This is a genomic window from Acinetobacter sp. 742879 (assembly GCF_000588535.1).
GTDB classification, from domain to species: domain Bacteria; phylum Pseudomonadota; class Gammaproteobacteria; order Pseudomonadales; family Moraxellaceae; genus Acinetobacter; species Acinetobacter pittii.
This window is the reverse complement of sequence record NZ_JFYC01000020.1, coordinates 1-57,671: the sequence shown is the minus strand read 5'-3', so window position 1 is coordinate 57,671 and position 57,671 is coordinate 1. Positions and strand designations below refer to the sequence as shown.

The following is a 57,671-nucleotide window of genomic DNA, read 5'->3' as shown; positions in this document are numbered from 1 at the left end:
AGTGTTTAACTAAATCAAGTTGCTTTGCATGTTTATGAATCGATTGATGCTTCATATACAACTGCTTGGGTGTTGTATAGTCAAGCCTCACGAGCAATTAGTATTGGTCAGCTTCACATATCACTATGCTTCCACATCCAACCTATCAACGTCCTAGTCTCGAACGGCTCTTTAGAGGAATAAATTCCTAGGGAAATCTTATCTTGAGGTAGGCTTCCCGCTTAGATGCTTTCAGCGGTTATCCCTTCCGAACATAGCTACCCGGCGATGCGACTGGCGTCACAACCGGTACACCAGAGGTTCGTCCACTCTGGTCCTCTCGTACTAGGAGCAGATCCTCTCAAATTTCCAGCGCCCACGGTAGATAGGGACCGAACTGTCTCACGACGTTCTAAACCCAGCTCGCGTACCTCTTTAAATGGCGAACAGCCATACCCTTGGGACCTGCTTCAGCCCCAGGATGAGATGAGCCGACATCGAGGTGCCAAACACCGCCGTCGATATGAACTCTTGGGCGGTATCAGCCTGTTATCCCCAGAGTACCTTTTATCCGTTGAGCGATGGCCCTTCCATACAGAACCACCGGATCACTAAGACCTACTTTCGTACCTGCTCGACTTGTGGGTCTCGCAGTTAAGCGCGCTTTTGCCTTTATACTCTACGCGTGATTTCCGACCACGCTGAGCGCACCTTCGTACTCCTCCGTTACTCTTTAGGAGGAGACCGCCCCAGTCAAACTACCCACCAGACACGGTCCTCGTCCCGGATAACGGGACAGAGTTAGAACCTCAACATTACCAGGGTGGTATTTCAAGGACGGCTCCATTGGAACTAGCGTTCCAACTTCAAAGCCTCCCACCTATCCTACACAAGTAAGGTCAAAGTTCAGTGTCAAGCTGCAGTAAAGGTTCACGGGGTCTTTCCGTCTAGCCGCGGGTACACTGCATCTTCACAGCGATTTCGATTTCACTGAGCCTCTGCTGGAGACAGCGCCGCCATCATTATGCCATTCGTGCAGGTCGGAACTTACCCGACAAGGAATTTCGCTACCTTAGGACCGTTATAGTTACGGCCGCCGTTTACTGGGGCTTCGATCAAGAGCTTCGCTTACGCTAACCCCATCAATTAACCTTCCAGCACCGGGCAGGCATCACACCCTATACGTCCACTTTCGTGTTTGCAGAGTGCTATGTTTTTAATAAACAGTTGCAGCGGCCTGGTTTCTGCGGCTGTCGTCAGCTCAGGAAGCAAGTTCCATCACCAACAACAGCGTACCTTCTCCCGAAGTTACGGTACCATTTTGCCTAGTTCCTTCAGCAGAGTTCTCTCAAGCGCCTTGGTCTACTCGACCTGACCACCTGTGTCGGTTTCGGGTACGATTCCTGTGTAACTGAAGCTTAGAGACTTTTCCTGGAAGCATGGTATCAGCCACTTCACTGTACAAGTACAGCTTGCTATCGGATCTCAGTATAGAGTACCCCGGATTTGCCTAAGATACATACCTACATCCTTCCACCTGGACAACCAACGCCAGGCTGACTTAACCTTCTCCGTCCTCTCATCGCATTACACAGAAGTATTGGAATATTAACCAATTTCCCATCGACTACGCCTTTCGGCCTCGCCTTAGGGGTCGACTCACCCAGCCCCGATTAACGTTGGACTGGAACCCTTGGTCTTTCGGCGAACGGGTTTTTCACCCGTTTTGTCGTTACTCACGTCAGCATTCGCACTTCTGATACCTCCAGCATACTTCTCAATACACCTTCATCGGCTTACAGAACGCTCCCCTACCACTTGACTAATGTCAAATCCGCAGCTTCGGCACATAGTTTTAGCCCCGTTACATCTTCCGCGCAGGCCGACTCGACTAGTGAGCTATTACGCTTTCTTTAAAGGGTGGCTGCTTCTAAGCCAACCTCCTAGCTGTCTATGCCTTCCCACATCGTTTCCCACTTAACTATGATTTTGGGGCCTTAGCTGGCGGTCTGGATTGTTTTCCTCTTGACTACGGACGTTAGCACCCGCAGTCTGTCTCCCGGATAGTACTCATAGGTATTCGGAGTTTGCATCGGTTTGGTAAGTCGGGATGACCCCCTAGCCGAAACAGTGCTCTACCCCCTATGGTATTCGTCCGAGGCGCTACCTAAATAGCTTTCGGGGAGAACCAGCTATCACCAGGCTTGATTAGCCTTTCACCCCTATCCACAAGTCATCCCCTGGCTTTTCAACGACAGTGGGTTCGGTCCTCCAGTTAGTGTTACCCAACCTTCAACCTGCTCATGGATAGATCGCCTGGTTTCGGGTCTATACCCAGCAACTAAACGCCCTATTAAGACTCGATTTCTCTACGGCTCCCCTATACGGTTAACCTCGCTACTGAATATAAGTCGCTGACCCATTATACAAAAGGTACGCAGTCACACCACGAAGGTGCTCCCACTGCTTGTATGCATGCGGTTTCAGGATCTATTTCACTCCCCTCACAGGGGTTCTTTTCGCCTTTCCCTCACGGTACTGGTTCACTATCGGTCAGTCAGGAGTATTTAGCCTTGGAGGATGGTCCCCCCATATTCAGACAAGGTTTCACGTGCCTCGCCCTACTCGTCATCATTATGTGTGCCCTTTCGTGTACGGGAATATCACCCTCTACGTTCGCACTTCCCAGAGCGTTCCACTAAAACACACATAACTTAATGGGCTGATCCCCGTTCGCTCGCCGCTACTGAGGGAATCTCAATTGATTTCTTTTCCTAAGGGTACTGAGATGTTTCACTTCCCCTCGTTCGCCTTGCAACACTATGTATTCATGTTGCAATACCTACCTTAAAGTAGGTGGGTTCCCCCATTCAGAAATCTCCGGATCAAAGGATATTTGCCGCCTCCCCGGAGCTTTTCGCAGGCTATCACGTCTTTCATCGCCTCTGACTGCCAAGGCATCCACCACATGCACTTAATTACTTGACTATACAACCCCAAACAGTCGTCAACACCTACAAGTGAGTGTTGTCCGTGCGATTCTTCATCGCTACTATCTGTTGTCTGTGTACTTAAACACTGTACAGCTTCAATCTAAATTCATATACCAAAACGCTTGATTCAGTTAATTTGCTAGTTCTCAATTCATCTAGATTAATTGCTTAACCTAAACTCTTGAGTGAACAATTTATTTCAGACTCAATTTTGCCAATCTGTTAATGAATAAACATGCCTTCGTCAGGTCATGCTTAATACCGTGATACTTAAATCACAGAAGTTAATAAACCAAGACCGAAATCTCTATTTACTAATTTCTGTAATCCGAACTTCTCTTAAGTTCTGGTGGAGACTAGGAGAGTCGAACTCCTGACCTCCTGCGTGCAAAGCAGGCGCTCTACCAACTAAGCTAAGTCCCCAGCTTACATCATCAGTCATGTATCTTTTATCTATAACTTCAACCAGTCAAAGTCATGGTGGGTCTGACAAGACTTGAACTTGTGACCCCACGCTTATCAAGCGTGTGCTCTAACCAACTGAGCTACAGACCCTCAGATACATCTATGAAGAACAACTTGTTGTGGATTCTTACCAATCGTCAATCTTTCGTTAAGGAGGTGATCCAGCCGCAGGTTCCCCTACGGCTACCTTGTTACGACTTCACCCCAGTCATCGGCCACACCGTGGTAACCGCCCTCTTTGCAGTTAGGCTAGCTACTTCTGGTGCAACAAACTCCCATGGTGTGACGGGCGGTGTGTACAAGGCCCGGGAACGTATTCACCGCGGCATTCTGATCCGCGATTACTAGCGATTCCGACTTCATGGAGTCGAGTTGCAGACTCCAATCCGGACTACGATCGGCTTTTTGAGATTAGCATCCTATCGCTAGGTAGCAACCCTTTGTACCGACCATTGTAGCACGTGTGTAGCCCTGGCCGTAAGGGCCATGATGACTTGACGTCGTCCCCGCCTTCCTCCAGTTTGTCACTGGCAGTATCCTTAAAGTTCCCGACATTACTCGCTGGCAAATAAGGAAAAGGGTTGCGCTCGTTGCGGGACTTAACCCAACATCTCACGACACGAGCTGACGACAGCCATGCAGCACCTGTATGTAAGTTCCCGAAGGCACCAATCCATCTCTGGAAAGTTCTTACTATGTCAAGGCCAGGTAAGGTTCTTCGCGTTGCATCGAATTAAACCACATGCTCCACCGCTTGTGCGGGCCCCCGTCAATTCATTTGAGTTTTAGTCTTGCGACCGTACTCCCCAGGCGGTCTACTTATCGCGTTAGCTGCGCCACTAAAGCCTCAAAGGCCCCAACGGCTAGTAGACATCGTTTACGGCATGGACTACCAGGGTATCTAATCCTGTTTGCTCCCCATGCTTTCGCACCTCAGCGTCAGTGTTAGGCCAGATGGCTGCCTTCGCCATCGGTATTCCTCCAGATCTCTACGCATTTCACCGCTACACCTGGAATTCTACCATCCTCTCCCACACTCTAGCTAACCAGTATCGAATGCAATTCCCAAGTTAAGCTCGGGGATTTCACATTTGACTTAATTAGCCGCCTACGCGCGCTTTACGCCCAGTAAATCCGATTAACGCTTGCACCCTCTGTATTACCGCGGCTGCTGGCACAGAGTTAGCCGGTGCTTATTCTGCGAGTAACGTCCACTATCTCTAGGTATTAACTAAAGTAGCCTCCTCCTCGCTTAAAGTGCTTTACAACCATAAGGCCTTCTTCACACACGCGGCATGGCTGGATCAGGCTTGCGCCCATTGTCCAATATTCCCCACTGCTGCCTCCCGTAGGAGTCTGGGCCGTGTCTCAGTCCCAGTGTGGCGGATCATCCTCTCAGACCCGCTACAGATCGTCGCCTTGGTAGGCCTTTACCCCACCAACTAGCTAATCCGACTTAGGCTCATCTATTAGCGCAAGGTCCGAAGATCCCCTGCTTTCTCCCGTAGGACGTATGCGGTATTAGCATTCCTTTCGAAATGTTGTCCCCCACTAATAGGCAGATTCCTAAGCATTACTCACCCGTCCGCCGCTAAGATCAGTAGCAAGCTACCTCTCTCCGCTCGACTTGCATGTGTTAAGCCTGCCGCCAGCGTTCAATCTGAGCCATGATCAAACTCTTCAGTTAAAATCATTTTGCACCTTATTAAAGACAAGGTGCCAATTCTGGCTCATCAATTACTGACTTAAATTTCGCTCAAATAAACTTCGAGTAATTTAAACCAATCAATCAATGAAAATTATTTCGATTAATCAATCAGTAAAAATCCACACAAGTTGTTCTTCAATTCTCTTAATGATTTTTCTGCTCTTCGTCAGAGACAGAATTCAACGCAATACTAAGCTTTCACCTTAACCCTGTAAGCTAAGATATTCTCGTGTATCGCGTCGGGATGAGTGCATTATAGGGAAAAAAAACTGGTACGCAAGCACTTTTATAAATATGCACGTTCGACCGGTTCTTTTTCAGCCAAAAAAAATCTCAAAAATAAACAAATATATGATTTATATGGTTAATTTATTTTTGAAGAGTTTTAAACTTTATATCTACTATCTTTATAGCCTGTTTTGGTACGTTTTGATGCATGCCATAGTTTGATGTAGGGACCTGAACAATACGGTCAACCACATCCATTCCTTTAATTACTTTTCCAAAAACTGCGTAACCCGCATTACCCGCAGAACGATTTAAAAAATTATTATCTGCAACGTTTATGAAAAACTGACTAGTAGCTGAGTTAGGATTTGCAGTACGAGCCATAGCCAACGTTCCGCGTGTGTTAGCAATTCCATTTCCAGCTTCATTTTTGATAGGTGCTCGCGTAGTCTTTTCCTGCATATTTGCAGTAAGTCCACCGCCCTGCACCATAAAACCAGGAATTACGCGGTGAAATATCGTATCTTTATAAAAGCCTGACTTTATATAGTCTTTAAAATTCTTCACACTGTTTGGTGCTTTATCATCATAAAGTTGTATTTCAATATTGCCTAAATTTGTTTGCATTTCAACTAAAGTGTCAGCCCAGACTGAATGGCTGCTTATACCCAAACAACATAACATTAATAATTTTTTCATATCTTCCTACAATAAAATGCAAAACTTAATGAAGGATAAATTTAATCATCTATATAAAAGAATTCTAGTGAGTATTTATTATCTTTTATTTAGTACTTTATATTTTAGATTTGAGTATTAGTCCACGTTCCACGTGAAACATGGACTAAACTTTTATTTAACTATTTTTATCCCAGAACTTTCTGAAGTTCTTACTGATCTCGATAGTATATCTTTTTGCCTTTTTAGAAATAGGTGTCAAATTTATAAAACCATGGGTTTGATCTGGATATTCTTCATAATGCATTTTGACGCCATTTTGTCTTAGCTTATAGCTATAAATTTTTGCTTCGTCATGCAGTACGTCATGACCAGCCGTAATCACGAAAGCTGGCGGGTTCTTTTTCAAATTACCATAGGTTGGAGAAATAATCGGATCGTCTAATTCTACATTATGCTGAGTTGCATAATATTGAGTGACATAATTAATATCGCTATCCGTCAAAACTAATCCTTCGTTATAAGCATAAAAAGAAGGATGTCGGCTTTTAAAATCAACTGTAGGGTAAATGAGAAGCTGTGCTTGTGGAGCATAAGGTTTGTTTACTGATCGTTGAGCCACAACCGTACTGATATTGCCGCCTGCACTATCTCCTGCTACAGCAATACGATTTTTTAATATTTTTAGTTGTCTGCGATTTTGATATACCCAAGCTAATGCATCTTCACATGATTGGATTAAATGTTGAGGTGAGACCTCAGGTGCAAGTGGATAATCAATACTGAGTACTTGTACTTTTGCATATTTTGCCAATATACGACAAACCTCATCATGAGTATCTAAACCACCCACAACGAACCCTCCCCCGTGATAAAAAACAATCAGAGGTAATTTTTTATTCGGTGACGGATGATAGTGTCTTGCGAAAACAGTTCCACTTTGAAGCGGCAAACGAATGTCTTCCACTGACTCAATTTCAGTTGATTTCTGGCGTATAGCCAACATTTGTGTATCAAACTGCCGTCTAGACTCAATAGGATCTGAACCAATGAAACCAATACGTCCCTGTTTAATTTGTACGGCCATCATACATTTAGTAAACGAATCGAGCTCCGGGTATTGGTAGGCATATCCAAGGATTTTGGCAAGTGATTCTTGAGCTAATCGAGGTAACTTATCAAGAGCTCGAGCAGCAGGCCCTTGGCCCTTATCTAGCAATGTTTGAATTTTTTGATTAAATGCTGTCATGCCTATCTCCATGAATTCCTCTTATCCTTCATATTTTCTACAGAATTCTTTGTTGTTTGACTATATTCGCATACAACTCATGTAATCAAGATACAAAGGTAAAAACCAATCTACGCTAATCTGATTTATAGCAAATGTCATTAACAAATCTGTCGTTTAAAACAGGACTTTTTTGCCAATTATTGTTAACAGACAAAAGGAGATTGTGCTATGTCAGCAAAACTAGTTGTTACTTTATTAGCAACCAGTCTTTTAACTGTAGGTTGTGTTGCTTATACAGATGATCCTTATTACCGCGGTGGTTATGGTTACCATGATCATGATGATGACCGCTATGATGGACGTCGCTATAGTGACTGGGAACGAAAACGTTGGGAAGAGCGTAAGAGAATATACGAACAACAACGTAAGGATGCTCGCGAACAGGATAGAAATCGTCGTGAGTGGGAAAAAAGACACCGTGAATGGGAGAAGAAAAGATTAGAAGATCGTGATCACAATCATAGAGATTATCATGATGATGACTAAAATCTATTGGAATATGGAAGCCCCAAAGAAAAAATCTCTTGGGGCTTTTTTGTTGAGAAATCCACATTCTCTTGACTATAGAATAATGAGTAGCAGCTCATTTCATATATAAATCGGCATCTTGAATATATGTACTCTATAATCTTTTAACTGTTCTTATCGCTAAGAATTACTGAGCAGTTGCAGAACCTGAAACAGAACCAGAAGCACCAGCATCAACTTGACCTGGTTGTGCTTGACCAGAAACACCAGCATCTACACCAACACCAGCTTGTACGCCAGATGGGCTAGCGCTAGTTTGAGCTGAACCTGATGCATTTAAGCCAGCTTCAGATGCACAACCAACAGCTGTAAAAGCAACACCAGCAAGTACTACAGAGATAAGACCTAATTTTTTCATAATCACTTTCCTTTCATTACGACAAACATTTAAATGCAAAGTTCATCTTCGCGCTGCCTATAATTCACAATTTTTTTTCTGGCGTGCGTATCATTGGTTGTCTTTTGTAGTAATAGAAGTACAAATTGTGCAATTTTTTATTAAAACCTCTTCCTTAGCCCCGCCTCTACCTTTTATATAGAAGCTATAACTTAAGCTTTTGTTTATTTTTATCAATTTCTAATTTTTATCTTAGCCTTTTACTCTCGTTAAAAATTTTCTCTTTATAGAAACGCTATATAAGATGCGTAGAATGTTACAGAGACTTTTTACTTGAAAATGTCTTATTTCATAAAAAAAGCCGGGGATGAACCACGGCTTTTTTAAAAAATTGATGGTGTTTCGATTTAAATTACGGCCATTGCATCTCACCTTTTACAACTTTTGCGCCTAGCTCTAGGCTATCCACACTCTTTAATGTTGGATATTGTTTCTGCATGAGCTGACTTAGCTCACTCGCATTTTTACTTACTTTAACCGCTTTTTCATAGCTCTTGAGATAGTCGATAGAAAAGTTAACCGCATCTAAACCTTCTGGAGCTCCCTCAACCATATGAGCTGGAACAACTGTTTGAGGTTGGAGTGATTTAATACTTTCTAAAGCTTGAATCACTTCATTGCGATCTTTAACTTTTGGTGTATCCGCCATCCATAAATGAATACCTGAAGATACTGGGATACCGCCTACAACAGCTTTCAAAGAAGGAATCCATAAATAAGTAAGTTCTTTCTTACCTTTGATCTCGATCGACTCATTCTCTAGTTTTAAAGTTTTAGCAGTATAAGCTTGAGGCACAATAATTTGGCTAGGCGCATTTGCACCCATTTGTGGACCCCAATACTTTACTTTAAGCACTTGAGTATCTTGGATATGTTTAACAGTTTCCGGTGTAGCGATGATTTGTACATTTGGGAAGTATTGTTTAAATACATCTAAGCCAAAGTAATAGTCCGGATCGCCATAACTTACGAAAATTGTCTTTAGTGTTTTACCGCTATCAAGAATATCAGCAGCAATACGTAATGCCTCAGATTTTGAGAATTGTGCATTCACCAACAGAACGTCTTTATCACCTTCAATTAAAGTAGAAGTCACGCCAAAATGTTCGGGTTTAGCCAGAAAACTTTGGATTTTCAAATCTTGCGCAAAAGCTGAGGAAGCTACCGTTAAAGCAGTCGCAGTTGCTAGGACTGAAGCAGTTAATTTAAAAAATTTCATTATGTATCTCCAATTTCATGAGAAATACTTTAAATTGCAATTCTTGTGAGGTAAATGCACTAAATTAAGATAAACTGTTGCATATATTGTAACAATGATAAAGCATATGGACACATTAAAAGCCATACAAGTCTTTGTTTCTATTGCTCAACATGGCAATTTAACCAAAGCTGCCGAACATCTAAATTATTCCCGTGCAATGGTTTCTCGCTATCTTGAGCACCTTGAGCACACCTTCTCAACTCGACTATTTCAAAGAAATACCCGAAAAATATCTCTCACCCCAGCAGGTGAAAAAGCCCTACTCTACTGTGAGAATATTTTACAACAACAGCAACTTTTACAAGAGTTAGCCGCACCAGAACAACATAACGGTACGATTCGCTTCACTTGTGGTTTATTTTTATTTCAATTAGGGGTTGGGGAATGTATCCGCCAATTTAAACAGCAACATCCGCATATTCAATTTGATGTATATCTTACTGAAAATACAATGGACTTAATTGATGCTCAGGTCGATTTAGCCTTACGTATAACGCAAAAAGTTGCAGATGGATTAATTGCACGACCTGTTTGTCAAATCGAGTCCGTTTTCTGCGCTCATCCTGATTATTTAAAGCAACACAGTCCCCTCTCCCATCCAAGGCAACTTATTCAACATGAATGTTTAGCTCACCATAGCCAACATCAATTTTGGACACTTTTTGATACTGAACAGCAACCTCAAAACTATCCTTTGAACGTCACCTTTAAAAGTAATGATGTAAATGCTGTTTATGACATGTGTTTACATGCTCAAGGTGTGGCAATGTTACCGACTTTATTAGTTAAAAAAGATTTAAAAGAAAAACGATTGGTTCCTTTATTTAAAAACTATTCGGCTCCTGAATTAAGTTTGTCGGTGGTATATGCTTCAAGACAACATTTACCCAAAATAACTCAGGAATTTATTGCTTTTATGATCGAAAATTTAGATTTTTACTTAAAACCGCAAAATTAAAAGTTTTAAATTGCCGTGTACGCTTGAATTTTTAGGCAATGCCCATACTTCATCCCTATTAATGAATTACAGCATATGCATGGCAGTTCAGGTTTTACCCAGTAAATGCTGATGCCAAAAGGACTGTACATGTTTAAAAACCCATTTAAACGGAGATCATCAATGGCTAATGAGCAAAATGAGCAAGCTCAAGACATTCAACACGAGCAAGCAGAGCAATCTAATGAGCAAACTCAGGCTGAAGGTGTAGAGCAAGCAAACGACGTTACCGTTGAATCTTTACAAGCGCAAATCATCAAATTAGAAGAAAGCCTAAAACTTGAAAAAGCACGTACTGCAAATGCAGTTTACGAAGCACAAAAAAGTGTAGAGCGTATTCAACGTGAGTCTGACAAGCATAAAGAGACTGTGCTTGAAAAATTTGCAAAAGAATTACTAGATTCTGTTGATAATTTAGAGCGTGCAATTCAAGCGGCTGGTGATGAAGAAACGCCAGTACTTGAAGGTATTAAACTGACCTTGAAGTCGCTGTTAACCACACTTGAAAAATTTGGTGTTGTAGAAGCTGATACAAAAAATGGCTTCAATGCAGATTTACATCAAGCTGTCGGTATTGACCCAAATGCTAAAGCGAATGAAATCGGTAGCGTTTTACAAAAGGGCTATACATTAAATGGTCGCTTATTGCGCCCTGCTATGGTTATGGTTGGTCAATAAATAATTTTTTGAGAGTTTTTAGATTTTTTTTCGCTAAAACGCTTGAAAAAAATAGATTCACTCTCATATCGGATAACAAGCAAAAACATTGCAAAAGAATTTTTGAGGAAAACGTCACATGGCAAAAATTATTGGTATTGACTTAGGTACTACCAACTCATGCGTTGCTGTACTTGAAGGCGATAAAGTAAAAGTAATCGAAAACGCTGAAGGCGCACGTACAACTCCATCGATCATTGCTTATAAAGATGGCGAGATCTTAGTAGGTCAAAGTGCTAAGCGTCAGGCAGTAACTAACCCGAAAAATACATTATTCGCTATCAAGCGTTTAATTGGTCGTCGTTATGAAGATCAAGCGGTACAAAAAGATATCGGTCTTGTACCTTATAAAATCATCAAAGCAGACAATGGCGATGCTTGGGTTGAAGTAAACGATAAAAAATTAGCGCCTCAACAGGTTTCTGCTGAAATCTTGAAAAAGATGAAGAAAACTGCAGAAGACTATTTAGGTGAAACAGTTACTGAAGCAGTTATTACTGTTCCTGCTTACTTTAACGATGCTCAACGTCAAGCAACTAAAGATGCGGGTAAAATCGCTGGGTTAGACGTTAAACGTATCATTAACGAACCAACTGCTGCTGCACTTGCGTTCGGTATGGACAAAAAAGAAGGCGACCGTAAAGTTGCAGTTTACGACTTAGGTGGTGGTACTTTTGACGTATCAATCATTGAAATCGCAGACCTTGATGGCGACCAACAAATCGAAGTGTTATCAACAAACGGTGATACTTTCCTTGGTGGTGAAGACTTTGATAACGCCTTAATTGAATTCTTAGTTGAAGAATTTAAGAAAGAACAAAGTGTGAACTTGAAAAATGATCCACTTGCGTTACAACGTTTGAAAGAAGCTGCTGAAAAAGCAAAAATCGAGCTTTCTTCATCAAATGCAACTGAAATCAACCTTCCATACATCACTGCAGATGCAACTGGTCCTAAACACTTAGTGATCAATGTAACACGTGCGAAACTTGAAGGTTTAGTTGCTGATTTAGTTGCTCGCACTATTGAGCCTTGTAAAATCGCACTTAAAGATGCTGGTCTTTCGACTTCAGACATCTCTGACGTGATCTTGGTTGGTGGTCAGTCTCGTATGCCACTTGTACAACAAAAAGTACAAGAATTCTTTGGTAAAGAGCCACGTAAAGACGTGAACCCTGACGAAGCAGTTGCAATCGGTGCTGCGATTCAAGGTGCGGTATTGTCTGGTGACAAAACTGACGTTCTTTTATTAGACGTAACACCATTAACTTTAGGTATTGAAACAATGGGTGGTGTATTAACACCAATCATTGAGAAAAACACGACGATTCCTGCGAAGAAATCACAAGTGTTCTCTACTGCTGCTGACAACCAGCCTGCTGTAGACATTTCTGTTTACCAAGGTGAACGTAAGATGGCTCAACAAAACAAATTGTTGGGTAACTTCCAATTAGGTGACATTCCACCTGCTCCACGTGGTGTGCCACAAATTGAAGTATCTTTCGACATCAATGCTGATGGTATCTTGAAAGTATCTGCTAAAGATAAGAGCACTGGTAAAGAGCAATCGATCCAGATTAAAGCGAACTCAGGTTTGTCTGATGCTGAAATCGAAGCAATGATTAAAGATGCTGAAGCGAATGCTGAAGAAGATCGTAAGTTTGAAGAACTTGCAAAAGCTCGTAACGAAGCTGATGCATTAATTTCAAGCTCGAACAAAGCTGTTAAAGATCTTGGTGATAAAATTACTGAAGATGAAAAAACAGCTGTAAGCACTGCTGTTTCTGAACTTGAAGCAGCAACAAAAGAAAATGATGTAGAAGATATCAAAGCGAAAACTGAAGCTTTACAAAACATCTTGATGCCTATCACTCAACGTGCTTATGAACAAGCGCAACAAGCTGGTGGTGCTGAAGGCTTTGATCCAAATGCATTCCAAGGTGGTGATGCGGGTCAACAAAAAGCAGATGATGGTGTTGTAGACGCTGAGTTCACTGAAGTTAAAGATGACAAAAAATAATTTGTTTCTTTAATAAAAAACCGCGCTTAGGCGCGGTTTTTTTAAGATAAATCCTGTTATTCTCAAGTATTGGATTTTTAAATTTTGCCTCAGATGATGAAATCGTACTCCATGCTGAATGAGATGCTTCAAGTAAGTATTTTCGGCGTGTAACTTCCTTCACATTTTATTTATCGGTAATCATTTTATTTCAGTATCTTAACTACTGCAGCTGTATACATTGTTGACAAGTAATTGCTAGGATTATGTACATTCAACTTTAGTCAATCAGACTATATCAATTTGATACAGATAGAATATTATATATAATCTAAAACATTAAAATATCACGCTATAAAAAATGAAAATCGAACCAATTATCACAAAAACCAAATTTAGATTAATGCTTATTTTTTCTCTACTCTTCGCCATTTTTAGTGCAACATTTGATGCCTATGATGAAACGTTTATCTCAATCAATGAGACGTTATCAATAGATCCCCAAAACTGGGAATTAGCCATTACTTGTCTTCTTTCAATTATTTTTTTGATCATATTCATTGGTTTGCTTCTATTCAAAGAATGGGCGAGGAAACTATATATTTATACTTTTTTCCCAATTTTACTCATTTATTTATTACCGAGTTACTATTGGACATTAATGTCTGGTCTAAGTGCTATTTTTTATGAGCTAGGCAATATTCTCTCTACACTAATTTGGGGCATTTTAGTTGTACCTAGCCTCTACCAACCTTTATTTAAAAAAGACGCTGAGTTCACTGAAGTTAAAGATGACAAAAAATAATTTGTTTCTTTAATAAAAAACCGCGCTTAGGCGCGGTTTTTTATTGTTTACAAAAAGTAACAATAAGTTTTTTAATAATATTATTCAAAAATTTCTGTCAGAAAGATCAATGATAAAAACTAAATATTTAATTTTAAATAATATTTTTTTGTTAAAAAACCACTGTTATTTACTACATTAATTATTTGATTATTGCCAAGTCTGAGAACATCTTTTTTAATTTTTCGACCAATATCACAAACCTCACCTAATCTATTGAGATTTTTATCGTTTTGACGAATTAAATTAAGTAGCTAACAATAAGATTTATTTATATTTTTTATTTTGCCATGAAAAAATTTCTATGGTGGGGATTGAGCTTATGCTTATGCATGGGCTTACAAACAACACTTTTTGCTCAAAGCAATCTGCCAATTAATTCATCTCATCAGCCTTTAAAATACCGAATTGCTTTTATTGATCAACGATTTCAACTTACTAAAGAACAATTAGTCGAGGTAAGTCAGCAAGCTGCTGAAATCTGGCAAAAAGAAACTGGGAAGACCTATTTCATTTATGATTCACAGGCTCAATTGTCAATTAACTTAATCTATGATGATCATCAAATGCTTAAAGATGAACAACAAAACAATTTGGATGCACTTTTGCAAAAGCAGGAAGCTTGGCGCATTAAAAATGAAGAAATTGTTCTAAACAAACAGCAAGTTGCTCAACTATCAAGTGATTTAAACAAGAAAAAGGCCAATCTAAAATCGGAGTTTGAACAATATCAACAAGATGTAACGCGCTTTAATCAAGGAGAACAGCAGTACTCTAGTGCCAATAATTTAAAAGAATGGCAAAAACAACTAAAGCAAAAATCGGAAGATTTACAAAATGAATCCAACACTCTAAATCTTAAGATTCAATCACTTAACTTAAAAATTAAAGAGATAAATCGAGAGCAAAGTGATTTAAGCGCTTTAAAAACACAATTCAAACTAGAGCAGCAAACTAGTATTCAACCCTTCCATAAAGGTTTATTCAGTCAAAACCAAATCCAGATTTACGGCTATGCTTCTTTAAATGACTTACGTTTGACCCTTGCTCATGAGTTCGGCCATGCATTAGGCCTAAAACATACTACTGACCCTAAATCCTTAATGTATCCACGGTTAAAAGAGCAAGATATTCATAACTTTAAATTAACAGATTCAGATTTAGATTTATTAGGTTCAATTTATAGACCAAATTAAGGAAAAATCGTTAAAGTTAAATGATTAAAAAAACTAAATAAAAAGGAATATATTAAATTTTTTCTAAAAAATAATTTGGCATTTGTTAAAAAATAATGAGACTAAAGTCTCATTTATTTTCCTGATTTGTACATTTTTTGATTGATTTTTCATTTTATATTCTTATAATACGTTTTTTTTAAAATCTCCCCCTTCGATTATGCGTTTAACATCTTTGTTATTAGGCGTAGCCTTTGCTTTTTCTAATTTTCAGGCTAATGCTAATCTTGCAACTCCAGCTCATACTCAAATCCAGCAAAAAGCAGGTCAACATTTGACTTACAAAATTGCTGATATTGATCCACGTTTTGGTTTAAGCCAAGACCAATTAATTCAAATTAGTCAACAAGCTGCGGACATTTGGAAACAAGGTACTGGACAGGATTATTTTACTTATGATCCAAATGCAAAGTTAGAAATTCGTTTAGTTTACGATAATAGTCAAAGCCGTTCTGAACAGCGTCAAAAAATCGCAGCTCAGTTCCAACAAGAACAGCAACGTGTAATTGATGAACAGCAACAAATTAAGCAATTGAAGCAAACCCTTGGTCAAACTCAGTCTGAGCTTGAAAATAAGAAGCAGATTTTGAATGGCAAATTGAAAAATCTTGACCAACTAATGATGGAGCTTAACCAAGGCAAATTAGCACCTGAATACAGCGCTAAATCTTTGGCTAAAACTCAGAAAGATTTGCAAAAACAAACTGTTGCTTTAAAGAAAGAAATTGCTGCATATAATCAGCAAGCTAAAGACTTAAATGTCAAAGTGACTCATTTTAATCAGATTAATAATGAGTTTAATAATTCATTGAACCAATTTAAGCAAAATGCTCAAGCGGATGTCTTTAAGAAAGGTATCTACAACGGCAAACAAATTGTGATTTATGAGTTTAAGTCTATTGATGATTTACGTTTAACGATTGCTCATGAGTTAGGTCATGCGCTGGGTTTAAAACATAGCGATCAACCAAATGCATTGATGTACTCAGTACGTAAAGATGGTGACAAAAAAATCACTGGACTTACGGATGCTGACCGTGATCTATTAAGTGCTTTACCTCAATAATTAAGAGCTTGATATAAAATGATGTATCTATTTCTATGTAGATACATCGAAATTGATATCAAAGTCATGTTATTGTGGTCATAAGAGCTAACGAAAATAGAATGGAGATCAAGATGAGTTATTATCATATCCTGATTGAAGTAAATGATCATATCAGCACGATTGAACAAACTCGCGATATTGAACTGTTTGATATTATTGAAATTAAACCGTATCTTCATTCTATTCTAATTCCCTTTTTCAATGAGCATGAAATCGAGCTTGAGGATGAAAATATCGAATATAAAGATATTCTCCATCTTGAAGTAAAACAGACTCTGTTACCGATTGAACATTTAATTGAAGAAGAGCAAAAGCAATTACCAAGTGATACTGATGTCACGATCACTGCGTATGAAATCTTTAATGATCGTGATTTAAGCCAAGATGTTACGTCAGTTATTTTTGATATTTTGGAAGCAGTTAAATTAGAGTAATCATCTTATATAAGTATCTATAAAAAAGGTCTGCATGAGCAGACCTTTTTTATTATTTCTAGTTTATTGCATCATTTTCTGAGCTTGTTCTTGACGGAATGCGCGTAAAATTTTCTGCCCTGCCCGTCCTGTTGGATTTAAACCTAAACGAGTCTGCTCCTGACGAATAGCTACGCGGGTTTTATCTCCAATAAGACCGTCAACTGCACCAATATCATAGCCACGATTAATCAAAAACTGTTGGATTTCACGACGTTCTGCACGTGAAGTTCCCGGATCATCAGTTGGCCAAGACGAAACAAATGGACCAGCACCTTTTAAACGATCAGATAAATGTGCAATCGCAAGTCCATAGCTTTCCGCAGCGTTATAGCTGTAGATAGCATCAAAATTCTTAAATACTAAAAATACTGGACCATTTACACCTGCAGGTGCCATTAAACCTGCTGAAGTACTGCTAGATAAAGCCCCTTGAACAAGTGGAGAACCATCAATTCGGGTCACCCCTCGTGCACTCCAGCTACTTAAAGCTTTCTTTGAACGTCGCCCTTCTCCATCAATTGACATACCTTGGGGAACTTTGACTTCAAAACCCCACGGCATTCCTGTTTGCCAACCTGCTTTATTTAAGAAATTGGCAGTTGAAGCCAGTGCATCAGCTGTACTCGACACTAAATCGCGGCGACCATCTCCATCAAAATCAACAGCTAAACGTTCATAAGTAGATGGCATAAATTGAGTATGACCAAATGCCCCAGCCCATGAACCTTTCAGTTGATCTTCGGTTAAATCACCACGTTGTAAAATACGCATAGTGGCAAAAAACTCAGTGCGGAAATAATTTTGTCGACGCCCTTCACAACTTAAAGTCCCGAGTGCTTGTAATAAAGGATATTTTCCAGAAATATCACCAAAATTACTTTCAACCCCCCACACTGCTACAATTGTTTCCGGTGGCACGCCGTAAGTTTGAGAAGCACGGTTTAAAACATCTCGATGTTGCGCCAGTTTTTGTTTACCAAGCTCAACGCGCTCTTCATCAACTAGACCAGAAAGATAATCCCAAATTGGCGTCGAAAATTCTGGTTGATAGTTTAATTTATCAATAACTGAATAATCTGGGGTCAAGTTTTGGGTATAACGATCATAAGTTGTACCAGATACTCCAGCAGCAATTGCTTGAGAACGTAAATTTGCCAAACAGCTTTGGAAATTATTATTAGGCGTATAATCTTCACTCGTCACTACTGGAACAGTAGCACTGCTAGATATTGTAGAACCATTAATTACGAGCTCTGCTTGAGCCTGAGTCATCGCTAAAAATACAGAGCCAACAATACAAGAAAAACGTCGCATATTATCCTAGTTCGATTTTTAAATTTAAATTTGTAAGTACCATACCATTATGAGTCCAAAATTTCAGAGAGAAAACGTAAATTTGAATTCATAATCTCTACTTTAAATTCATTTCCCATGTTTTAAATTCAAATTTTCTACTTTATTTTTGAATTTAAAATTCTCTAGATCAAAATTATTGTTTTTGAATTCAAAAACGATACTCAAGTTTAAATTCAAAAGTACTTCTTTAAATTTAAACTATCACGCAGGCGTTTCTGTGGATAAACTTATCCACAATCGAGCAAAAACAGCACTATTTATTGATTCCATTCTATATTTCATTATTCTTGATGACACGAAAAATCCAATCAACCAAACAATCTATATTTTTAAATTCAAACTTACCGCGTTATTTTAAATTTAAAACACTTCAGCAAACACCACTAGTTTTGAATTCAAAAAACATGAGCTCTATCATCAGCTACAAATCAAACTCTCTTGTGGATAACTAACTTTAAATTCAAAATAATCAAGCTTCACTTTTTAAATTTAAAAAATACCATCAATATTTAAATTCAAAAATTCCTATAAAAAGTTATCCACAAACAAGAAATTACTCAGGATTTATTATTTTTTAAATTTAAAAGATAAAAAAAGCGATCCGAAGATCGCTTTTTTTAGAATTAGAAATGCTTTAGAGGGTCATATCTGCTGTTAAAGCGAGTGGTTCTGGCAAAATTTCTGCTAATTGACGGCATAAATTCGTCAATTCATTACTATCCACAGGCATTAAAGTGATATGGCCTAACTTACGGCCAGCACGTTCAGACTTATTATAAAGATGAAGATGAGCACCATTTAAGGCAAGTACATCCTCAGTTTTAGGATGCTGACCAATAATATTGATCATGACCGTTGGGCGAACAACATCTGTTGAACCCAATGGTAGTCCTGCAACAGCTCGAATGTGGTTTTCAAACTGAGAACAAACAGCGCCTTCAATGGACCAATGACCTGAGTTATGCACTCGCGGTGCCATCTCATTTGCACATAAGCCTTGTTCTGTCACAAATAGCTCTAGAGTTAACACACCTACATAGTTAAGGTGATTCAACAAACGAGTAATGTAGTCTTGAGCCACAGGTTGCAAAGCTTCGCTATTCGGTGCTGGAACAATTGAATGCGATAAAATACCATTATGGTGGTGATTTTCAGCCAGTGGCCAAGTTTTTACCTCACCATTTTGGCCGCGCACCGCAATAATTGAAACTTCACGAGAGAATTTAACAAAGCTTTCAGCAACTAGACTTTTTGCAGGACCAAGTTCAGCCCAAGCAGTATCAATCTGGTCTTCTGAACGAAGTACAAACTGACCTTTACCGTCATATCCACCAGTTGCAGTCTTAAGTACAATCGGTAAACCAAGCTCAGCAACAGCCTTTTTCAAGCTTTCTAAGCTATCTACAGCACGATACGGCGCAACAGGAATAGTAAGCTCATCAAACAATGCTTTTTCTGACAAACGATTTTGCGCAGTCGCTAAAGCAACACGGGGAGGGTGCAATGTTTTGGTTTGTGTTAAAACATCCACATCTTCAACGGGTGTATTTTCAAACTCAAGACTGAAAACATCAGCACTTTCAATAAACTGCTTTAAGCCTTGCTCATCTTGGCTAGAAAAGACTTGGCCTAAAACACCTGCTGGACAATCTGTATTTGCTTCAAAAAAAGTACATTGAATATTTAATGGTAACGCTGCTTGAGCCATCATACGGCCCAGTTGCCCACCACCAAAAATACCGATAGTTTTATCCATCTCAGCCTCTTACACCTGACCCGGAATATTCTTGCTTGCAACTTTGTCAGTTTGCGCAGCACGGAAATCAGCAACATTTTTTGCGATTTCAGGACGAGTTAAACCTAAGATTTGTGCAGCCATAATTGCCGCATTCGTTGCACCAGCTGGACCAATTGCTAAAGTACCAACCGCAATACCTGCTGGCATTTGTACGATTGAAAGCAAAGAATCTACACCATTTAAAATTGATGATTTAACTGGCACACCTAAAACAGGTAAATCAGTTTTTGCGGCACACATTCCAGGTAAATGCGCTGCACCGCCTGCACCGGCAATAATCACTTGAATACCGCGATCACGTGCAGTTTCTGCATATTCAAATAAACGATCTGGAGTACGATGAGCAGATACCACTTCCGCTTCAAATGGGACACCAAGCTGTTTAAGCATATTGGCTGTGTTTTCGAGAGTTGCCCAATCAGATTGAGAACCCATAATAATTCCAACGAGAGGTTGAGCGTCTTGTGCTGCGGCCGCATTCATTGCTAATGTTCCAGAGACAAAAGTAAAAGAAGATAAATCTCGACGAGAGCCAAGTTTTAAATAGTTCGGAAGCCCATTATTATAGACTGATTTTTCATCTCACGAAAATTTAACTGACCAGCTCTGTGAATATTTTTAATATCATCAAAAAATGTCATGGTTTAACAGTGACACATTCTCAATTTTTATTAATATAACGCGCTTAATCAAATCAATAAGAGCTTAATAATGAAAAAATTTCTTGGAGCCCTAACACTCACACTTTGCACAACAACGGGTTACGCGGCTTTAGTAAATTTAAACATCGATGAATTTCAAAAAACCATTAAAACTTTAAATAAAGAAAAAGGTTATAACGGAGAAATCAAAAGTGGAGCATTAACTGGTAAAGTCCAAGAGAAATTTATTGTTACTGGAACATCTGCTACTGATGAGAGAGAACCAGTTCTGATGACTGGTTATTATCTTGGAGCAACTGAGGTAGGAAATTTATATTCAATTACTGAATATCGCATTTACTGTGACGATCAGACCTATGGTTTTGCCATGTCTAATTTTGAGCCTGATGGCGCCTTAAGTTTAACTACAACAGACAGTAATTATGCTTTTGACTATGAAGACCCAACGCCAAGAGATCAGCAATTTTCTAAAATTCTAAAAAAAGCATGTAAGTATTCAGCTAAATAAATAGTTATGTCTACTAACTATGGCTTGTTATTAAATAGAATAAATCATTTAATTCACAAGCCATAGGAGCTTACTGGCTTCTAAATACGAAATAAACACAACCAAATAGGCATAACATCGCCCATAAGTAATCGAGTTTAAAGGGTTGCTTAAACAAGAAAATCATAAAAGGTACAAACACGACCAATGTAACCACTTCCTGAGTGATCTTCATTTCACCGAGTAACCAGCCTTGCGCGCTTAACATACGAGTGGCTGGAATCATAAAACTGTATTCAAGTAAGGCAATAATCCAACCGAATAGAATCGCTTGCCAAAGTGGAGCATGGTGCAAAAATTTAAGATGTCCATACCATGCAAGTGTCATAAAGCAGTTAGAAATAATTAATAGCGTAAAAGCTAAAACCGTTGGGCTCAAAGGCACATCCTTCATCATCACGATGATTTAAGTATTTTAACGATACAAAACATTATAAAAGATAAAACTGTAATTCAGCTTAAATCTAAAAAATAAAGCTGTAGTTTTATTAGGGTCTCAAACACATAGAACAACAACGATTTTTGACTATCTTTTCGAGTTTAGCCTTGCTATCTTTGCTGGCAAATTTATCAATAATGCACACATAGCAATTCATTTTAATGTTGTGTACAAAAGCAGTGGAGAAGGCGAGCAATGCATCTGCATATCTTGGGTATTTGTGGCACTTTTATGGGCTCTTTAGCACTTTTGGCTCGTGATTTAGGACATAAGGTAACTGGTTCCGATTTAAACGTTTACCCACCGATGTCTACCCAGTTAGAAAATGCAGGCATTACACTCATGCAAGGCTATGACCGTAGTCATTTACAGCCTCATCCGGACTTGGTTATTGTCGGCAATGCCATGAAACGTGGTATTGATGCTGTTGAATATATGCTAAACGAAGGCCTGCCATATATTTCTGGTCCACAGTTCCTTGCCGATCATGTTTTACAAGGTAAACATGTACTTGGTGTCGCAGGTACTCACGGGAAAACAACAACTACGACCATGTTAGCTTGGGTACTTGATCAAGCTGGTTTAAATCCGGGCTTTTTAATTGGTGGTGTTCCACTTGGTTTTAGTGAAAGTGCTCGTTTAGGCGGTGGTAAATACTTCTGTGTTGAAGCCGATGAATATGACTCTGCTTTCTTTGATAAACGTTCTAAGTTTGTTCACTATCACCCAAAAACGGCGATTTTAAATAACCTTGAATTTGACCATGCCGATATTTTTGATGACCTAGCAGCGATTCAAAAGCAGTTCCATCATCTTGTGCGTACCATTCCAAGTGAAGGCCGTATTATTGCGCCAATTACTGAAACGCATATTGATGAAGTGCTTGAAATGGGTTGCTGGACACCAGTAATTCGTACAAGTCTAGAAGCAAATGAAAAAGCTGCTCTCTCTGCCGAATTAATTTCAATTGATGGCAGCCATTTTAAAGTACTCGAAAATGGCAATGTCGTTGGCGAAGTTAAATGGAGCATGACAGGGCAACATAGCGTAGCGAATGCTTTGGCAACCATTGCAGCCGCTCAACATGTAGGTGTTACGCTTGAACAAGCTTGTGAAGCTTTGTCTAATTTTGGCGGTGTAAAACGCCGTATGGAGTTACTCGGCACAGTTAATGGTATTGAGGTTTATGATGACTTCGCTCACCATCCAACAGCAATTGACACAACTTTAGATGGCGCACGCAAACGCTTAGGTGAACGCCGTTTATGGGCCATTATTGAACCACGTTCAAACACCATGCGCATGGGCAGTCATAAAGATGGCTTAGCACATTCAGCACGCTTAGCAGACGAAGTGATCTGGTATCAGCCAGAAGGCTTAGATTGGGATTTACAACCTGTAATTGAAGCTGCTTCTAACCACGCTCAAGTAAGCCGTTCACTTGATGAAATTATTGAGCGTATTGTCAATGAAGCAGGTGAGGGCGATGCCGTTGTGATTATGTCTAATGGTGGCTTTGGTGGCTTACATCAAAAACTCATGAGTGCATTAAAAGCAAAAGCTGCTTAAATTTCGCTTTAGATGATTCAATAAAAAATGGGTTTCAAATTGAAACCCATTTTTTTTATCAGTGACTTTTAAATCTTTTCTGGCTCTATATTGGCCATAAATTTATTAGAAACCATTAAACGTAAACTATAGACAATGCCCATCGCAAAAACACTATATCCCACGTTATTACAAATAAACGGAATACATAAAATAATGAGCGCTGTGATTGGATAAAACCATTTCGTGATTCCAGATAAGCATTGGAACTCATAAAGTATCCAAATACAGGTGGTATAAAGCACTACACTCACCGCAACGACTATTCCCATATATAAATCAGAAATATGCGCATGATGGGTTGTAACATCAACGGCGGCAGCAAGCGCAGCACCTACGGCAGCAATACTGACAAAAACAAAATAATGACCGTATCCCCAAACAAATGGGCGCACACCTTTAACATGATGGTGTTGTTCGCTACGGTCAAAATAAGCCCACCACATCGCAAACATTAACATCAATCCACCGACCATTAAGAAAATAGCAGGGATATTCATTGACTGAGCGGCTAAAGCATCACGTATAGCATTAAAACTGCCGACAATCGACTCACCCAACACAATAATTGTGAGTAGGGCATAACGTTCTACAATATGATGAGGATGCCACGGCGTTGGAGAATATTTTTCTGCATAGATTGGAACAAATAATTCCACTACAACCAGAAATAAAAATAGAGGTATTGAAAGTACATGAGCAAAGTTAGCCACAAGCCAGCCAATTTGTACTAAGACTATACCTATTGCATAGCGATAAGCCGTAACTCGCCGTTCAGGATCATGTTTTGCTGCTCTGAGCCACTGAGTCACTAAGGCCATGCGCATGATCACATAACCGATAATGATTACATCAAAATCCTGACTACGAAATACATCAGGGATACCCGCTGCCATCACCAATGACCCTACAATCTGTACAAAGGTAAGGCACCGATACAATGCATCATCGTTATCGTAAGCCGAAGCAAACCATGAAAAATTCATCCATGCCCACCACAGCGCAAAAAATACCATCAGGTAGCTTGGTAATGCATGCCAGAGGTGATTTTCAATAATTGCATGATGTAACTGCTGACCCGCTGTTGCAATCGCGACCACAAAAATTAAATCGAACAATAATTCGAGTGGAGTCGCTGCTCTATGCTGCTGATCAGGATCTCTTGGGGATAGGGGCCTCAAGCTTAATTTTTTCTGTTTTTCTTGAGTAGTCATAAAATAACGTTCTCGAATAAAGTGCCAACACGTTAACACTTTAATATTAACACCCAGAACACGCATTAAAAATTATCTAGACCTGCTGTTTAATCTTTACTCACAAACAAACTATATTTCATTTTTGTGACAATTCTTTATCAAGACCTTAAGCTTAATTCTTTATCATAGCTCACGTTTTTGTTCTTGTTTGGAATATGAATGTCTTTAGAAACACTCAACCTTAGCTTATTCCATGTGATTAATGGGGCTCAGGATGCGAGTCAATTTATCATTCGTCTTGCTATCTTTTTTGCTAATGATCTCCTCTATATTCTCTTATTCATCCTTATATTTTTATGGTTTTATGGCGATCAAGATTTAAAAAATAGGGTCATTAAATCTGTCTTTTTAACCTGCATATCACTTTTAGTCGGTTACGTTATTTCTCTGTTTTACCATCACTCAAGACCGTTTGTAATGGGTGTGGGTACGACTTTTATTGAACATGCACCAACGGCATCTTTTCCAAGTAATCATATGCTGATTTTTAGCACCATTGCTTTATCTTATTTGTTTGCTCAGCGCAAAATAATTGGAATCATTCTGTTATTTTTGTCATTTGTGGTAGCGTGGTCACGTATTTATTTAGGTGTGCATTTCCCTTTAGACATGCTGGGGGCTTTTATTGTCGCTCTACTGGTCAATACGGCAGGTTATTACTTCTGGAATGCTTACGGTACAAGTTTGACCGCATTCTTTATTCACCTTTACCAAATTATATGCAAACCACTTTTAGACCGCGGTTTGATTAAATAATGCGTAGATCTTTTTTGTGTTAAAAGCACGATATTAAGTTCAGTTGCGTAATACAAAAAAATCTGCCATTCTATGTGAAATTGGATATGTTTTATCCAAAACAGAATTTAGTTTGACAAGGGGAGTAGCCTCCTCCAAACATAACAGCAATGTTATGTGTCAGATATCGTCAATACGCTTTTATTAAAAAGTCGGTATCTGAGCATCGTGAAATTCATGATGTAGGCAAGACCTTGATCATGTTGAAACAGATGTTTACTTCATCTGGCAACTGGTCGAGGTTTTTTTATGCCCAATTGCCGGATGTATGGAGGATTTATGGAATCGATCGGCAATTTATGGCTGTACATAGCATTCTTTGGCATAGTCATTGTGATGCTCCTGATTGACTTTTTAGGCTTTAAGCAAAAGCAAGGTCAGGATGTCTCAATTAAGCAAGCTGCTTACTGGAGTGTGGCGTGGGTAAGCGTCGCAGCCCTATTTGGTGGTGGTTTATGGCTTTACCTACAACAAACAGTTGGGGTGACCTTAGCAAACCAAAAAACTATGGAATACTTTGCGGGTTACTTACTCGAAAAGTCCCTCGCAATTGACAACGTTTTCGTCTGGTTAATGATTTTCGCAGCGTTTGCTATTCCAGCTGCACTACAACGTAAAATTTTGCTCTACGGCGTATTAGGTGCCATCGTACTGCGTACCCTCTTTATTTTTATTGGTGCATGGTTCGTTCAAGAGTTTTCTTGGGTACTTTATATCTTCGGTGCGTTTTTGGTATATACAGGCTTTAAGTTCTTAAAAGGCCAAGATGAAGAAACCAATATTGAAGATATCAAGCTCTTAAAATGGTTACGTAACCATATGCGTATTACACCACAGCTTGAAGGTGACAAATTCTTTGTACGTCAAAACGGTTTATTGTGGGCAACGCCGTTATTTCTAGTTTTGATTTTGGTTGAAGCTTCAGACGTGATTTTCGCAGTAGATTCTATTCCTGCTATTTTCGCGGTAACTAGCGACCCGTTTATTGTTTTAACGGCGAACTTAATGGCAATTTTAGGTTTACGCGCAATGTTCTTTTTACTTGCTGGCGCTGCAACTAAATTGCATTACTTACCATACGGCTTAGGCATCATTTTATTGTTCATTGGTGCAAAAATGTTGTTGCTTGATGTATTCCACATGCCAATCTGGATCTCGTTAAGCTTTATCGTAATAGTGTTAGCAATCACTGCTTACCTTTCTTTACGACACAACAAAAAGCAATTGCAGTCTTAATTCATCACAACAAGGCATCTACACGTGAGATGCCTTGTTATCTAAATTTTCAAAATAGACTGTACTTTAAAAAAACAGGTTAATATCATATGCCAACTTAAATTTTATCTTTCCTAATCAGAAACATAATAGATAATAGCTATTCGGTATTTTATGCCGAACATACTTATTAAAATGTGTGGAGTCTCATGCGTTCTAAAAAAATTAATCTTGTCGTGGTCCCTCTATTACTCACGGCATGTAGCCATAACGATGGTCCTTTAGTACAAGACGTATATAACAACCAATATGACTGTGCTCGCGACTGGAATAATGAAACATGTAAACAAGAAAATAGCTCCAGTGGACATGGTTCTAGCTATATTGGTAGTCGCTATTTAGGTCCTGCGTATTATCGAAATAATCGGGAAGTTTCTTTTCGCGGCAATACCTTACATCCTTACAGCAATTTGAGTGTAGGCCGACCAGTTATTTCAAGCACAGCGAAAAGCGCGTCTTCTTCATCCCCAATTCGTGGTGGTTTTGGCCGTAGCGGTTTTTCTTTCGGCGGCTAAGTCTTTAGGCATTCACTTAATATGAAAAGAAAAATATTTACTCCACGACCAGACTGGCAAGTGGAGCATCAAAATATTGGTTTTGATTATTTTAATTTACCTTCTCTTGATGGCTCAATTTACTGGTCTGAAGGAGTTGCTTATGAGTTTACCCTTAAACAGATTGAACAACTGGAAGATGCGGCAAATGAACTGCATCAGATGTGTTTATCGGTAGTAGGAGACCTCATTCAACGGGGCGACTATCCTGCTTATTTTCAAATTCCAGAAACAGCTATAAACCATATTGAACATTCATGGAAACAAAATGCCCCCATGCTGTATGGCCGCTTTGATTTCGCTTACGATGGACGAAATATCAAAATGCTGGAATATAACGCCGATACACCTACTGGCTTACTCGAAGCCTCTGTCGCGCAGTGGCTGTGGATAGAACAAGTCTCAGGCATTGCAAACCGAGATCAATTCAATAGTATTCATGAAGACCTGATTAAACGCTGGAAGACAATTTTACCGCGTGGTAGCCATGTGCATTTTGCTGCCTGTCAGGAGGCTGGAAGGGAGGACTGGGGAAATCTCGAGTACTTGATGGATACCGCTTATCAAGCTCATCTACAGGTTTCCGAGCTTTCTATGGAAAACATAGGTTGGAACGGGCAAGACTTTGTCGATCTTCATAATCAGCCCATTCAAAACATATTTAAGCTCTACCCATGGGAATGGATCTGGGAAGAAGCCTTTTCTCAATATATCCATCCACAAACACAGTGGATTGAACCTTGCTGGAAAATGTTACTTTCAAATAAAGCGATTTTGGTTGAGCTTTGGAAGCGTTATCCAAACCATCCATTGTTGGTCGAAACCCATACCTATGACCCGCAACAAGCGTTGTCTGGCAAATGGGTGAAAAAGCCGATTTTGGCAAGGGAAGGGGCCAATATTCGAGTTTTACAAGACGGCCATGACCAAGGCGCGGTTTCTGGTAGCTTTTATTTTGATGACTATGACAAATACGGTTATGTCGTACAGAAATGGGTAGATACCCCATTATTTTCAGGGCAACTACCTACACTCGGTTTATGGATGGTTGGACATCAATGCGCCGGCATGTCTATTCGTGAAGATTGCTATGACATTATTGGTAATGATGCTCACTTTGCAGCACATTATTTTGTCGAGTAATAAGTACCTAGAGGTATTTTAAAAAGCACTTTTTAGGTGCTTTTTTATTATGCTTGATTCGCAATCAAACAGAGCATTTTACGTATATAGCGATAATGAGTATTTATTTTTAAAGCTAAATTAGAACAAAAATTCAAAAATATAATGACTTAATATTATGTAATTTAATAATTTTATTCTTATTTCTTCAATTAAAAATCAATATTGGCAAGCTCTTTGCATCTCCTAAAAAGAAAAAAGCCTAGATTTTAAGGGCTCGTGAGAGCCCTGATTTTTTTAAGGAGTGATGCCATGAATGCGATTCCAACTTTAACGCCCCTTGCCATGCCGTGTAACAGCAGTTTTGAAGCAAAAGATTGGGAAATTTTATCTACTCACTGGTATCCCGTCGCACGTACTCAAGATGTCTCTACTGCACCTCAACGAGTCACGCTACTAGACGTCAATATGGCGTTATATAAAACAGAAAGTGGGGAAATTCATCTGGTTCGAGATATTTGCCCACATCGTGGGGTGCCATTAACCAAAGGTTGGGTGGATGGTGAGGAGATTGTCTGTCCTTATCATGGTCTACGCTATAACACCGAAGGGAAATGTACCCAAATACCAGCTCAGCCCGAACTAACTAAAATTTCTGATCGTTTTTCTCTGACCAAATTTCCAGTTGTACAAAGATATGGTCTCATTTGGACCAGTATTCATGGTCGTGATATTGCTAAAGCCAATATTCCTATATTAGATACTTGGGACCATGCAGAGCATCAGTCAATTTTACCGCCTTTCGTCGATATTGGTGGTTCTAGTGGACGTCAACTTGAAGGATTTATCGATGTCGCTCATTTTGCGTGGGTACATCACAATGCCTTTGCAAATCGCGATAATCCCATCGTCCCTAAATATCACACTGAACGTACCGACTATGGTTTAAAAACGGTCTATATCAGCAATGTCAGTAATTATCCGCATGAACTAAAACATCTCGAACCAGAAGGTTTTTTATGGAAGCGTACTTTTGAGGTTTATCCACCTTTTTCAGCCGTGCTCACGGTCGATTTTCCAGAAGGCGGGGTCTTAAAAATCTTGAATGCCTGTTGCCCTATTTCAAGCAATAAAACCCGTTTATTTGTTCCACTCACCCGTAACTTTGACCAAACAGGCGATTTAGACAAAGTATATGCATTTAATGCGCAAATTTTTGCCGAAGACCAAGAGATGGTCGAATCACAAAAACCAGAAGAACTGCCGCTTGATTTAATGATGGAAGCACATTTTGAAGCAGACCGTTCATCAACAACTTATCGACGGATTTTGGCTGAATGGGGACTAAGTAAACGTTATACCGTTTAAATATTGGCTAACTGGGGTACAATCAATCGAAAAAAGTGAAAATATAAAGGCTTTCCATGTCATTGATCGCAAATACCACCGTTGTGCGTGGTCGTTTTTTAGATATTCAACACACTGTCTCTGAGCCAACTGATATTCCAAATCAAGTGCGTTATTTGGAAGATGGTGTATTGGTTAGTGAACATGGAAAAATCAAATGGTTTGGTGCATGGGAAGATGCACAGCAGCATCTACCTGCTGGGGTTGAGATTCAACATTATCCAGAACAATTGATTGTACCTGGGTTTATTGATACCCATATTCATTTCCCGCAAACAGAAATGGTTGGAGCATACGGCGAACAACTTTTAAGCTGGCTCAATACTTATACTTTCCCAACCGAAACCCAGTTTCAGGATAAAGCATATGCAAGTGAAATTGCCCAATTCTTTGTTCAAGAGCTACTGAAACACGGTACAACCACAGCATTGATTTTCTGTACGGTTCATCCTGAGTCTGTTGATGCCTTATTTGAAGCCGCAGAACACGTTCAGATGCGTTTAATTGCCGGTAAGGTACTCATGGACCGCCATGCACCTGAAGCGCTTTGTGATACGCCAGAAACAGCTTACAGCGACACCAAAGCATTGATTGAGAAATGGCATGGTAAGGGCCGTGCTCTCTATGCGATTACTCCACGTTTTGCACCAACGTCTACACCTGAACAGTTAGAAAGAGCAGGGCAGTTAAAACAAGAATTTCCAGATGTTTATGTACATACCCATTTAAGTGAAAACAAAGATGAAATCGCTTGGGTGAAATCTTTATTTCCTAAACAAGCAGGTTATTTAGATGTTTATCAACATTATGGCTTTACTGGGAAACGTTCTGTATTTTCGCATTGCGTTCACTTAGAAGATCAAGAATGGCAATGTATGCATGATACACAATCGGCTATCGCATTTTGTCCAACATCAAACCTGTTCTTAGGCAGTGGTTTATTCCCATTGAAAAAAACATGGGAAAAACAAGTGAAAGTGGGCTTGGGTACAGATATCGGTGCTGGTACATCATTTAGTTTACTGCAAACCGTTAACGAAGCTTATAAGGTTCAGCAGTTACAAGGTGATAAACTTTCAGCTTATGAAGCGCTCTATCATGCAACTTTAGGTGGAGCAAAAGCGCTTGATTTACAAGATCAGTTAGGCAACTTCAACGTCGGTAAAGAAGCTGACTTTGTGGTACTGAATCTCAAGCCAACAGCATTACAGGAACTTCGCCAGTCTAAATCCAAATCTGTTGAAGATTCACTGTTTGCATTATTCACTTTAGGTGATGACCGTAATATTGAGGCGACTTATATTTATGGAAACCGTGCTTATCAAAAAGAAACAGCCAAATAAAAAAGGCATTGTTAAGTTTTTGTTATTATTTGGAATATGCGCTCTTGCATTAAAGCGTGATCGACATAATCCGCAAAATGATAAAATTTCACAGCCATCAAAGGGTGCATGAAACGTCATTTTGCTTTAAAATTTTACCATTAACTCAGATTTTCGAGGTGTTGCAGGTCAACACCTTTTTTATTTTTTCTTTTATATCTTGTAGGAATCTGCCATGACTGTTGCAATGAGCATCATGATTTCAACCGAAGAAATTCAAGCAAAAGTCAAAGAGCTCGGCGAGCAAATTAACGCTCACTATGCAAATAGTGATAAAGAATTAGTTCTTATTGGACTACTTCGTGGTTCTGTTATTTTCATGGCAGACTTGTGCCGTACAATTACTAAACCGCATGAACTCGACTTCATGACAGTGTCTAGCTACGGCGGCGGTACGACTTCAAGTCGAGATGTCAAAATCTTAAAAGATCTTGACGGTGAAATTCGCGGTAAAGATGTATTGGTTGTTGAAGACATTATCGACTCAGGCAATACCTTAAGCAAAGTCGTTGAAATGTTGCAAACTCGCGAGCCAAATTCAATTCAACTCTGCACATTAGTGAGTAAACCATCTCGCCGTGAAATTGATCTTGAAGTGAAATTTTTAGGTTTTGAAGTTGAAGACAGATTCATTGTGGGTTACGGCTTAGACTACGATCAAAAATATCGCCACTTGCCATTTATTGGTGAAATTGGTTTATAAATTTCAGAGAAATAGCACCGCAAGGTGCTATTTTTTTATATAAAGCCTTAGCTTTGAACAAAAAAGACACAAAAAGTCGCAATCTGCTACAGACAAAATAGACAGCTCTACCGCACGATAGAATATGAAGCAAAATCATTAACTTCATCAAAAAAACAACTGGAGAACAAATATGTGGTCACTTATTGTTGCTATTGTAGTTGGTTTCTTTGCTGGCTTAATCGCTCGTGCTTTGCATCCTGGGGATGATAAAGCAGGTTTCATCGTAACGACCTTGATTGGTATTGCAGGTTCACTTCTAGCTACTTATGGTGGTCGTTTACTTGGACTTTACGGCGAAAACTCAGCTGCAGGCTTTATCGCATCCGTGATTGGTGCCATCGTTATTCTTTTTATCTACAACTTGATTGCACGAAAAAGCTAAACTTTAATTCATTTATAAAAAAGCACCTTATGGTGCTTTTTTTAATTTATTTTAAAGACCTAACTCTTTCCATACGGCCTGAATTTCTTCAGCAGAGCGTGCGCCAACCAGTTTGAAACCATTTGCAAAAATTAAAGTAGGAGTGCCGTTAAAGCCGAGTTTTTTTCCTAATTCCAAATTACGGTCAATGGGGTTTGCACAGCTCGTAACTGTTGGTTTAACACCTTGCTGAATCAGTTTTTTCCATGAGTAAGATTGATTTGGTGCACACCAAACTTGTCTAGAAACCACAATAGACTGAGGTTTTAAAGGATAGATGAACGTATAAATAGTCACATCTTTAAGCTTGTCGAGTTCAGGTTCAAGCTGCTTACAATAAGGACAATTTGGATCAGAAAATACTGCTAAAACATGCTGGCCATTACCTTTGACTGTTTTAATCGCATCTTTTAAAGGCAGCTGTTTCCAATCAATTGAGTTCTGCCCTAAAACCAGATCTTTGGTTAAGTTCTTTTGGTCTTTTAACCGAATCATAGAGCCTACAAACATATGTTGCCCATCTTCACCAACATAAATGATTTGCTGATCGAGATTAGCACTATATAGCCCAGGCATTTCAGTTTTCTGAATATTGCTAATTTTTAAATTAGGATATTGTTTTTTAATATTTTCCCTAACAGTATCTACATTAGCGAAACTCACACTTGCAGTTAGGCTAAATAACGCCAATATTCCTAATTTTTTAAGCATAAAACTGACTCATAGGTAGGAGAGGAGATCATTTTAATCAGTTCAGTTTTTTAAAACAGAACTGATTACCGAGTTATAACCAAACTTCTACTCATTTATGCCAATGTTTCACGTGGAACATAAATAGGTTTTAGAGTATTAATTTCTACCGATATATGCACAATTTCATCATGAATGGATAAAGCATGACGAATCTGATCTGCGGTTAAAGAAATATCATCAGTTTCGAGTGCCAAAATACAAGAAAACTTACCTTTCGCGACTTTCCAAACATGAATATCCGTAATTTCAATGTTTTTAGGAAATTCAGCAATTACTTCACGGATCTCTTCAACTACCGGATGATCCATTTCTGCGTCTAAAAGGGTTTTTCCTGTCTCTTTCATTAATCCCAGAGACCATTTTGCAACCAAAATAGCACCTAAAATTCCTAAAAGTGCATCTAAAAAATCCCATCCAAAATATTTACCTGCGAAAAGTGCAATGATTGCAAAAACAGAAGTTACTGCATGTGCAACTACATGTAAAAATGCAGCTTTTTGGTTTAAATCGTGGTGATGATGCCCATGATCATGCTCGTGATGGTGATGGTGATGGTGATGGTGATGGTGCCCATCATCGTGAAGTAACCATGCGCAAATCAAGTTAATGACCAAACCCAAAATTGCAATCGGAATCGCTTCATTATAAAAAATTTCAACTGGATTAAATAAACGTTGGATCGACTGAAACGCCATAAAAATGGCAACAACCATCAACAAAATTGCACTGCTATAACCCGCTAAAATCTCGATTTTCCAAGTTCCAAAACTAAACCGACGATCTTTGGAATAATAACGAGCCGCACGATAAGCAAAATAGGCTAAACCGAGAGCCAACATATGGGAACTCATATGCCAACCATCAGCCAGAAGTGCCATTGAATTGAAAAACCATCCACCGAATATTTCTAACACCATCATTGATGCCGTTAAAATCGTTGCAATCAAAATACGTTTTTGTGCAAGTGGATTTCCTTCATCAAACTGATGTTGATGATGACGTGATACACTATGATCCTGCATAATATTTAAACCCAATATACTCCCTACCAGTATATTGAATTATACAAGAGAACACAGATGAGTCACATTGGTCAGGATAAAAAAATACTTAATCGTGTAAAACGACTAAAAGGACAAATCAACAGCATTGAGCATGCTGTTGAACAGCCAGATATTTCATGCATAGAAATACTACAACAAGTTGCTGCAATTAAAGGGGCAATAAACGGTTTGATGAGTGAATTAATGGAACAGCATTTACATCACCACGTGCTCAAAGACGCACAAGTTGATCAAAATGAGCTAGATGAGTTTTTAAAGGTTCTAAAAAGATACGGTTAACGAGGTGACTGAATGACACAGCCATGTGCATCATTCAGAATTTTGTAATTATTTTCCAATACAGAATGAACCAAAAATCTTGCCTAATAAGTCATCGGCACTAAAGTCACCGGTAATTTCACCTAAAGCATTTTGGGCAAGACGTAATGACTCAGCAACCAGTTCACCTGCGTTAAACACAACAAGTTGCTCACGTGCTTCTGAAAGATAGAGCTGTGTGCGCTTCATTGCGTCTAAATGACGTGTTCTTGCAATAAAGGTGTCTTCCTCAGGGTGGAAGCCTGCATGCGCTGTAATCGCGTCTACGAGGCCTTGTACGCCCATCTCTTGTTTTGCAGAAACGGTTATATGACGGAAACCTTGGAAATCACTTATTTCAGCTAATTGTCCAGTTAAATCGCATTTATTACCAATTAACATTAAACGACGCGGTTCAATATGTTCCGCAAAATACTCTTGAGCGAGTTTTAATGGGTCATCACCTTGGTTTAAATCATAAACCAGCAATAACAAATCAGCTTGTTCAATTTCTTTGATTGCACGACGAATCCCTTCTTTTTCAACTATGTCACCTGTTTCACGAAGACCCGCAGTATCTGTTAAGGTGATTGGTAGACCATTTAAGCTAATTTTTTCATGTAAAACATCACGAGTTGTACCAGCAATATCGGTCACAATTGCACGCTCAACACCAGCAAGTGCATTCAATAAGCTCGACTTACCCGCATTTGGTTTACCTGCAATAACGACTTGTAGACCTTCACGTAATAATTGACCTTGTCGTGCAGAGGTTTGAACAGCATGTACCGACTGCTGAACATCTTCAAGTAAAGCTAAAATTTTACCATCTGCCAAGAAATCGATTTCTTCTTCAGGAAAATCAATTGCTGCTTCAACATGCAGGCGTAAATGAATCAGTTTTTCTAAAACAGTATTAATTTTTGTTGAAAATGCGCCTTGTAAAGAGCGAACCGCAGAGCGTGCCGCAGCTTGCGAAGTCGCATCGATCAAGTCGGCAATCGCTTCCGCTTGTACCAAGTCCATCTTGCCATTTTCAAAAGCACGCATGGAAAATTCGCCGGCTTTTGCAGCAATTGCGCCTAGCTCAAATAGACGCCCAAGCAAGGCATTTTGGATGACTGGACCGCCGTGGCCTTGTAGCTCTACAACATCTTCACCTGTAAACGAGTGAGGATTGGGAAAGCATAGAACAATCCCTTCATCCATAATGCTGGCATCAGCATAAAAAAATTTACGGAACCCCGCCATACGCGCTTCAGGCAAGTTTTTTTGTGTCAGGTTTTGAGCAATTTCATAAGCCTTAGGTCCAGATAGGCGAATCACGCCCACACCACCACGCCCAGGTGGCGTTGCAATTGCGGCAATCGTGGTTTGACTTTGCATATTATTCACCTAAAAACCTAAAATCCAGCCAAAGAAAAATCCGCCTAAGATTACCATCTTAAGCGGATTTATTCAGCAAAAGTTCAACGATTAAGAAGCTGATTCAGTCTTATTGATACGACTTTTCTCAACGCTCTTATTAATAAACGACTGCTGTAAAATAGTAATACTGTTGTTCACAATCCAGTACAGTACGAGACCGGCAGGGAAGAACAACATAAATACCGTGAACATAATCGGCATAATGCGGAACACTTTTGCCTGCATTGGATCAGCGGGTTGCGGGTTCAACATTTGCTGTGCAAACATGGTAGCACCCATGATTAACGGCAAGATGAACCAAGGATCCATTGCTGACAAGTCTTGAATCCAACCTAACCATGGTGCGTGACGTAATTCCACACTTTCCATGAGTACCCAGTACAAAGCAAGGAAAATTGGCATTTGTAGCAACAATGGTAAACAACCTGAAAGTGGATTTACTTGTTCACGCTTATATAAAGCCATCATTTCTTGCGAGAAGCGCATACGGTCTTCACCGAACTCTTCTTTCATGCGTTGCATTTCTGGTGCAATCACACGCATTTTCGCCATAGAACGATAACTTTTTGAAGATAAAGGCCACAAGATCATCTTCACCATAATGGTAAGCAAGATGATTGACCATCCCCAGTTACCCACAATGCTATGGAAGAATTGAAGACCTAAGAACAAGAGTTTAGCAATTGGCCATAACCAACCATAATCAACAGTCTGATTTAAACCAACAGCTAAATCTTTTAATTCAGATTGTACTTTCGGACCTGAATAAAGTTTTGCATCCACTTCCATTGAAGTGCCTGCTGGAACATTAATCACTGGTGAGGTAAAACCAATGATATTCATGTGATCAGCAGATTGACGAGATTCAAGCTTAGCTACATAAGGCTGACCATTCGCTTGAGTCAGCTTAAGGTTTCCAGGAATCCAAGCACTTACAAAATAATGCTGAACAATCGCAACCCATCCACCTTTCGCTTCAGTATTTACTTTTTCTTCTGAGAAATTAGCAAATTTAAGCTTGTTGTAATGTGCATCAGGCGTTCCCCAAGCTCCACCTAAGAAAGTTCCTAGAGTGAAAATACCTTGAGAAGATTTACCTGGATCTTCAGAATTATCGCGCTTTAATTGTCCAAACATCTGTCCTTGCCAACTTTGTTGGCTACGGTTAATGACTTGATGTTTTACAACAATTGGATATTGACCTTGAGTAAAAGTAAAAGTTTTAATAATTTCAACGCCTTCAGGTGTTTTAAATACCATCGGAACGTTTAAAACTTTTTCAGATTGACCCTTTTGGTCCTGTACACCTTTAGCATCAGCCAAAGTATATGATGTCTTTTCAACAGCATATAATGGACGACCACCACGACTACTATCTGGTCCATTCAAACCAATTAAGCCAGATTGAGCAACATATGTACGCTTGGCATCATTTTCAAGCATAACAAAAGGTTGATCGCTGTCTTTGCTTTTGTCGTGTGAGAGTAATTCAATACGAACAATATCACCACCTTTTGGATTGATCCAAATATGGTAAAGGTCAGTTTGTACTGAAATAAGCTGTTGATTCACAGGTGCAGTTGCATCTGTGGTTTGTGACTGCGCAATATTTGCTTGTGGCACATCGGAAGCCACTGTTGCATTTTTAGCATTTGGCAAATCAGCAGATACTTCATGCGAACTTACAGCTGCCGCTTGTTGTTGCGGAGCAGTTGCAGCATTTCCATAATCTTTTTGCCAAGCCAAAATGAGCAAATATGCGGTGACAAACATGGCCCCGAGAATTGCAAACCTGGCCCATTGTTGCATATCTATTACCCCAAATGGTTAGAGAGATTTTGCTTCAGTAAACGATCACGAAAGGGTACAGCAACATGATGCGTTTGAGAATCTATTTGATGAAACGAAATAAAACGAATTGCTTTTGGCGGTACCGGATCATATCCAGATCCTCCCCACGGATGACAACGACATATCCGTTTAGAAGATAACCAAACGCCTTTTATCGCACCATGAGTTTGCAATGCTTCTATCGCATATTGGGAACAAGTCGGGATATAACGACAACGGGGTCCAAGAAGCGGACTAATCGCAATTTGATACAGTCGAATCAACCAACGTAGAAAACGGACCATTGGCTATCTCTTAATTCTGCGAGGTTGTGCCAACTTTAGAATGTTTTTTTGCTAAGCGCTGTAATTTTTGCCAAGCAAAGTCTAATTGTTGATATAGCTCAGCATTCGTAATCGTTTCTATACCAACTTTCGGCATCACTACAACATCTATGTCTGATCCAAAATTCGGCTGATGTAGACGAAAGCTCTCACGAGCAAGACGTTTTATTCGATTTCTTTCATGCGCTCGGCGCACTTTTTTCTTAGCAACAACAATACCCAAACGGCTTTTAGGCTGTTCGGTTAATTTTGCAAGAAATAAAAAATGGGGTTGATGCACTTTAAAAAGCGCACCATCAAATACACTTTTATAATCTGCAGCACAGCGTATTCGCACGTCTGTGCTAAAACTGTAAAGTGTCATCACACCCAAGTCTGGTCAGCGTAACAGTATTAAACAGTTAAGCTATGACGACCTTTTGCACGACGACGAGCTAATACTTGACGACCAGCTTTAGTTGCCATACGAGCACGGAAACCATGAACGCGTTTACGCTTTAATTCAGATGGTTGGAAAGTACGTTTCATATTGAAACTCCCAAAAATGATCTTTCTATAAAGGTCCGCGATTTTATTGTGCAATGTTTACGCTGTCAATGAAAAACCAAGAAAGTTTTGTATTTAACCCAAATTTTTAATCTCTTCTCTTCTTTTTATCACGGTCATAATTCAGTGCAATATATAGCTTTAAAAGTTATACACAAAGTAATTGTCTATTTTTATTAGAACTTTTAATATATACACACCTTATATACATATTTATCAACAAAACAAGATACCATCTAGGTTTGGATTTGCTGTATTTGAATTTAAATTCATATTTTGCAGTTATCCACAAAAGATCTGCATCCTATTAAATAAATTCAAATTTAGAAATTTAAATTTATTCTTATTAGGGATAACTTTTTCTGTGGATTTCGCACTTTTAAATTTAAAAAACATATATTTGGGTTGTTGATAACTCTGTTTTTACTATATTTATGGATTGTGGATAAGTTTATGTGTTAATTTATCCACAGGTTGTGCAAAAAGTTATACACAAGCCATTTTGAATTTAAATTTATTCACAAGAGATTTCTTTTTAGACAAAATCAACTGAAATCGTCATGACAGATGTGGATAACTTGGTTAGAATGGCGACCCCTTCTCATCAGGAAGGGTTAATCTTTAGATTATTTGAATTTAAAAACGCAGAAATAGGGGATACACATGCTTTGGACAGACTGCTTAACTCGCTTGCGACAAGAGCTCTCTGATAACGTCTTTGCGATGTGGATTCGCCCATTAGTTGCTGAAGAAGTAGAAGGGACACTGCGTCTTTATGCACCTAATCCTTATTGGACGCGTTACATTCAAGAGAACCATCTAGAATTAATTTCTATATTGGCCGAACAGTTATCAGAAGGGCGAGTACGTCAGGTTGAGATTTTAGTTGATTCTCGTCCTGGTAGTATTTTGTCATCAGGTGAGCAGCCAGCAACTACAACTGCTGCTTTGCAAACTGCGCCCCAACAAAGTATTAAAGTAAAAAAAGAACCAGATTCTATTTCCAGTTCACCTACTACTAATAGTGTAGTGAACCCAAAAACACCGAAAAAGAAACTATTAAACCCCCAATTTACTTTTTCTTTATTTGTTGAAGGCCGTTCGAACCAGATGGCTGCTGAAACATGTAGAAAGGTATTAACACAATTAGGTGCTTCACAGCATAACCCTTTATTCTTATATGGTCCGACAGGATTGGGTAAGACTCACTTGATGCAGGCAGTTGGTAATGCTTTATTGCAAGCCAAGCCTAATGCACGGGTGATGTATATGACCTCTGAGAGCTTCGTTCAGGATTTTGTAAGTTCTTTGCAAAAAGGCAAAGTTGAAGAATTTAAGAAAAATTGCCGTTCTTTAGATTTATTGTTGGTCGATGATATTCATCTTTTAGCAGGTAAAGAAGCAAGTTTGGTTGAATTCTTCTATACATTCAATGCATTACTTGATGAATCTAAACAAATTATTTTAACTTCAGATCGTTATCCAAAAGAATTGACCGAGTTAGACCCACGTTTGGTTTCTCGCTTTTCTTGGGGTCTTTCAGTAGGCGTTGAACCGCCAGATATTGAAACTCGTATCGAAATTCTATTGAAAAAAGCCGAAAATAGCGGCGTTGATTTACCTCGAAATTGTGCATTATTTATTGCACAACAAGTAGTTGCCAACGTACGTGAGCTTGAAGGCGCACTCAATAAAGTCGTCGCAATTTCTCGTTTTAAAGGTGCACCAATTGATCTTGATGTTGTCCGCGAGTCTTTAAAAGATGTGTTGGCAATCCGTGCACGTACAATTAGTGTAGAAAATATCCAACGTGTGGTTAGTGAATATTTCCGTATTCCTTTAAAAGAATTGGTAGGACCAAAGCGGACTCGAATCTATGCGCGACCACGTCAGTTAGCAATGGGACTTGCTCGTGAGTTGACTGGTGATAGTTTTCCCGAAATTGGAATGGCTTTTGGTGGACGTGACCACAGTACAGTCATGCATGCTTGCGAAAAAGTAGTAAGTCTACGTGAAGAAGATCCGATTTTTGACGAAGATTATAAAAATCTATTACGTCTACTCCAGAGTTAATGAAATGATAAGACGTTGTTGCAAAGTCTACGTAAGTGCAGCATAGTACACAGCTAAAAAATGAAATATTTGCTCCAAGTTGCTAGAGGAATGAATCGTGCGTTTGAAAATCGCTAAAGAAAGCTTACTCAATGTTTTATCGCATGTTGTCGGTGCGGTAGAACGTCGTCATACATTGAATATTCTTTCAAACGTCAAAATTCAGACTAATGCTCAGGCACTCACCATTACCGGTTCTGATTTAGAAGTCGAGCTGGTTGCCAGTACTGTTTTAACAGAAGGGGCATGCATTGAAGCAGGTGAAACAACTGTTCCTGCTCGTAAGTTGATGGAAATTTGTAAATCATTGCCTACAGCTGCATTGATTGACTTACAAATTACTGAAGATCAAAGATGTATTTTAAAATCTGGTAATAGCCGTTTTGTATTAGGTACTTTACCGGCAGAAGATTATCCATTATTGACCACTGAAAATAGTCAAGGTACACAAGTACAGGTCACTCAACGTGAGTTAAAGCGTTTATTTGAAAAAACGGCTTTTGCTATGGCCGTACAAGATGTACGTTTCTATTTAACGGGTACTTTATTAGAAATTGATGAAAATCAATTACGTGCAGTAACAACAGATGGTCACCGTTTAGCACTTTGTGAAATTACTGCTTCTTCTACATCATCTCAATTGGTCCAAGCAATTGTGCCTCGTAAAGCTGTTGGTGAATTACAGCGTTTACTTAGCATTGAAGATGAACAATTAACGTTGCTGATTGGTCGTGAATTGTTAAATGTCACAATTAATACGCCAAGCCGTGACAAAGAGCAGGGCGATATCACTGTTCGCTTTACTACAAAGTTGATTGATGGAAAATTCCCTGATTATCGTCGTGTAATTCCACGTGGTGGCGATAAACATGTATTAATTAGCCATGATGTGTTTAAACAATCATTACAACGCGTCGCAATTTTGAGTAATGAGAAGTTACGTGGTGTTTTCTTGAATTTTAATCAAGATTCTTTACAGCTACGTGCAAATAACCCTGAACAAGACGAAGCGATTGAAGATTTAGCGATTCAGTATCAAAACATACCGCTTGAAATGTCATTTAATGCGCAATATTTGCTGGATGTTTTAGGTGTGCTTGATGGTGATGATGTAAATATGAGCATGACTGAGGCAAACCAATCTGTATTGGTTCAAGATCCGGCACATCCTGATCAAACCTATGTCGTTATGCCGATGCGTGTATAATCTGGCTATCTAATATGCATCTTACGCTTTTAAATATTGAACGTGTGCGTAATTTAAAAACGGTTGCACTCCAAGGGTTGCAACCGTTTAATGTATTTTATGGCGCTAACGGTTCAGGAAAAACTTCAATACTGGAAGCAATCCATTTGCTTGCAACAGGGCGGTCGTTCCGCACCCACATACCTAAAAATTATATTCAATACTCTGCTGAAGATGCGATTGTTTTCGCGCAATCTGCAACTGAAAAAATTGGCATGCAAAAGTTGGCCTCTGGTGAGCAGTTGATGAAGGTCAATGGCGATACAGTGGCTACACAAGGACAACTCGCTAAACTGCTTCCTTTGCAGCATATTGATCCACAAAGTACAGATATTATTGACCATGGGGCGAAACCTCGGCGCCAGCTTTTAGATTGGCTGATGTTCCACGTGGAACCTGAGTTTTATTTTGCTTGGCAATATTATTCTCGTGCATTAAAGCAGCGTAATACTTTACTTAAAACCAGACGGAATATTTCTCTAGCGGATTTAGAGCCGTGGAATAAAATGTTGAGTGATTATGGTGAAATTTTACACTCTCAGCGTTTAAGTATTGTGGAACAATGGAATGTCTTTTTTCAAAATGATTTAAGTCAATTGCTACCTGATCTAGAGATTGAACTGGAATATAGTCCCGGTTTTCATACAGAGCAGGGACTCATGCAAGACTTGCTGGATCAACACCAAAAAGACATCGAACGACGCTATACCGAATATGGCCCACATCGTGCAGATTTGCGCTTAAAAACCCCGTTTGGACATGCTGATGTAGTTTTATCAAGAGGTCAGAAAAAACTCTTGATTATTGCCTTAAAACTGTCACAAATTGCAATGTTACATGCGAGTAATAAGGAAACTGTGGTATTATTAGATGATCTGACAGCAGAATTAGACTTAACCGCACAACAACGTTTAATTGAACGATTAAGCCAACTTGGTAGCCAGGTTTTTATGACAACTTTAGATCATGCATCGGTAAAAAAACACTTACATGATCTGTCTATTTCATATCAATTATTCAATGTTGAATCCGGTCAAGTTAGTCTTGCTTCACCATAATTTTTTGATGTTACCCATCTTTGAATAAACCTATATTTGCTAGGGAGAAACCATGAGTTCAGAGTCTCAATCAGCCTCTCAAACAGAACAAACCAATGAAAAGGCTTATGATTCCTCTAGTATTAAAGTATTACGTGGATTAGATGCAGTTCGTAAACGTCCGGGTATGTATATTGGGGATACAGACGACGGTACCGGTTTACACCATATGGTATTCGAGGTTGTCGATAACGCAATCGATGAAGCTTTAGCTGGGCATTGTGACGAAATTATTGTCACGATTCACGAAGATGAATCGGTAAGTGTTTCTGATAATGGCCGTGGTATTCCAACCGATATCCACCCTGAAGAAGGGGTGTCTGCAGCGGAAGTAATTCTTACGATCTTGCACGCAGGCGGTAAGTTTGACGATAACAGCTATAAAGTTTCAGGTGGTTTGCACGGCGTAGGCGTTTCAGTTGTAAATGCGCTTTCAAGTAAATTGCATTTAATTATTAATCGCGCTGGCCAAGTGCATGAACAAGAGTATCACCACGGTGATCCGCAATATCCATTACGTGTGATTGGTGAAACGGATAGCAGTGGTACAACTGTACGTTTTTGGCCAAGTGAACTAACTTTTAGTCAAACTATTTTTAACGTTGAAATTTTAGCGCGTCGTTTACGAGAGCTTTCATTTTTAAACGCGGGCGTGCGTATTGTTTTACGTGATGAACGTATTAACCTTGAGCACGTATATGACTACGAAGGTGGTTTATCTGAGTTTGTAAAATACATTAACGAAGGTAAAACTCATCTAAACGAGATTTTCCATTTCACTGCTGATACAGAAAACGGTATTGGTGTAGAAGTTGCATTACAGTGGAATGAAAGTTATCAAGAAAACGTGCGTTGTTTTACCAACAATATTCCTCAAAAGGATGGTGGTACTCATTTAGCAGGTTTCCGTGCGGCTTTAACACGTGGTCTTAACCAATATCTTGAAAACGAAAACATTCTCAAGAAAGAAAAAGTCAATGTGACAGGTGATGATGCCCGTGAAGGTTTAACGGCGATTATTTCGGTCAAAGTACCTGATCCGAAATTCTCATCTCAAACTAAAGAAAAACTAGTATCGAGTGAAGTAAAACCAGCGGTTGAGCAAGCAATGAACAAAGAGTTCTCTGCTTACTTACTTGAAAATCCGCAAGCTGCAAAATCAATTGCCGGTAAAATTATTGATGCTGCGCGTGCACGTGATGCTGCACGTAAGGCGCGTGAAATGACACGTCGTAAGAGTGCACTTGATATTGCAGGCTTGCCAGGGAAATTGGCTGATTGTCAGGAAAAAGACCCTGCACTTTCTGAATTATATCTAGTCGAGGGTGACTCTGCTGGTGGTAGTGCTAAGCAAGGTCGTAATCGTAAAATGCAGGCTATTTTACCGTTGAAAGGTAAAATCCTGAACGTTGAACGTGCACGCTTTGACAAAATGATTTCTAGTCAGGAAGTCGGTACTTTAATCACTGCACTTGGCTGTGGTATTGGTCGTGAAGAATATAACCCTGATAAGCTTCGCTATCATAAAATCATTATCATGACCGATGCCGACGTCGATGGTTCTCACATCCGTACCTTGTTGTTAACGTTCTTCTTCCGTCAAATGCCAGAATTGGTTGAGCGTGGGCATATTTATATTGCTCAGCCACCTTTGTATAAATTGAAGAAAGGTAAGCAAGAACAATACATCAAAGATAATGATGCGTTAGAAACTTATCTCATCTCAAATGCGATTGATGAGCTATCTTTGCATACCAATGCTGAAGCACCTGCAATTACAGGTGAAGCACTTGCGAAAGTGATTCAGGACTATCAGGTTTCACAAAAGAGCTTACAGCGCTTAACTTTACGTTATCCAGCTAGCTTACTTGATGCTTTACTTGAAGTAGAAGCATTCAAGAGTGATCAAAACCATGATGAAGCTTATGTACAACAATGGGCTGATCAGGTGCGCGATATCATTACCAGATTACAGCCAAGTTTACGTCCAGAAATCTCTCTAGAGGCATTTGAACGTGAAAATGCTCAAGGCGAAAAATCTGCGCATTATTGGCCGCGTATTACTGTCTATGTTCATAATCTGCCGCATGCGTATTTGCTTGATGCAGCTTTATTGAATTCAGCTGAATATGCACGGTTATTGAAAAACTCTAAGAGTTGGTTCACTTTACTTGAAGATGGTGCTTATTTACAAAAAGGTGATCGCCGTATTCAAGTGGCTAACTTCCATCAAGTTTGGCAACATATTTTGCAAGATTCTCGCCGCGGTATGATGATCCAACGCTATAAAGGTCTTGGAGAGATGAATGCTGAACAGCTGTGGGAAACAACAATGGACCCTGAAAACCGTAATATGTTGCAGGTGACAATTGATGATGCGATTGAAGCAGATCGTATGTTCTCTTGCTTAATGGGTGATGATGTTGAACCACGTCGTGCATTCATTGAAGAGAATGCTTTAAATGCGGATATTGATGCTTAATTCATAACATGATTCTAAATCAGTCTAGGGAGAGAATGATGAGTCAGAAATTATTAGCTAGTCTTTTAATTTCATGTGTGTTTTTAGGAAGTTCTGCTGTTTGGGCGGCAGACCTAGAAACGAATATGAAAACTTTAGCTAAGAGTACTAAAGCATTTGCTGAAGCGAAAGATGCTGATAACGCAAAAAAACAGCTTGTTGTAATGCGTGAAGCAGCAGTTTCTTCTAAGCAATATTTGCCGCATAAACTCGAAGGTTTGCCATCAGAAAATGTAAAGGTAAAAGAGTACCAAGCTGGTTTAGATCAGCTTGTTGCCGAAATTGATAAAGTAACTGTTTTAGTTGAGCAAGGACAATTAGATCAAGCCAAAACTGAAGCAATTAATTTAGTGAAAATACGAAATGAAAATCATAAAAAATTTAGATAATTGATTTTTTATGGTAAAGGGCTAATCATCATTAGCCCTTTTTTGTATCCGAAAAAAGTATTTTGTTTAACAAGTAAACTATTGAAAGTTATATTCTCTAGGCGGTACTTACTAATAACAATAGGCAATATAATTATGAAAAAGATTTATAAACTCATATTGGGTAGCATTGTTTTTGTCACTAGTGTGTTTCAATTGCATGCTGCTACAGTCCCGACCTTTTATGGCAAATTAGTATTTCATCGTTATAGTGATTATGACGCATGGGACAGTAAGCTTTATCTTTATAACTTCACAACACAGCAGACTACATTACTGGGCACAAACTGGAAAATCGACCATATGATGAATGGCCATTTTTCCCCAGATGGTAAATGGTTAACTTTTATGGGGGTTAACTCTGGGCAGTATTATGGCGATGCATGGGATGTGTATGCTTGGAAAGTGGGTAGTAGTGAGTTACCCATTAACTTAACTCAGGGAAATAACAAACGCGATGAAGATCCAAAATTCATAGATAACCAGCGTATTATTTTTAAACAAAATGGTGATTTAAAAATCGTTAAAATGACGGATCGGACGATTACTTCTGTCACTCAAAATGGTTGGGACATAGAAGAGTCAATGCCTTATCCGATGGTAAATACTACCCAAATCTTATATGCGAAAGGTGCGGGAAATAATTCTAGAGTTTTCAGTATTGATCAGTCGGGTGCTTATGATACACAGCTGACCAATATCGCTTCATATTATCCAATATGGTGGCAAGGAAGTCGGTTCTTATATGTGCGCTGGTATAGCCCAACAAATGCTCATGATCAGATCTATATTTATGATATGGCTAATAAACAAACTACACGTTTGCCATTTAACAATATTAATTATGATACTTCCGATCCAGCTCCTTTAGATCAGCGTTACATGGTGGTGTCTCTTGCAGGACAAACAGGGAGTCGAGGCGGATACGATTTATATATTGCAGACAGCTTATCAAGCAATGTTTGGCCTTTACCGATAAATACTAATTTAAATGAATTAGGGGCTTTTTATACGCCTTATTAACAAATAAAAAAGCCGATTAAGAAATCGGCTTTTTTATTTTAGAAAATAGATTAATCAAAAGAAGCTTCTATTTCTTCTAATTCCATCATGAGTTCCAAAAACTGCTCTTCATGTTGCTCAAGTTTAGCTTTCAGCTCTGTCTGCTCATTCATAAGTTTGAGTAGATCATCCTTACGTGCAGCCTCATATAAAGATGTGTCTGCTAAGGATTCTTCAATTTTGGCGAGCTGTGGTTGTAGCTTTTCAATTTGTGATTCAACCTTTTCAATATTTTTACGAATAGGTCGAGTCTGTTCACGACGGCGAGCTGCTTCTTTACGCTGTGCTTCTTTATCAACTTTAGCAGGCGCTGGAGCGGCAGAGGAAGAGTTGTTCTGTGCGACGGCAGTCTGAGCATTGATTTGCTGCTGACGTGCTTCACGTAGCCATTTAGCATAGTCCTGTAAATCACCCTCGAACTCAGTACATTTACCGCCGTGTACTAAAAGAAGCTCATCACATACACTTGCAATAAGTTGACGTTCGTGGGAAACCAGAACAACTGCACCTTCAAAATCTTGTAATGCCATGCTCAGTGCATGACGCATATCAAGATCTAAATGGTTTGTTGGTTCATCGAGAATTAAAACATTTGGACGCTGCCATACAATGAGTGCTAGGGCTAAACGAGCGCGTTCTCCACCAGAAAAGCTTTCACATGGTGTATCCATGCGTTCACCACTAAAGCCAAAACTACCTAAGAATGAACGTAGAGTGGCTTCACTAATTTGTTTATCTGCTATACGGGCAAGCTGTAGCATTGGGCTAGCATTGCCATCTAAAGCATCCATCTGGTGCTGCGCAAAGTAACCAATATTAAGCAGCTCGGAAGCTTTACGTTCACCTGCCAAGAGTGGTAGATCACCAACCAAGCTCTTAATCAATGTTGACTTACCTGCGCCGTTCATCCCAAGCAAACCAATACGTGAGTTTGGTGTAATTTGTAATCTGATTTTTTCGGCTATCTGTTTATCACCATAACCAATGCTGGCATTATCTAAAGTCAGCAATGGTGAACTCATTTTAGTCGGTTCACGGAAAGTAAATGTAAAAGGCGTATCTACATGGGCTGGTGCAAGTTGCTGCATGCGCTCAAGTTGTTTAATACGACTTTGTGCCTGACGAGCTTTAGTCGCTTTTGCCTTAAAACGATCAATAAACTTTTGTAAGTGAGCACGTGTTTCTTGCTGCTTTTCAAAAGCTTGTTGTTGTTGAGCAAGACGTTCACTACGTGTGGTTTCAAATGTAGTGTAGTTTCCGGTGTAAAGCGTGAGTTCTTGATTTTCGATGTGAAGAATATGATCTGTAATCGCATCTAAAAAGTCGCGGTCATGCGAAATTAGAATGAGTGTACCTTCATAGGCTTTAAGCCAATCTTCTAACCACAGAATTGCATCCAAATCTAAGTGGTTTGTTGGTTCATCCAGTAAGAGTAGATCAGAACGACTCATCAATGTACGCGCCAAATTTAAACGCATACGCCATCCACCTGAGAAGCTCTCAACGTTCAAACGTAATTGATTTTCTAGAAAGCCAAGACCTGCCATGAGCTGCGCAGCTTTAGAGGGCGCTGAATAACCATGAATTTCATCAAAGCGGCCATGCAATTTAGCCAGTTCAAAATCAGTCAGTTGATCTGGTTGAGCAAGCTTATTTTGAATATCCCAAAACTCTTCATCACCTGAAAGAACAAAATCAATTGCAGGCATATCTAGGGCTTTTACTTCTTGCGCCATATGCGCCACGGTCCAGCCTGTCGGACGAGTAAGTGAACCTTCATCTGCACCTAAACTTCCAAGTAATGCAGCAAATAAAGTCGATTTACCTGCTCCATTTACACCAGTTAGACCAATCTTCCAACCTGGGTGTAATTGCATAGACGCTTTTTGAAATAGAACACGTCCACCGCGGCGTAAAGAAACTTGGTCAAATTGAATCATCTTATTGTATCGAGGTGAGTTAGGGATGCTGTATTTTAAAGAGAACTGCCGATGAAAACAAAACTTTCCGGATTTTAGTGAGTAGCTGTTAATAATTACATATATCAATACATTCTAAATTTCGCTATTCATCCGAAATTTTCAAAATATTGAACAAGATAGAATACTTTTAAAAAAATATGGCTAAAATAAAAACAGTTTAAAATTTGGTTGATTAATGAGCTACTAATAAAACTAGACTAAGGAAAGTCAAATGAAAAAAAGATTGGGGATAATTGGTGCAGTATTTTGCTGTGCTGTGGGGACAGTACATGCTGGGCAAAGTGTCTGTGTGTTTGATTTATTAGGAAAGTCAGGTGAGTCCTATAAAATGATGGAAGAGTGGGCGCTTGCAGCGAAAGAATGGCAAGCAGATATCACTTTAATTCCATTTCAAGATGAAGGCTTAGTTGACCGTAGACTGCGTGAAGGAAAATGTGACGCCGCTTATATGACCTCCATGCGGGCGCGAAATTATAATAAATTTGCAGGTTCAATTGATGCGATTGGAGGGGTAACCAGTAATGCAATTGCTCAAAAAGCTATTAGTTATGTTTTAGATAAGCGTAATAAACATCGCATGGTGACTGCACAAAATGGAACCAATTACGAGGTCGTTGGTATTGTCCAGATTGGATTAGCTTATTTATTTGTGAAGGATAAAAATCTCAACTCAATTGAAAAAGTACGTGGGACTAAGTTTGCTATTTTGCAATATGACGCAGCACAAAAAATTATGGTGGAAAGCGTTGGCGCTCAGCCCATTCCTTCAGAAATTACCGATTTTGTGAAAAAGTTTAATAGTGGCCAAGTCGATGCAATTGCGGCACCAGCCTATGCTTATAAACCTTTAGAGATTGGTAAAGGGGTTGGCGTGAAAGGGGCAATGTTTACTTTCCCCGTAGTTAACGTTACGGGTGATTTAATTGCCCGAAGTGATAAGTTCCCCACAGATTTCGGTATAAAGTCACGTGCTTGGTTTATACAAAAATTACCTCAGAATTTTGCCATGATAAAACGGCTAGAAATGGGCGTACCCTCAAAAATTAAAATTAATTTTTCAGCAGAAGACAAAACTAAATATCAAAAAATTTTACGTGAAGGTCGCCTCAGCTTAACAAAACAAGGTGTATACGATGCAACAATGATGAGTGTGCTAAAGCGTGCCCGCTGTACAGTTGAACGGACAAATTTTGAATGTACGCTTAATGGAGAGTAGTTTATTTTTTAAACACAAAAACGCTACATATATTTCAAAGCTGAATATGGGTATGAAAATTGTGAATATAAAAAATAACTTACGGAAAATTAGCAATTTTTCCTTTTAATAAATAATTTAAAACCAACAAACAATGGTTCAATGAGATAAAAATATTTGAGTAAAAGCTCTATTTTTTTCTAAAAAACATGATTAATATCTGTGTTTGAAAGGAAACTTCAAACAAAAAATCTGTTCCGTGGAAGGATGAAGAAAATGAAAAAAATCGTACTTGCTATGGCTGCCGCTTCTGTTGTTGGTTTTTCTGCTTCAGCGCAAGCAGCGAGTACCGTATGTGTATTCGACCTCTTAGGAAAAGCAGGCGACTCATATAAAATGATGGAAGAATGGGCTCTTGCTGCAAAAGGCTGGGGTACTGAAATTAACTTAGTTCCTCGTCAGGACGAGGCTGTTGCTGATAATGATTTTAAAGCGGGTAAATGTGATGCTGTAGCAATGACAGCAATGCGTGCGCGCCAATATAACAAATTCGCAGGATCTATCGACTCACTTGGTGGTGTTCCAAATAACCAAATCGCTCAACGTGCAATTACTTATGTATTAGATGCGCGTAATGCAGCAAAAATGACCACAAATATGGGTGGTAAAAAATACGAAGTTGCTGGTATTTCTCCGCTAGGTTCAGCATTCATTTTCGTACGCGACAAAAACATCAACTCTGTTGAAAAAGCTGCGGGTAAAAAATTCGCTGTACTTGGCTATGACGATGCACAAAAAATTATGGTGCAACGTGTAGGAGCTCAAGCAGTTCTTTCTGATATCTCAAACTTTGCTGCTAAATTTAATAATGGTCAGGTAGATATGGTAGGTGCGCCTGCTTATGCTTACAAACCATTAGAATTAAATAAAGGTTTAGGCGCAAACGGTGTAATGTGGAACTTCCCTGTATTACACGTTACAGCAGATCTAGTATTACGTTCTGATAAATTCCCAGCTGGTTTTGGACAAAAATCTCGTGACTGGTTTGTTAAACAGTTACCTAAGAGCTTTGCAATGATCAACCGTTTAGAAGCGCAAATTCCTGGCAAATACAAAATGAACTTAAGTGCAGAAGACAAACTTAAGTATCAAAAAATGTTGCGTGATGGCCGTATGGACTTAACTAAACGCGGTGTTTACGATGCTGGAATGATGTCTGTACTCAAAAAAGCGCGTTGTTCTGTAGACAAAGCTAACTTTGAATGTTCAATGCCTGGTGAATAATCCTAATTTCTTTCAAAAAGCCTAGACTGAGTTCTAGGCTTTTTGTTTTATATACGCTGTCAGTTCTGCCATTGTGGTTAGTTAGAAAGACGTTAAGCTAAATTTAGATAAAAACTTCATAAGGAAACATGAAGGTATAAAAATAGATCAAGGACTTGAGTGATTAAAATAATTGCTAATAGATAGGTCATTCGCTATCTATTTTTCAGGGAAATAAAATCATAAAAGCAAATACGGTCTATACAAATATTCCATCATGTTTTTTATATGAAGCCTATCCGATTCATACCTGATGGTGTGAAATTTCTTGGTATCGAAAAACAAAAACTCCACAAGGAAAGGAAAAAGAATATGCAATTTTCCAAAACGCTATTACTTGCGATGGGACTTACCACAGTTTCTTTTGCAGCCGAGGCTAAACAAACAGTATGTGTTTTTGACTTCGTTGGAAAAAATGGCGACGTTTATGCGCTGATGAAGGATTATCAACTTGCCGCTAAAAACTGGGGAGCTGATATCGAGCTTAAAGTAAACCAGAATGAAGCCGTGATTGCTGAAGATTTTAAAGCGGGTAAATGTGATGGTATTAGCGTGTCAGGGATGCGTGGTCGCCAATTTAACTCATTTACTGGGTCATTAGACGCAATTGGAGCGATTCCTGATCTCAAGCTTGCTGTAAAAGTGATGCAAGGCTTAGCGAGTCCGACTTTTAGTAAATATATGGTTAATGGTCGCTATGAGGTTGTCGGTGTTATTCCGGTTGGTGATGCTTATCTTTTAGTAAATGATCGCAGCATCAATACGGTAGCGAAAGCCGCAGGTAAGAAAATTGCTGTTCTTGACTATGATGAAGCACAAAAAATTATGGTTCAGCAGGTCGGGGCACAGGCGGTTAGTGCTGACGTAACAAATTTCGGTGCGAAATTTAATAACCATCAAGTTGATATTATTGGTGCGCCAGCAGCAGCATTTAAACCTTTGGAACTACAAAAAGGTTTAGGTACAAAAGGTGCGATCGTGAATTATCCAATCTTACAGGTCACAGGAAATATTATTATCCGACCTGATAAGTTCCCAGCTGGTTTTGGCCAAAAATCTAGGGAATGGGTTTCAGGTCAGCTACCACGTGCTTTTACCATCTTGGGTAAAATGAAAGCTGATATTCCACAAAAATACTGGATGGATGTCCCAGCAGCCGATAAACCGGGCTACCAAAAGCTCATGCGTGAGTCTCGAATTAACCTTACACAACGTGGTGTATATGATAAACGCATGATGAAACTACTATGGCAATTCCGTTGTAAGCAAGATGCTAAAAACTTCGAATGTGGCTTACAGGATGAGAATTACAAATAATCTTGATAAAAATACTCAAGATTCGCTTTAAACTTCGAAGACAGACCCTATATTGATTATGCTATACTCAATATAGGGTCTTTTTTATTTTGAAAGGCACAGCAAAATCCGAGGAACAATCATCATGAATGCCCAAGCTCTAGTTTTGACAGATAATGCTGCCAATAAGGTACGCCAACTCCGTGATAGTGAAGGGAATGACGATCTCATGTTACGTGTGTATGTAACAGGAGGCGGATGTTCAGGGTTTTCGTATGGCTTTAATTTTGCTGAAAGCGTAAATGAAGATGATGCAGAATTCGTAAATGGCGATGTAAAAATGCTGGTTGACTCACTTAGCTACCAATACCTCATTGGTTCAGTAGTTGACTATGTAGAAGGTCTTGAAGGTTCGCGTTTTATCGTACAAAACCCGAATGCAACAACAACATGTGGTTGTGGTTCTTCATTCTCGATTTAATAGAATTTTAAAATTTAAAAAACCTCTCTATTTTGAGAGGTTTTTTTATTGATCAAATCATTATTTTTTACGGATAGATTCTAAAAAGTATTGCACCAGTTCAGGCGCATTCTGATAGGGAATCCAATGCGACGCATCCATAAAAACTGCTTCATAACTATTTTTAAAATAATGTGAGTTTAGCTCCGCGCTTTTTTCTGTAACGGCAATATCATGTTTACCCCAAATAAAAAGAGTGGGGACATCTATGGCTTTAAACGGATTTTGAAGTTTGTCCCAAAAAAAGCCACGATACCAATTCAACGCCGTGGTTAATCTATTTTCCTTTATAAACTCAGCCTCAAATATCGCAATTTGCTGTTCAGTCATGCCTGATGACTTTAGAAACTTACGACCCAATTTAGGTATCTTTTTAAATAAAAGTTCGGGCAGAATCGGTAACTGAAAAATTGCAAAATAATAAGATTTAAAAAGTTGTCTACTGCTTAAACAAGCTTTTAAAAATGCAGCTTAATGAGGTACAGAAACTAAAGTGAGATGTTGAATATATTCTGGATACTTCATAGCAACGCCTGAAGCGATTGCCGAGCCCCAGTCATGCCCAATTAAATAAACTGGCTGGCCAAGCTGTTCAATTAAACTTGCCACATCTTCTACAAGTTCACTCAATGAATATTGAAATCGGCTTTGAGGCCTAGCATTTAAACTATAACCACGTTGATGAATCGCAAGTGTTCTAAATTGATACTCATGCAATAATTCCGAAGTCTGCTCCCAACTATGGGCAGTTTCTGGAAAACCATGTAATAAAACCACGAGAGGGCCATCTATAGGGCCTGAATCAATTACATCGAATGTCCAGGTCCCACGTGTGTATTGATGAATACGTTTGGTCAGATCCATAACAACATGCCTTACTTATTTTTGTTGGCATTTATCATGAGTTTTTATGCTCATTTAAATAACAGCATTTCGGGTCAGTAAATGTGCTATGAGGTCGAATCTAACCAAACAAATCAATAAATAGTTTTATACTGCCGTGATCGTACCTAGGATTCTGAAATCCGAAGCGCCTGTGACTGCTGGCAAATTTCCACTTAAACCATCTACAAAGCGCATTGCTAACCATGCAAATTCTGTAGCCTCGACCCAAGTAGGGGAAAGTCCTAACACATCGGTAGGTTGAACAGACCAATTATGTTTACGTAAACGCCAACGTAACTGTTCTAATAAATAAGAGTTATAAGCTCCACCACCACAAACATATACTTCACCTGTTTCCATCTCAGAACGATAAATTGCTTTTTGAATGGCACGCACAGTAAGCTTTAATAAGGTGGCTTGGATATTTTCAGGGGTATCTTCTAACTCATCATAAGTTAAATCATTTCGCCAATCGATTAACTGATCATCCAACCAGTCAATATTAAAGTCTTCACGTCCTGTGCTCTTAGGCGGTTCTTTAGAAAAATACTCGTGGGCATGGAGACGATCGAGTAAAGAGCGAATAGGATGACCATAAGCTGCCCAGTCACCATTTTCATCATATGGATGACCTGTATGGCGATGACACCACGCATCCATCAAAATATTTGCAGGTCCTGTATCAAAACCAAATACGCCGTCAGCATTATTGGCCGGCAGCATACTCACATTGGCAATACCACCCAAATTCAAAATCACACGATGAATACTTGGATGTTGAAATAATGCTTGATGGAAAGCCGGAACCAATGGCGCGCCTTGACCTCCTGCTGCCATATCTCTACGACGGAAATCTGAAACAACCGGAATCTGAGTAATTTCAGTAATAATGTTTGGATCACCAATTTGTAGCGTAAAGCCATGTTCTGGACGATGACGAATAGTTTGTCCATGCGAACCAATTGCTTTTATTTGGCTACGGTCTAATTGGTGCTTTTCAATGAGAGTATTAATCCCATGACCAATCATTTGGGCTAGAGCAACATCAGCTTTACCCATGCGGTCAATTTCATTGTCATCAGGTAAAGTTAATGCCATAAGCTCATCACGTAACTCGGGTTCGAATGGAACTGTAAGAGTGGCATGAAGCTGTAGTGGCTCAAATGAAGCCGCAACAATATCTACCCCATCCATACTAGTGCCAGTCATTACGCCGATATAGATTGCGCTCATATGCAACTTCCCCTGCAAGACGCTGAAAAAATGTTAGTATATCGCACAAATTGAATAACTGATGTGTTTAGGTTTTGTGATGTCAAATTTCTTGCCCGCCGAAGAACAGCTTGCCCTCATCCAACGAGGCACGCACGAAATTATTTCAGAAGAAGATTTACTGAAAAAGCTTAAAGAGAATCGCCCTCTTAAAATTAAAGCTGGTTTTGACCCTACAGCACCAGATTTACATTTAGGACATACGGTTCTTATTAATAAACTAAAAACTTTCCAAGACTTGGGCCATGAAGTTACCTTCTTAATTGGTGACTATACAGCGATGATTGGTGACCCAACTGGTAAAAGCGCAACTCGTCCGCCGTTGTCACGTGAACAAGTGGAAGCCAATGCTAAAACTTATCAAGAACAAGTATTCAAGATATTAGACCCGAATAAAACAAAAGTACGTTTTAACTCAGAATGGTTTAATCAAAAGTCTGCTGCTGACCTTATCCAATTAGCAAGTCAGCAAACAGTATCACGTATGTTAGAGCGTGATGACTTTACTAAGCGTTATAGCAATCATCAGCCGATTGCAATTCATGAGTTTTTATATCCTTTAGTTCAAGGTTATGACTCAATTGCGCTTGAAGCTGACGTTGAGTTAGGAGGTACAGACCAAACCTTTAACTTACTTATGGGTCGTACTTTACAAAGCCGTTATGGCCAAGAATCTCAAGTATGTATCACTGTGCCGATTCTAGAAGGTCTAGATGGCGTAAATAAAATGTCTAAATCTTTAGGTAACTATATTGGTGTATTTGATACACCAGGGGCAATGTACCAAAAAGTTTTATCAATGCCAGACTCTTTAATTGAACGCTATTTCGATTTATTAAGCTTCAAATCTCTTGATGAGATCAAAGCTCTATTAGATGAAATTGCTGCTGGTCGTAATCCACAAGAAGTAAAACGCATCCTTGCACTTGAGTTAGTTGAACGCTTCCATGATGCAGAAGCTGCTGCTAATGCCCATAAGAGTGCTGGTAACCGTATTACAGAAGGTGAAGTACCTGAAGACACACCAGAAGTGACTATTTCACTTGGTGAGTTTGGAGGAGAAATCTTTATTGCTACGATTTTACGTGTAGCGGGGCTAAACCCAAATGCAGCTGCGGCAAAAGATGCGGTTGCTCGTGGTGCGGTAAAAGTTGACTGGAATGCCGTTGATGCAAGCTTCTCTGTAAAAGAAAAAGGAAGCTTTATTATTCAATCAGGTAAAAAAGCAATTGCACGTGTAATTTTCACTGACTAATAAAATAAAGTTATAGAGTAAAAAGCAGGAGTAATCCTGCTTTTTTTATTTCTGATCACAAAAACAATTAAGCGTTCCACGTGGAACAATTTGTAATTAACTTAATAAGTAGAAAAATAGAATAAGTAAAGAATAGAAAGTATTAATCAATAAATAGAGTATTTGCTCTAGTCTGTCTTTGGAATCTTTGGAATCTTTGGAATCTTTGGAATCTTTGGAATCTTTGGAATCTTTGGAATCTTTGGAATCTTTGGAATCTTTGGAATCTTTGGACTTAAGGGAGTATATATGTCTATAAACTCTATTAAAGACATAGGAAATTAAAAATGTCCCAAATTCTTAAATATAAAACTAATAAAAGGCAGTGAAGATGCCTAAAAAAAAGCCATATATATCACTTTTTTCGCAAAATAGTAGAAAAAAACGGCACTCAAGTGAAAAAGGCTGAAATACCCCTTGCAAAGGGGATGTAATGGTCTATAATGCACATCCATCGGCGGTGATGCAGATAGAAACTTGTTGAAAAACAGTTACTTGTGATTAAGTTGGTTGCTTTAAGTGATGAATTTGATGGTAAGTTAGTTTGAGAGATAAGTTTTAAAAATATCGAAATTACCTGTTGACTTTTAAGAGATTAAGAGTAATATAGCCGACCTAGCTTGCTGGTGACGAACCAGGAAGAAGATCATTAAGAGAATTGAAGAACAACTTGTGTGGATTTTTACTGATTGATTAATCGAAATAATTTTCATTGATTGATTGGTTTAAATTACTCGAAGTTTATTTGAGCGAAATTTAAGTCAGTAATTGATGAGCCAGAATTGGCACCTTGTCTTTAATAAGGTGCAAAATGATTTTAACTGAAGAGTTTGATCATGGCTCAGATTGAACGCTGGCGGCAGGCTTAACACATGCAAGTCGAGCGGAGAGAGGTAGCTTGCTAC

Annotated in this window: 47 protein-coding genes, 2 tRNA genes, 3 rRNA genes and 2 pseudogenes; 31 read left to right on the top strand and 23 right to left on the bottom strand. The window is 39.1% G+C overall.

Translation table 11 applies throughout. The features are described 5' to 3' along the window. Positions 1–76: 76 nt before the first annotated feature. From J690_RS21515 to J690_RS21490, 6 genes are all read right to left on the bottom strand, one after another. Positions 77–2,967, bottom strand: a 23S ribosomal RNA gene (locus tag J690_RS21515). A gap of 352 nt (positions 2,968–3,319) precedes the next feature. Continuing rightward, positions 3,320–3,395: transfer RNA gene (locus J690_RS21510), tRNA-Ala, on the bottom strand. Between the two features lie 55 nt (positions 3,396–3,450). After that, a tRNA-Ile gene (locus J690_RS21505) sits at positions 3,451–3,527 on the bottom strand. Between the two features lie 59 nt (positions 3,528–3,586). Next, a 16S ribosomal RNA gene (locus tag J690_RS21500) occupies positions 3,587–5,124 on the bottom strand. Positions 5,125–5,514: 390 nt separating this feature from the next. Beyond that, a complete protein-coding gene (locus J690_RS21495; protein ID WP_032038292.1) occupies positions 5,515–6,072 on the bottom strand; it encodes a peptidylprolyl isomerase in 558 nt (185 codons plus the stop codon). 157 nt (positions 6,073–6,229) lie between these two features. After that, entirely contained in the window at positions 6,230–7,300 is a 1,071-nt protein-coding gene (locus tag J690_RS21490) for an alpha/beta hydrolase (protein WP_032038289.1), read from the bottom strand. 210 nt (positions 7,301–7,510) lie between these two features. Between J690_RS21490 and J690_RS21485 the strand changes: the two genes are divergently transcribed. Further along, positions 7,511–7,828, top strand: a complete 318-nt coding sequence (locus J690_RS21485; RefSeq protein WP_032006006.1) for a splicing factor U2AF large subunit — start codon at positions 7,511–7,513, stop codon at positions 7,826–7,828. Between the two features lie 169 nt (positions 7,829–7,997). On the opposite strand, the gene J690_RS21480 is transcribed toward J690_RS21485, so the two are convergent. Together J690_RS21480 and J690_RS21475 are read right to left on the bottom strand one after the other, a co-directional pair. Next, positions 7,998–8,228: a hypothetical protein gene (locus J690_RS21480; protein ID WP_000733015.1), complete on the bottom strand. Its 231-nt coding sequence runs from the start codon at positions 8,226–8,228 to the stop codon at positions 7,998–8,000. 391 nt (positions 8,229–8,619) lie between these two features. After that, positions 8,620–9,486 (bottom strand): MBL fold metallo-hydrolase, encoded by an 867-nt coding sequence (locus tag J690_RS21475; protein WP_032038286.1) that lies wholly within the window; start codon positions 9,484–9,486, stop codon positions 8,620–8,622. 106 nt (positions 9,487–9,592) lie between these two features. Between J690_RS21475 and J690_RS21470 the strand changes: the two genes are divergently transcribed. The 7 genes and pseudogenes from J690_RS21470 to J690_RS21440 all read left to right on the top strand — a co-directional run bounded on the left by J690_RS21470 (position 9,593) and on the right by J690_RS21440 (position 16,862). Next, positions 9,593–10,486: a LysR family transcriptional regulator gene (locus J690_RS21470; RefSeq protein WP_032038284.1), complete on the top strand. Its 894-nt coding sequence runs from the start codon at positions 9,593–9,595 to the stop codon at positions 10,484–10,486. A gap of 162 nt (positions 10,487–10,648) precedes the next feature. After that, positions 10,649–11,203, top strand: coding sequence for a nucleotide exchange factor GrpE (gene grpE / locus J690_RS21465; protein WP_032038281.1), 555 nt, complete (start codon positions 10,649–10,651; stop codon positions 11,201–11,203). Between the two features lie 118 nt (positions 11,204–11,321). Next, the gene (gene dnaK, locus J690_RS21460; protein WP_017386231.1) at positions 11,322–13,262 is read left to right on the top strand and encodes a molecular chaperone DnaK; all 1,941 of its coding nucleotides are present in this window, start codon (positions 11,322–11,324) and stop codon (positions 13,260–13,262) included. Between the two features lie 340 nt (positions 13,263–13,602). Beyond that, positions 13,603–14,046, top strand: a complete 444-nt coding sequence (locus J690_RS21455; protein WP_005037720.1) for a hypothetical protein — start codon at positions 13,603–13,605, stop codon at positions 14,044–14,046. A gap of 329 nt (positions 14,047–14,375) precedes the next feature. Beyond that, positions 14,376–15,281 carry a matrixin family metalloprotease gene (locus J690_RS21450; protein WP_032038278.1) on the top strand — a complete coding sequence of 302 codons (906 nt, stop codon included), beginning with the start codon at positions 14,376–14,378 and terminating at the stop codon, positions 15,279–15,281. A gap of 137 nt (positions 15,282–15,418) precedes the next feature. Continuing rightward, positions 15,419–16,386: pseudogene (locus tag J690_RS21445) on the top strand (M57 family metalloprotease). 101 nt (positions 16,387–16,487) lie between these two features. After that, positions 16,488–16,862: a hypothetical protein gene (locus J690_RS21440; RefSeq protein ID WP_014207668.1), complete on the top strand. Its 375-nt coding sequence runs from the start codon at positions 16,488–16,490 to the stop codon at positions 16,860–16,862. Positions 16,863–16,925: 63 nt separating this feature from the next. Here J690_RS21440 and J690_RS21435 read toward each other — a convergent pair whose 3' ends face one another. The 3 genes from J690_RS21435 to purE all read right to left on the bottom strand — a co-directional run bounded on the left by J690_RS21435 (position 16,926) and on the right by purE (position 20,541). Next, positions 16,926–18,218: a lytic murein transglycosylase gene (locus J690_RS21435; protein ID WP_032038272.1), complete on the bottom strand. Its 1,293-nt coding sequence runs from the start codon at positions 18,216–18,218 to the stop codon at positions 16,926–16,928. A 676-nt stretch (positions 18,219–18,894) separates the two neighbouring features. Continuing rightward, positions 18,895–20,016, bottom strand: coding sequence for a 5-(carboxyamino)imidazole ribonucleotide synthase (locus J690_RS21430; protein WP_032038269.1), 1,122 nt, complete (start codon positions 20,014–20,016; stop codon positions 18,895–18,897). A gap of 9 nt (positions 20,017–20,025) precedes the next feature. Beyond that, positions 20,026–20,541: a 5-(carboxyamino)imidazole ribonucleotide mutase gene (gene purE / locus J690_RS21425; RefSeq protein ID WP_002115451.1), complete on the bottom strand. Its 516-nt coding sequence runs from the start codon at positions 20,539–20,541 to the stop codon at positions 20,026–20,028. Positions 20,542–20,769: 228 nt separating this feature from the next. On the opposite strand from purE, the gene J690_RS21420 reads away from it, so the two are divergent. Further along, positions 20,770–21,228, top strand: a complete 459-nt coding sequence (locus J690_RS21420; RefSeq protein ID WP_032005988.1) for a hypothetical protein — start codon at positions 20,770–20,772, stop codon at positions 21,226–21,228. A gap of 70 nt (positions 21,229–21,298) precedes the next feature. Here J690_RS21420 and J690_RS21415 read toward each other — a convergent pair whose 3' ends face one another. Next, complete coding sequence (locus tag J690_RS21415) at positions 21,299–21,661, bottom strand: DMT family protein (protein WP_075384089.1); 363 nt, start codon at positions 21,659–21,661, stop codon at positions 21,299–21,301. A gap of 240 nt (positions 21,662–21,901) precedes the next feature. Here J690_RS21415 and mpl point away from each other — a divergent pair, with 240 nt between their 5' ends. After that, complete coding sequence (mpl, locus tag J690_RS21410; protein ID WP_032038268.1) at positions 21,902–23,275, top strand: UDP-N-acetylmuramate:L-alanyl-gamma-D-glutamyl-meso-diaminopimelate ligase; 1,374 nt, start codon at positions 21,902–21,904, stop codon at positions 23,273–23,275. 68 nt (positions 23,276–23,343) lie between these two features. Here mpl and J690_RS21405 read toward each other — a convergent pair whose 3' ends face one another. Further along, a complete protein-coding gene (locus J690_RS21405) occupies positions 23,344–24,594 on the bottom strand; it encodes a low temperature requirement protein A (protein ID WP_032038265.1) in 1,251 nt (416 codons plus the stop codon). A 135-nt stretch (positions 24,595–24,729) separates the two neighbouring features. Between J690_RS21405 and J690_RS21400 the strand changes: the two genes are divergently transcribed. The 8 genes from J690_RS21400 (at position 24,730) to J690_RS21360 (ending at position 32,232) form a co-directional block, all read left to right on the top strand. Beyond that, positions 24,730–25,326 carry a phosphatase PAP2 family protein gene (locus J690_RS21400; protein WP_032038263.1) on the top strand — a complete coding sequence of 199 codons (597 nt, stop codon included), beginning with the start codon at positions 24,730–24,732 and terminating at the stop codon, positions 25,324–25,326. Between the two features lie 318 nt (positions 25,327–25,644). Further along, positions 25,645–26,601 (top strand): TerC family protein, encoded by a 957-nt coding sequence (locus J690_RS21395; protein ID WP_017386224.1) that lies wholly within the window; start codon positions 25,645–25,647, stop codon positions 26,599–26,601. A gap of 188 nt (positions 26,602–26,789) precedes the next feature. Further along, a complete protein-coding gene (locus tag J690_RS21390; RefSeq protein ID WP_001256722.1) occupies positions 26,790–27,155 on the top strand; it encodes a hypothetical protein in 366 nt (121 codons plus the stop codon). 21 nt (positions 27,156–27,176) lie between these two features. After that, positions 27,177–28,337, top strand: a complete 1,161-nt coding sequence (locus J690_RS21385) for a glutathionylspermidine synthase family protein (RefSeq protein ID WP_032038260.1) — start codon at positions 27,177–27,179, stop codon at positions 28,335–28,337. A 291-nt stretch (positions 28,338–28,628) separates the two neighbouring features. Then, positions 28,629–29,684: an aromatic ring-hydroxylating oxygenase subunit alpha gene (locus J690_RS21380; RefSeq protein WP_032038258.1), complete on the top strand. Its 1,056-nt coding sequence runs from the start codon at positions 28,629–28,631 to the stop codon at positions 29,682–29,684. 56 nt (positions 29,685–29,740) lie between these two features. Beyond that, positions 29,741–31,066, top strand: a complete 1,326-nt coding sequence (gene guaD / locus J690_RS21375; RefSeq protein WP_032038255.1) for a guanine deaminase — start codon at positions 29,741–29,743, stop codon at positions 31,064–31,066. 214 nt (positions 31,067–31,280) lie between these two features. Next, the gene (gene hpt, locus J690_RS21365; protein WP_002115408.1) at positions 31,281–31,808 is read left to right on the top strand and encodes a hypoxanthine phosphoribosyltransferase; all 528 of its coding nucleotides are present in this window, start codon (positions 31,281–31,283) and stop codon (positions 31,806–31,808) included. Between the two features lie 172 nt (positions 31,809–31,980). Further along, positions 31,981–32,232 (top strand): GlsB/YeaQ/YmgE family stress response membrane protein, encoded by a 252-nt coding sequence (locus tag J690_RS21360; RefSeq protein ID WP_002115476.1) that lies wholly within the window; start codon positions 31,981–31,983, stop codon positions 32,230–32,232. 51 nt (positions 32,233–32,283) lie between these two features. Here the strand turns inward: J690_RS21360 and J690_RS21355 are convergent, their stop codons facing one another. After that, positions 32,284–32,982: a DsbC family protein gene (locus J690_RS21355; RefSeq protein ID WP_032038253.1), complete on the bottom strand. Its 699-nt coding sequence runs from the start codon at positions 32,980–32,982 to the stop codon at positions 32,284–32,286. Positions 32,983–33,077: 95 nt separating this feature from the next. Beyond that, a complete protein-coding gene (dmeF, locus tag J690_RS21350; RefSeq protein WP_032038251.1) occupies positions 33,078–34,046 on the bottom strand; it encodes a CDF family Co(II)/Ni(II) efflux transporter DmeF in 969 nt (322 codons plus the stop codon). A gap of 57 nt (positions 34,047–34,103) precedes the next feature. On the opposite strand from dmeF, the gene J690_RS21345 reads away from it, so the two are divergent. Continuing rightward, on the top strand, positions 34,104–34,367 hold the full coding sequence (locus J690_RS21345) for a metal/formaldehyde-sensitive transcriptional repressor (RefSeq protein WP_002115414.1): 264 nt from the start codon (positions 34,104–34,106) through the stop codon (positions 34,365–34,367). A gap of 48 nt (positions 34,368–34,415) precedes the next feature. On the opposite strand, the gene mnmE is transcribed toward J690_RS21345, so the two are convergent. From mnmE to rpmH, 5 genes are all read right to left on the bottom strand, one after another. Then, positions 34,416–35,771, bottom strand: a complete 1,356-nt coding sequence (gene mnmE, locus J690_RS21340) for a tRNA uridine-5-carboxymethylaminomethyl(34) synthesis GTPase MnmE (protein ID WP_032038248.1) — start codon at positions 35,769–35,771, stop codon at positions 34,416–34,418. Between the two features lie 90 nt (positions 35,772–35,861). Next, positions 35,862–37,622, bottom strand: coding sequence for a membrane protein insertase YidC (gene yidC, locus J690_RS21335; RefSeq protein WP_002115440.1), 1,761 nt, complete (start codon positions 37,620–37,622; stop codon positions 35,862–35,864). 5 nt (positions 37,623–37,627) lie between these two features. Continuing rightward, positions 37,628–37,948 carry a membrane protein insertion efficiency factor YidD gene (yidD, locus tag J690_RS24145; protein WP_003656027.1) on the bottom strand — a complete coding sequence of 107 codons (321 nt, stop codon included), beginning with the start codon at positions 37,946–37,948 and terminating at the stop codon, positions 37,628–37,630. A 10-nt stretch (positions 37,949–37,958) separates the two neighbouring features. Next, positions 37,959–38,351 carry a ribonuclease P protein component gene (gene rnpA / locus J690_RS0104760; RefSeq protein ID WP_005063921.1) on the bottom strand — a complete coding sequence of 131 codons (393 nt, stop codon included), beginning with the start codon at positions 38,349–38,351 and terminating at the stop codon, positions 37,959–37,961. 29 nt (positions 38,352–38,380) lie between these two features. Further along, positions 38,381–38,515, bottom strand: coding sequence for a 50S ribosomal protein L34 (gene rpmH, locus J690_RS21330; RefSeq protein ID WP_000831329.1), 135 nt, complete (start codon positions 38,513–38,515; stop codon positions 38,381–38,383). A gap of 681 nt (positions 38,516–39,196) precedes the next feature. On the opposite strand from rpmH, the gene dnaA reads away from it, so the two are divergent. The 6 genes from dnaA to J690_RS21300 all read left to right on the top strand — a co-directional run bounded on the left by dnaA (position 39,197) and on the right by J690_RS21300 (position 46,960). Next, positions 39,197–40,606, top strand: coding sequence for a chromosomal replication initiator protein DnaA (gene dnaA / locus J690_RS21325; protein WP_002115442.1), 1,410 nt, complete (start codon positions 39,197–39,199; stop codon positions 40,604–40,606). Between the two features lie 97 nt (positions 40,607–40,703). Then, complete coding sequence (gene dnaN / locus J690_RS24635; RefSeq protein WP_002115478.1) at positions 40,704–41,852, top strand: DNA polymerase III subunit beta; 1,149 nt, start codon at positions 40,704–40,706, stop codon at positions 41,850–41,852. A gap of 14 nt (positions 41,853–41,866) precedes the next feature. Then, positions 41,867–42,949, top strand: a complete 1,083-nt coding sequence (gene recF, locus J690_RS21315; RefSeq protein WP_032038246.1) for a DNA replication/repair protein RecF — start codon at positions 41,867–41,869, stop codon at positions 42,947–42,949. Between the two features lie 52 nt (positions 42,950–43,001). After that, positions 43,002–45,470, top strand: a complete 2,469-nt coding sequence (gene gyrB / locus J690_RS21310; protein ID WP_032038243.1) for a DNA topoisomerase (ATP-hydrolyzing) subunit B — start codon at positions 43,002–43,004, stop codon at positions 45,468–45,470. A 35-nt stretch (positions 45,471–45,505) separates the two neighbouring features. Further along, on the top strand, positions 45,506–45,898 hold the full coding sequence (gene cybC / locus J690_RS21305; RefSeq protein ID WP_023187717.1) for a cytochrome b562: 393 nt from the start codon (positions 45,506–45,508) through the stop codon (positions 45,896–45,898). 135 nt (positions 45,899–46,033) lie between these two features. After that, complete coding sequence (locus J690_RS21300) at positions 46,034–46,960, top strand: TolB-like translocation protein (protein ID WP_032038240.1); 927 nt, start codon at positions 46,034–46,036, stop codon at positions 46,958–46,960. Between the two features lie 50 nt (positions 46,961–47,010). On the opposite strand, the gene J690_RS21295 is transcribed toward J690_RS21300, so the two are convergent. Continuing rightward, entirely contained in the window at positions 47,011–48,939 is a 1,929-nt protein-coding gene (locus tag J690_RS21295; RefSeq protein ID WP_032038238.1) for an ATP-binding cassette domain-containing protein, read from the bottom strand. 253 nt (positions 48,940–49,192) lie between these two features. On the opposite strand from J690_RS21295, the gene J690_RS21290 reads away from it, so the two are divergent. From J690_RS21290 to erpA, 4 genes are all read left to right on the top strand, one after another. Further along, positions 49,193–50,197 carry a putative solute-binding protein gene (locus J690_RS21290; RefSeq protein WP_032038234.1) on the top strand — a complete coding sequence of 335 codons (1,005 nt, stop codon included), beginning with the start codon at positions 49,193–49,195 and terminating at the stop codon, positions 50,195–50,197. A gap of 255 nt (positions 50,198–50,452) precedes the next feature. Further along, positions 50,453–51,460 (top strand): putative solute-binding protein, encoded by a 1,008-nt coding sequence (locus J690_RS24335; RefSeq protein WP_002115480.1) that lies wholly within the window; start codon positions 50,453–50,455, stop codon positions 51,458–51,460. Between the two features lie 351 nt (positions 51,461–51,811). Beyond that, the gene (locus J690_RS21280) at positions 51,812–52,816 is read left to right on the top strand and encodes a putative solute-binding protein (protein WP_005804873.1); all 1,005 of its coding nucleotides are present in this window, start codon (positions 51,812–51,814) and stop codon (positions 52,814–52,816) included. A gap of 124 nt (positions 52,817–52,940) precedes the next feature. Further along, positions 52,941–53,276 carry an iron-sulfur cluster insertion protein ErpA gene (gene erpA, locus J690_RS21275; protein WP_002115421.1) on the top strand — a complete coding sequence of 112 codons (336 nt, stop codon included), beginning with the start codon at positions 52,941–52,943 and terminating at the stop codon, positions 53,274–53,276. 60 nt (positions 53,277–53,336) lie between these two features. Here the strand turns inward: erpA and J690_RS0104755 are convergent. Continuing rightward, positions 53,337–54,179 (bottom strand): annotated as a pseudogene (locus J690_RS0104755) (alpha/beta fold hydrolase). A 126-nt stretch (positions 54,180–54,305) separates the two neighbouring features. Next, the gene (locus tag J690_RS21270; RefSeq protein WP_032038232.1) at positions 54,306–55,433 is read right to left on the bottom strand and encodes an anhydro-N-acetylmuramic acid kinase; all 1,128 of its coding nucleotides are present in this window, start codon (positions 55,431–55,433) and stop codon (positions 54,306–54,308) included. Between the two features lie 61 nt (positions 55,434–55,494). Here J690_RS21270 and tyrS point away from each other — a divergent pair, with 61 nt between their 5' ends. Together tyrS and J690_RS24490 are read left to right on the top strand one after the other, a co-directional pair. Further along, the gene (tyrS, locus tag J690_RS21265) at positions 55,495–56,727 is read left to right on the top strand and encodes a tyrosine--tRNA ligase (protein ID WP_017481201.1); all 1,233 of its coding nucleotides are present in this window, start codon (positions 55,495–55,497) and stop codon (positions 56,725–56,727) included. 857 nt (positions 56,728–57,584) lie between these two features. Beyond that, a 16S ribosomal RNA gene (locus J690_RS24490) occupies positions 57,585–57,671 on the top strand; the annotation flags it as partial.

What these genes read in the sequence shown, in the direction of transcription:
- J690_RS21470 (WP_032038284.1), top strand. Translation starts at nt 9,593, where the DNA reads ATGGACACATTAAAAGCCATACAAGTCTTTGTTTCTATTGCTCAACAT.
- dmeF (WP_032038251.1), bottom strand. Translation starts at nt 34,046, where the DNA reads ATGCAGGATCATAGTGTATCACGTCATCATCAACATCAGTTTGATGAA.
- cybC (WP_023187717.1), top strand. Translation starts at nt 45,506, where the DNA reads ATGATGAGTCAGAAATTATTAGCTAGTCTTTTAATTTCATGTGTGTTT.
- J690_RS21360 (WP_002115476.1), top strand. Translation starts at nt 31,981, where the DNA reads ATGTGGTCACTTATTGTTGCTATTGTAGTTGGTTTCTTTGCTGGCTTA.
- J690_RS21270 (WP_032038232.1), bottom strand. Translation starts at nt 55,433, where the DNA reads ATGAGCGCAATCTATATCGGCGTAATGACTGGCACTAGTATGGATGGG.
- dnaA (WP_002115442.1), top strand. Translation starts at nt 39,197, where the DNA reads ATGCTTTGGACAGACTGCTTAACTCGCTTGCGACAAGAGCTCTCTGAT.
- J690_RS21435 (WP_032038272.1), bottom strand. Translation starts at nt 18,218, where the DNA reads ATGCGACGTTTTTCTTGTATTGTTGGCTCTGTATTTTTAGCGATGACT.
- J690_RS21475 (WP_032038286.1), bottom strand. Translation starts at nt 9,486, where the DNA reads ATGAAATTTTTTAAATTAACTGCTTCAGTCCTAGCAACTGCGACTGCT.
- rpmH (WP_000831329.1), bottom strand. Translation starts at nt 38,515, where the DNA reads ATGAAACGTACTTTCCAACCATCTGAATTAAAGCGTAAACGCGTTCAT.
- dnaK (WP_017386231.1), top strand. Translation starts at nt 11,322, where the DNA reads ATGGCAAAAATTATTGGTATTGACTTAGGTACTACCAACTCATGCGTT.
- J690_RS21295 (WP_032038238.1), bottom strand. Translation starts at nt 48,939, where the DNA reads ATGATTCAATTTGACCAAGTTTCTTTACGCCGCGGTGGACGTGTTCTA.
- J690_RS21440 (WP_014207668.1), top strand. Translation starts at nt 16,488, where the DNA reads ATGGAGATCAAGATGAGTTATTATCATATCCTGATTGAAGTAAATGAT.
- recF (WP_032038246.1), top strand. Translation starts at nt 41,867, where the DNA reads ATGCATCTTACGCTTTTAAATATTGAACGTGTGCGTAATTTAAAAACG.
- yidD (WP_003656027.1), bottom strand. Translation starts at nt 37,948, where the DNA reads ATGGTCCGTTTTCTACGTTGGTTGATTCGACTGTATCAAATTGCGATT.
- J690_RS21390 (WP_001256722.1), top strand. Translation starts at nt 26,790, where the DNA reads ATGCGTTCTAAAAAAATTAATCTTGTCGTGGTCCCTCTATTACTCACG.
- guaD (WP_032038255.1), top strand. Translation starts at nt 29,741, where the DNA reads ATGTCATTGATCGCAAATACCACCGTTGTGCGTGGTCGTTTTTTAGAT.
- J690_RS21400 (WP_032038263.1), top strand. Translation starts at nt 24,730, where the DNA reads ATGTCTTTAGAAACACTCAACCTTAGCTTATTCCATGTGATTAATGGG.
- grpE (WP_032038281.1), top strand. Translation starts at nt 10,649, where the DNA reads ATGGCTAATGAGCAAAATGAGCAAGCTCAAGACATTCAACACGAGCAA.
- J690_RS21495 (WP_032038292.1), bottom strand. Translation starts at nt 6,072, where the DNA reads ATGAAAAAATTATTAATGTTATGTTGTTTGGGTATAAGCAGCCATTCA.
- rnpA (WP_005063921.1), bottom strand. Translation starts at nt 38,351, where the DNA reads ATGACACTTTACAGTTTTAGCACAGACGTGCGAATACGCTGTGCTGCA.
- J690_RS21345 (WP_002115414.1), top strand. Translation starts at nt 34,104, where the DNA reads ATGAGTCACATTGGTCAGGATAAAAAAATACTTAATCGTGTAAAACGA.
- J690_RS21290 (WP_032038234.1), top strand. Translation starts at nt 49,193, where the DNA reads ATGAAAAAAAGATTGGGGATAATTGGTGCAGTATTTTGCTGTGCTGTG.
- J690_RS21415 (WP_075384089.1), bottom strand. Translation starts at nt 21,661, where the DNA reads ATGAAGGATGTGCCTTTGAGCCCAACGGTTTTAGCTTTTACGCTATTA.
- J690_RS21420 (WP_032005988.1), top strand. Translation starts at nt 20,770, where the DNA reads ATGAAAAAATTTCTTGGAGCCCTAACACTCACACTTTGCACAACAACG.
- J690_RS21430 (WP_032038269.1), bottom strand. Translation starts at nt 20,016, where the DNA reads ATGGATAAAACTATCGGTATTTTTGGTGGTGGGCAACTGGGCCGTATG.
- J690_RS21280 (WP_005804873.1), top strand. Translation starts at nt 51,812, where the DNA reads ATGCAATTTTCCAAAACGCTATTACTTGCGATGGGACTTACCACAGTT.
- J690_RS21405 (WP_032038265.1), bottom strand. Translation starts at nt 24,594, where the DNA reads ATGCGTGTTCTGGGTGTTAATATTAAAGTGTTAACGTGTTGGCACTTT.
- J690_RS21395 (WP_017386224.1), top strand. Translation starts at nt 25,645, where the DNA reads ATGGAATCGATCGGCAATTTATGGCTGTACATAGCATTCTTTGGCATA.
- tyrS (WP_017481201.1), top strand. Translation starts at nt 55,495, where the DNA reads ATGTGTTTAGGTTTTGTGATGTCAAATTTCTTGCCCGCCGAAGAACAG.
- J690_RS21380 (WP_032038258.1), top strand. Translation starts at nt 28,629, where the DNA reads ATGAATGCGATTCCAACTTTAACGCCCCTTGCCATGCCGTGTAACAGC.
- yidC (WP_002115440.1), bottom strand. Translation starts at nt 37,622, where the DNA reads ATGCAACAATGGGCCAGGTTTGCAATTCTCGGGGCCATGTTTGTCACC.
- J690_RS21490 (WP_032038289.1), bottom strand. Translation starts at nt 7,300, where the DNA reads ATGACAGCATTTAATCAAAAAATTCAAACATTGCTAGATAAGGGCCAA.
- J690_RS21480 (WP_000733015.1), bottom strand. Translation starts at nt 8,228, where the DNA reads ATGAAAAAATTAGGTCTTATCTCTGTAGTACTTGCTGGTGTTGCTTTT.
- J690_RS21485 (WP_032006006.1), top strand. Translation starts at nt 7,511, where the DNA reads ATGTCAGCAAAACTAGTTGTTACTTTATTAGCAACCAGTCTTTTAACT.
- J690_RS24335 (WP_002115480.1), top strand. Translation starts at nt 50,453, where the DNA reads ATGAAAAAAATCGTACTTGCTATGGCTGCCGCTTCTGTTGTTGGTTTT.
- mpl (WP_032038268.1), top strand. Translation starts at nt 21,902, where the DNA reads ATGCATCTGCATATCTTGGGTATTTGTGGCACTTTTATGGGCTCTTTA.
- erpA (WP_002115421.1), top strand. Translation starts at nt 52,941, where the DNA reads ATGAATGCCCAAGCTCTAGTTTTGACAGATAATGCTGCCAATAAGGTA.
- purE (WP_002115451.1), bottom strand. Translation starts at nt 20,541, where the DNA reads ATGAATGCGGCCGCAGCACAAGACGCTCAACCTCTCGTTGGAATTATT.
- J690_RS21450 (WP_032038278.1), top strand. Translation starts at nt 14,376, where the DNA reads ATGAAAAAATTTCTATGGTGGGGATTGAGCTTATGCTTATGCATGGGC.
- J690_RS21385 (WP_032038260.1), top strand. Translation starts at nt 27,177, where the DNA reads ATGAAAAGAAAAATATTTACTCCACGACCAGACTGGCAAGTGGAGCAT.
- mnmE (WP_032038248.1), bottom strand. Translation starts at nt 35,771, where the DNA reads ATGCAAAGTCAAACCACGATTGCCGCAATTGCAACGCCACCTGGGCGT.
- hpt (WP_002115408.1), top strand. Translation starts at nt 31,281, where the DNA reads ATGACTGTTGCAATGAGCATCATGATTTCAACCGAAGAAATTCAAGCA.
- J690_RS21455 (WP_005037720.1), top strand. Translation starts at nt 13,603, where the DNA reads ATGAAAATCGAACCAATTATCACAAAAACCAAATTTAGATTAATGCTT.
- J690_RS21300 (WP_032038240.1), top strand. Translation starts at nt 46,034, where the DNA reads ATGAAAAAGATTTATAAACTCATATTGGGTAGCATTGTTTTTGTCACT.
- gyrB (WP_032038243.1), top strand. Translation starts at nt 43,002, where the DNA reads ATGAGTTCAGAGTCTCAATCAGCCTCTCAAACAGAACAAACCAATGAA.
- J690_RS21355 (WP_032038253.1), bottom strand. Translation starts at nt 32,982, where the DNA reads ATGCTTAAAAAATTAGGAATATTGGCGTTATTTAGCCTAACTGCAAGT.